Raw genomic sequence first — 57,671 nt, forward strand, 5'->3', positions numbered from 1 at the left:
CGTGGCGCCACTGCCTCTTTATCATATTTATGCGTTTACCGTGCATCTGCTCTGCATGCCGTATATGGGAAATCAGAATGTCCTGATTGCCAATCCCAGGGATACCAAAACCTTTATCAAATTTATTAAGCCCTGGCAGTTTACTGGCTTCATTGGTTTGAATACGCTGTTTGTCAGTTTGCTCAATCACCCAGACTTCAGGGGGTGCGATTTCAGTAAACTAAAACTCACCCTTTCCGGTGGTACGGCTTTGCAGAAAGAAACCGGAATTCGCTGGCGGAAATTTACCGGATGTTATGTCTCGGAAGCCTATGGTTTGACGGAGTGCTCTCCAGCAGTTTGCATGAATCCTTTTGGCGATACTGCCCAACTGGGCACTGCCGGACTGCCATTGCCCAGTACTGAACTGAAAGTGATTAATGATGGCGGCGAAGCTCAGGCTGTAGGAGAAAGGGGGGAACTGTGTGTGCGAGGACCCCAGGTCATGCAGGGGTACTGGAAAAGGGCAGAAGCCACTGCCGAGGTGCTGTCTGAGGATGGCTGGCTGAGAACCGGCGACGTGGCCGTTATTAAAGAAGACGGCTTTGTTGAAATTGTTGACAGAATCAAGGATATGATTCTGGTTTCCGGCTTTAATGTTTATCCCAATGAGATTGAAGATATAGTGGCCAGCTTTGACCGGGTAGAGAATTGTGCCGCCATCGGCATTCCTGATGACGTCACCGGAGAGAGAATCAAGTTGTTTGTGGTTCCTGCAGACGACGAATTGAAGAAAGAAGATGTGGTGGCTTATTGCAGGGATCATCTGACTGCATACAAAGTGCCCAAGGATATAGAATTCCGTCAGGAGCTACCCATGACACCGGTCGGAAAAATTCTGAGGAAAGATTTGCGTAAGGAAGAGCTGGAAAAAAACGCCTGATATCCATTCAGGTACTCATAAAAAAACCGGCTTTGCGCTGGTTTTTTTATGAGTACCTGAAAATATTTTGAGTAGATAGTTTATCAGGTACTTGTCTCAGCCTTGGATTCGTTGCTTTTATTCTCCGGAAAATACTGGCTGAGTACCTCTGGGTCACTGCTAAGTGCATCGCAGGCTTCTGGTTGTGAAACAGGAGTGATGCTGGTCGAGTAGAGCTTCATGTTGCGGATACTGGCATCAAACCAGAACCAGTTTTTATTCTCCGAATAACACAAGGCTCTGGCCGTGTAGTTAACAGATGGTACCAGGGGGACTGCAGGGAAGCCATGCAGTTGTTTTTTGACAACTGTAGAGTTCAGGCAGGAGTAGGTAATATCGTTGTAGCGTCGTTCAAACCGGTTAAACGTCTGAGCGATCAGCTGTTCAGCCATTTTGTCTTGTCTCAGACTCAACTGATAGAGAGCCAGTCCACATAAGAACAGAATGATTACGCTTTCCATAATGAGTACCTCAAGGCTTTATTAATAAGTGCAAGCGTCCTTACCTGCTTTTTCTAACCTCTTTTTCAATCAAACCATATATCCCTGGCTTAGGGAAGCTTATGATTGATTATGTAATACCAATCGAACTTTCTAACTCCCTATTGCGCTGAAGATTTGAGCCTTAATCCTGCGTTGCCGATCGTCGCCATAGCTAAGGCTATGACTCCTCACGCCGCCTTGTCTTAAGGCTCAAATCTCCATGCTCATCACGGGAGTTAGAAAGCACGATTGGTATAATTAGTGTTTTCGATGACTTTCAGATTTACTTGAGGCATCAGAAGATACGGCTTCAGAGTAGAGTGTTGATAGATTGACAATTTTTGTGGCGAATCTGGTATAACCTGGTCAGCGTTGGGTTGAAGTGAATTTTATCAATGCTGAAGGCCAGCCTGAATTTCATACCATTGTCATAAATGAGGGTGCATATGAGAAAAACAAATCCGTAAAAATTCCGGCAGACAGTGCAAGTGGCTCTACTGCTGAATTTGGCGCTATGTAATCAACATTAATCCTGCACCATTGGGTCAGATCCTGAGCTGCCTGATGCTTTGTATTTTACCAAGTAGTCAGGTAAAGATGGTTTATCTTCAGATAAAGTGCTGCAGAATGTTTCGTCTGAATATTTTTCAGTCCAGGTAGCTTGCCTTTCCCATTCCAGTAATTGCCCATTGTCTTCATATTTACAGTCAGACATCCTGAAAAGTCTGGTTGTTGCAACAAGGTGGGGTCTGTAATCCGCGTAAAAAGACAACATTCCATATGCGCCGCACATTGGGTAATCTGTTATTAAATCATTATTATCTTCATAAGTGGCAAGAAAGCTGTTAGGCACCATGCCACTAATAGAAAGCGATCCTTCAAAAAAAAATATTGTATCAAAAGTACCGTCTCTACAAATTTTTCTATAGGGATGATAAAATGATTTGAATGGGACAGGTATATAATCCACATCAAAATAAGCCCCCATAGTTGGAATTTGCGCTTCATGGATATGTGATTCTCTCATCGCAGATTTTATATAAGAGCTTCCCCTTGATAAAAGCACAGGTCTTAAGCCATCTATAACTTCATCGAAAGCTAGTTCCTTGTTGAAAACCAATGTTTCAGAAATTCTGGATTTTCCTATATGCCAGTAGGTATATCTTTCCTCATCACCCCAGTTGATATTATCAATATCCAGGATCAATATATTTTTAATTCCATCAGATAGAATATTCCTTTGAAAATCGGAGAATGTACTTTTTTCTTCTTTTCGATCTAACATTGATGAGCTGTACCATAAAACAACCAGTTTATCATTATTGTGTTGAGCCCAGTCATAACATCTTTGTTTTACCGGGCAATCCGTTGTGTTTGGTAAAGTGAGTGAGCTTTCATCTTTTTTAATCCAAATAAGAAAAATATATGATGTAAAGCATCCTGATTTATCAGGAAAAGGATTTGTCTGGATTTTTTCTTGATTGTTTATTTCCCGAAATGGGTAAAATTTTTTGTTAAAATGCCCACTTCTTTCGATAGCATTAAAGATAGCTTCTGCATCCATATTTTTATCAATTTGTGCTTTTCGTATCATAGCTTCAATTAAAAAAACAAAGTCAGGCAGTTTAGAGTGAAGCTTGTTGTGATGAGATTCGGTTCCACGGATATAGGTACACTGAAGTTCTTGAATTTCAGCATCAGTGAAGCCTAAAGATGATGCCATTAACTGCCATTTTTCTCCGACAGAGTACTTGATGAAATCAATGCAAGAATTACTCAAGGGCAATTCAATTGAGCGATTGAACAAGCGGGTAGAGCGTTCGTGGTCTGGACAAAATGAAATATGTTTTTCTGTACAGTTTACTGTGCAAACAGGAATTCCATTCCACAATGGTTCATCTCTGTATGACCTGAGCAATGAGCTGTTCATGACTCCGACTTGAAAATCAGTTCCTTTTCCTATGCCATCCATATATCAAGACCCTTTAATCATTAGATATATGATTTAGACTCTGATCTCAAACCAAAGTTCATAAAGTGTGAGTTTTACTAACCACCTGGAAAGAACATAAAACACAAAATTCTACCTCAGAGCGCCTGCGGCGCAGCTGAAAGCCATTATGAGGTGTGGCTTACTGGGGAATACTTTTTCCGGACGAAAGAGGGCGCTGAGTTTTTTGAGTTCAGGCTTAACGAAATACACTGCTGTTCATGGCAGCTTAATGTCATAACATCCACTGTCTGGATGTTGTGCTCAGAGTGCCCAGTCTGCCAGCATCTGTTTGGCTATAGGGCGGTAGGCGTCTTTACCGTATACCGCATCAATCAGAGCGAAGCTGAAATTCATGGCGCAGCCGGGCCCCTGAGCGGTAATTACCCGGTTTTTCTGATCGACGACCACCGGGCTTTCCGGTTGTGGCAGAGCCCCCTCCAGCTGATCAAAAAAAGTGGGGTAGCAGGTAGCACGCACATTATCGAGAAGTGAGTGATGAGCCAGAACAACAGCTGATGAGGCACAGATAGCGGCATACCAGCGTTGGGCTTTGTGTTGCCGGTGCAAAAGTTCCGTAAGGTGGGGGTTGTCTCTGAGGTTGGCTGCCCCGGGCATGCCCCCGGGCAGGGCTATCAGGTGGAAGTTTTTATTGAGAAATACTTCGATGTGGTCGTCGGCTATCAGCTTGATACCTCTGGATGCCTCAATTTCCAGATTGCCATCGGAAGTGCAGGCAGCGACAGAGACCTGGGCTCCGGCCCTGCGAAGGGTATCGATAATAGTGACGGCTTCAATTTCCTCACAGCCATGAGCAACTGGAACGAGAATCTGCCTTGGCATAATGAAACCTCTATGGTTGAACCTTCGGAATGCAAGTATACAACCTGCTCTGAATCTGGCGGTTTTAGAACAGGCACTGCTTAGCCTGTCGAGCTGATTGAGACAATCGTCAGTTCCACAGATTCATAAGCCTAGTAGGGATGGTTAATAAAGCCAGAGAGTATGTTATAGAGTTTGTAAATCGGCATGATCACCAGGATCAGGTCAGTCAGGCCTGATTAAGCTGTTGGAGGAACGAAAACCCTGCGGAATAGCCTTTGTGATAGTCGGAAACCAGTCTGGCACGGTCTCGCGTGCTTCTGGTTGAACTCAGGGAAGTATCCGGAGCAATTTCTGTAATGGATATACCATTACGTTTTAACTGATCAAAGCTGTCCAGAGTTTCGTTATAGATTGAGTACTGCTGGCGAATCAGCTCGGCCACTTCAGGTTGCTTTCGGAATTGCCAGGCCAGCAATCTATTGCTCGACGAAGCCTTCTTGCGATAATGGCTTTCGCGACTCCTCAACACAACTATGTGTTCATAGCCATCCTCGGCAGCTTTCATAACTGGCAGGGGGTCGGCAAGACTTCCATCTACATGATTTTTTTCATTAATGGTTATGGTACTACGATAAATCATGGGAAGTGCGCTGGAGGCCTTCAGAACTGTGAACAGTTGTTCCAGTTCAAAGTATTCATCGAACTTGTGGTAGATAGGGTAACCTGAACTTGCGCAGCTGGTAACCACCGTGAATGTTTTGTCTCGAAGATGGTTTCGAAACTTGTCAATATTCATGTGCTGTCTCTGGATGCGATCAAACAGCCAGTCGAGGTCAAACAGATTACCGCCTTTCATGTGGCGCTTGAGGCTGATGAAATGGGTTTCCAGACAGGCGCCTGTGTAGATGTCGAGGTTACGACCCCGTTGACCGGCAATAAAGGAAACCAGGTTGAGCGCACCGGCCGAAGCTCCATAGAAGCCATTGAACTGCCGATGGCGTTTGTCCATGAAGGCGTCCAGAATGCCGGCGGAGTATATACCACGCATTCCTCCGCCCTCAACGACAAGTGCCGTTTTTGTGAGTGAGCTGGCCTCTTTTTTCTGCATTGAGATCCCAAACAGTCACGAACGGAAGAGAAATCTTTTATCCCTGCCTGATGCAGGCATTAAAAGTTTTTTCTGCAAAAAAAATAAAGCCGGAAAATCCGGCTTGTATTTGGTAGCGGGAGCCGGATTCGAACCGACGACCTTCGGGTTATGAGCCCGACGAGCTACCAGGCTGCTCCATCCCGCATCGAAATCTGTGCAACAGTTGTCTGGTGGTCAACTGTCGTTGTAAGTTGGTAGCGGGAGCCGGATTCGAACCGACGACCTTCGGGTTATGAGCCCGACGAGCTACCAGGCTGCTCCATCCCGCACCGAAATCTGTGCAACAGTTGTCTGGTGGTCAACTGTCGTTGTAAGTTGGTAGCGGGAGCCGGATTCGAACCGACGACCTTCGGGTTATGAGCCCGACGAGCTACCAGGCTGCTCCATCCCGCACCGAAATCTGTGCAACAGTTGTCTGGTGGTCAACTGCCGTTGTAAGTTGGTAGCGGGGGCCGGATTCGAACCGACGACCTTCGGGTTATGAGCCCGACGAGCTACCAGGCTGCTCCACCCCGCATCAACGAGGAGCGCATAGTATGGACGATGATCCCTAAAGTCAATAAAAGATTAAAATGCTGCGGTTAATAACTATACCAAGGGTGAGACAAAGAGCTCCGGAATGCAGAGCTCTCTGTGGGTTTAAAATCTCAGTCCGGGAACAAGGTCAGCCCGCTAATGCGCGGTCCCTGATGAGCGTTTCTACAACAGAAGGATCCGCCAGTGTCGATGTATCTCCCAGACTTTCATACTCGCCTGAGGCAATTTTGCGCAGGATTCGGCGCATAATTTTGCCGGATCGGGTTTTGGGGAGTCCCGGAGCCCACTGGATGATATCCGGTGAGGCTATAGGGCCGATTTCCTTGCGAACCCACTGTCTTAATTCACTCTGGAGCTCTTCTGAATACTCAGACTCGGCTATCAGTGTTACGTAGACGTATATTCCCTGCCCCTTGATATCGTGAGGGAAGCCAACAACAGCAGCTTCGGCAACATCATGATGAGAAACCAGAGCGGACTCAATTTCAGCAGTGCCCATGCGGTGACCGGAGACATTGAGAACGTCATCAACACGCCCCGTGATCCAGTAATAGCCATCATCATCCCTGCGGGCGCCATCACCCGTGGTGTACATACCCTTAAAGCTGGAGAAGTAGGTTTGAACAAAGCGCTCATGGTCATTAAAGACGGTCCGGGCTTGTCCGGGCCAGCTATCGAGAATAACCAGGTTGCCTTCCTGTTCGCCTTCGAGAATACGACCATCGTTATCAACCAGGGCGGGTCTGATACCAAAGAATGGGCGAGTTGCAGAACCGGGTTTCAGATCGGTGGCGCCGGGGAGAGGTGTCAGCATAGCCCCTCCCGTTTCTGTCTGCCACCAGGTATCTACTATGGGGCAGTTTTCATTGCCGATGGTTTTGTAGTACCAGTTCCATGCCTCGGGGTTGATCGGTTCTCCTACGGTGCCCAGAAGTCTGAGACTGGAGCGATGAGTGTCTGCAATAGCCGCATCACCTTCAGCCATTAGCGCCCGTATTGCCGTGGGGGCGGTGTAAAGAATATTAACCTGATGTTTGTCGATGACCTTGCTGACTCTGTTGCAGGCCGGGTAGTTGGGTACACCTTCATGCATAACCATGGTGGCGCCATTCAGAAGTGGGCCATAGGTGACATAGGTATGGCCTGTAATCCAGCCAATGTCAGCGTTACACCAGAATACTTCACCCTCCCGATAGTCAAAGACATACTGATGGGTCATGGATGCATAAACCAGATAACCGCCAGTGGTGTGAAGAATGCCTTTAGGTTTGCCCGTGGAGCCGGAAGTGTAGAGTATAAACAGTGGGTCTTCCGCGTTCATCGCTTCAGGCGTGCAGTGAGGTGAAGCCATGGTCGTCAGATCCTGCCAGCTCAGATCACGACCATCCTGCCAGTAAACCGTTTCACCGGTGTGTCGCAAAACAATGACCTTTTCAACGCTGGTCACTTCCGGGTTTTCGAGAGCTTGATCAACGTTCTTTTTGAGAGGAACTTTTCGTCCACCCCGAATGCCTTCATCAGCGGTAATAACCAGCCTGGCGTTGGCGTCGATTATTCTTCCCGCCAGGGCTTCGGGTGAAAAGCCACCGAAGATGACTGAGTGAATGGCGCCAATGCGTGAACAGGCCAGCATCGCCACTGTGGCCTCTATGACCATTGGCATGTATATGGCGACAACATCACCTTTGCCAATGCCCTGACTCTTAAGCCCATTGGCTAACCGACAAACTTGTTCGTGAAGCTCCTGGTATGTCACTTTTCTGGGGGCATTGCCTTCTTCATCCGGTTCCCAGATGATGGCAACCTGATCGGCTTTTTTGTTGAGGTGACGATCCAGACAGTTGAAAGAGGCGTTGGTGGTGCCGTCGAAGAACCATTTGATATCGACATTTTCATGATCGAACGACACCTTCCTGATCTGAGTGTATGGAGTGAACCAGTCGATTCTCTTGCCATGCTCTCGCCAAAACTTTTCGGGGCTGACGACTGATTGCTGGTACATCTCAAGATAACGTTTGTTATCTGCCAATGTATTCTCTCGTTGGACCTCAGTTACCGGGTACACACGCACTTCGTTCATAATGAATCCCTGGTTTATTTTAATTGTTCTTGTGATTGTTCTTCTGATTGTTCTTCTGGCAGTGTATTGATACGGTGTTTGTAGTTTTTAGCATTGTGGTGTCTGAATGTCATCTTAAGGCGATACTTCCATAAAGAAATCAGACTTTGTCACCATAATTCTATTCTCATCGCTCACAGCGCCTGTATCCGTCAGGGCTATATTTGACCGTGAGTTGATTAAGCAGGAGGAGGGACAGCAGACGAGCCGTTGTCACCTGCGAAAGGCTGATCAATTTCCAGCTCGTTCATGGCAATCACAGCCTGGGTTCTGCTGCGAACGCCCAGTTTTTTGAAAATAGCTGTGATATGTGCCTTTATCGTGGCTTCTGATACTTCCAGTTCGTAAGCAATTTGTTTGTTCAACAGACCTTCACTAATCATGCCCAGAACTCTGAACTGTTGTGGCGTTAGTGTGGCGAGCTTTTCTTCCAGTTCGGACAGCTGTCCCTGTTCTGGCAGTTCGGGCAGCGATTCTGGTAGCCAGGTATCTCCCTCAAGCACCCGGCTCACGGCATTCTTCAGAACATCCAGTGGTGAGGATTTCGGGATAAAACCCTGAGCGCCATGATGCAGTGAGCGATGGATGATCTGGGCATCCTCAGAAGCGGAAACAATAACAACAGGGACCTGCGGATACTGTCCCCTGAGAAAGATCAGACCAGAAAGGCCATGAGCACCCGGCATGTTGAGATCAAGAAGGATCAAGTCAGGCGATGGCACCTGTTCAAGGACATTCTGCAGGGCTGCGATGGACCCGGCTTCATAAATTTCAGGATTATCCAGCCCCTGACGCAGAGCTGCCTGTAATGCGGCCCTGAACAGAGGGTGGTCGTCTGCAATGATGATCTTGTATTCCATGGACTCAGAGTGCCAATTACCTGGTCAGTGATGGAGGCTGACCGTTGTTATTGTTTTGCAAGCCGACCCTGACATCACGTCCCGGCTGTGTCCTGAACAATGTTTGTATCGGCCGCAGTTGTTTGGATCTTTGGTTTTTGGAACCTGTCGGGATTTTCTCAAGAGTCTTTTCATTGGCATTCAGAAGACTGGATTCTTTATCCTGATCAAATTGCGTACTTCAGGACGACGGGTGAACTTTATAAAAAAATCATTGTCGAAAGTTATATAAGTAATCGTTCTTTGCAGTAGCGATTAAATCGGGGAAGAACAATAACATAGGGGGGGAATCCTGATGCAACTATCTACCTTTACTTGTGGCCTGTTAAATCGTCAAAGCCCGACAACTCAATCCGATCAGGTTGCTGAGGTTAATCGTGCACCTGCAAAAAAGTATTTCAGTGTTCTTGATCCCGATGGCGTACCCGATCCAAAGTCACTCACCAGGCGCACCTGCCGCTCACGTCAGGCTGCTGACCGTTCTCCTGGCAACCGGGAACAGCTCGGCGGCAAGGGTATGTTTTTGCAGCGTATGAAAGAAGCCGGTCTGTCTGTTCCCCCCTTCAAATGTGTTACTGCCCAGGTTATGAATGCTCTGGAACAACACCCTCTGGATAGCCATCGTTTAGCCCGCTATCTTCCTGGAATCGACCCTCAATGGGGCTCAGAGACCAGCCTGACGAACATCCGGGAATACCTCAATACCTTGCCGCCTTCGGAGCAAACCAAAAGGAATAACTGGTTGGCGGGTCTGGCAGAATTTATTGCCAGTGATGACTATTACCAACAGGTTAAAGATTCTGAAGCGGCCCAACATATCAGGGGGCTGCGCCGACAGTTGGACCGATCCTCCAAATCAAAGCCCGTTATTGTCCGCAGTTCCGGCATCAATGAAGATAACTACGGCGATGCCCAGGCGGGCAAGTACCTCTCTAAAGTTCAGAATGAAGACGATGTTTTGCGTACCTGTCTTGAGGTTATGGCCTCGGGTTACCGGCCTGAAGTCTGCCCCGAAGGTGTACCGCAACCCATGGCGCTGATTATCCAGGAGTGTATTGACTGCCTGTATGGCGGGGTCGGCACGAGTTTTCAATCCTCTCAGGATAAAACCATCAGGATTGAGTACACGCGCGGTCAACCCAGAGGCGCAGTGGCAGGGCAGTTTGGTAACACGCCTCACCGCATCGATATTTTTCGCGAGGATCGCAAAAAAGAGGCTGGCCGCTGTCAATACTTTCCCGGGACGATCTCAAGCCACTTTATCCTGGAAAAGAACAATAACGGCTATTCGGAAAAAAGAATTGATGATGCCGATGTCCAATCAAACGAAGGTGGACAGCGACTCACTGATAAAATGGTTTCTAAACTCAGAAAGGCGCTGACAAAGCTCGAAAATCTGTTGCTCTGCCCTGTGGATGCAGAGTTTGCTATCGACCCTGAGGGTCGCTGTTTCGTGGTGCAGGTGCGCCCTGTTACCCAACTTTCTGGCGATATGGTTTTTGCCATGCCCATACCTGAAGAGGCTCTGGCCATTGGCGAGGGTATCAGCGAAGGCTTCTGCACCGGACCACTCTGGCTGGCCAAACGACAAGCGGCAGACTCTATGCCGAAGGGAGCCATTGTCGTAGCTGACCACGCTGAAGATTGGATGCTTGAGCGCAAATTCCTGGAACGGGCAGGAGGGTTTGTCCTGGCCGAAGCAGGGTTCAATGATCATGTAGCGATCTCCCTGAAACAGGAAAAAGTACCCTTAATGCGGGCCGGTGAACAGTTTGCGGCATTGGCCGCTCAGGGTGGCCAACAGGCGACGCTGGCCTGCGCCCGTTTTAACGGTGAGCCCGGAGCCTTTATCGTTGCGGGTGACCTTTCCGGAAAGCTGACCAGTCACAGAAGCCTGTCTACTGCATTTTCTGATGAACTTTTAGCAGAGGCCGTCCCCTCAAGGGATGATTTGACCCCACCTGAAGGCACATTCCTTCAGGTGGCCAGTGCTTTTCAATGGCTTTCAGATCAAAATGCCCGCCTGTTGGCATTGTTTGCCCCCGGCGGCGGACTGGATTGCCTGGCAAACCCGGTAAAATTAAGCATGTCGCCACAACGATCAGAGCTACTCGCAAAAACTCAGGACAGCGTAATTCGACTGGTTGGTGGGGCTGAAGCTCTGCTGGATGGGTATCGGGCCTTCCTGAGTCTGGCGGGTAACGGTGATCTATCTCAGCTCAAGCCAAAGAGGAAAGAATTACCGCAACTGAGCAAACGTTTCGAAATGCTGAAACAGACTATTCAATCAGTGTTAGAGAGAATTATTCTGCCAATGCAAACCGCTGAAAAGGGGCAGGCATACCCGAGAGATTTTTGTCACTGGGTGGCAGACTGTCATCAGCTGCGATCCTGTCTTCAGGCACTGAATCCCGAGAGCGCTGTGCAGGTGCGAAGTGTCCATGAGCTGATTTTTGCCCTGCATCAGCGCTTCATAGATGCCCTGGCACCGGTCACTTTGGAGTCGGGTCAGGGCAGGCTACCTGAGGAGCAGGTTAGGGATAGCTCAAACTACAAACAGCGCATCACCTTTGTTGATTGCACAACTCCGGGCAAGTCGGGTGAAAAGGCACCACTATTGAGTCCGTCCGTCAAGGAATCCATCTGGCAGTTAGGGCGTAAAACGACTGTCATCAGCATGGATGATGCATTGATCGTTAATCTGAAATTAGGGGCAGGGGGGCATGTGGGCCTTGTTGAATTACTTGAAAACGCAGAGGGTGGAAAAGGACGAACCTTGCGGCTGAAATTTTCTGACGATTTCGATGCAGCTTGTAGTAATGGCAAGTTTCAGCGTGTGTGGTTTCTGGCACAACTTCTGAAAGCGATCAAACTGGATGAAAATGCTGCTGGCATGAAACTCGCGTGCAACCCTGTGGCGCGTGAATTAATTGTCGAATATCCGGGAATGAAAACACGTGAAGCTATGCAGGCTGCCTTTAAAAAACTGATGATTGTCTTAGAAGCTATATATGCTTTCGATATAGCCTTTGAAAGAGCAGTCATTCTGGAGGAATCTCGTTGGGATTTTAACCTGCTTGCGCAACGTCTTAATCCCGATGTTACAATAGAAACTGATGCATTCAACTTTCAACACTGCATTTTCGCAATACCTTATCTGAAGGTTAGCCGCATTACTATTAGTCCCGCTTGCCGCCAGTTATTAAACAACCACCTTCAACAGATTGTTCATTTTGCTGAGCAGTTACATGAGTGTCGGGAATTAGTCGTTCGCGGGGAAAAACCGCAGGACAGTCTGAGGGAGATATTCAGAAGTGATGAGTTGAGTGAGAGCACCCGCAGGCAGCTGATACATCATTTTTTTTTGTTAGAAGCCCATTACTCTATTCCACCGTTTGAGGATTTTTATGACCGTTATAGAGACCAATACTATATTCTCAAACCAACACGCGATTTCAAGCCGACGTTTGCTGTGCCACCGAGTCAGTCTCTTTCGGATATTAAAGAAGAGGTCAGCAAAGCCCTGGTGAAGAATGGGCTGAAAGACGTCAGCCAAAGGATTCGAGGTGATAAAGAACTTGTATTGGAAGCCATTATAACAAGTCCGGAAAAACAGAGGCATTTTAGTGAAGAACTGAAGGAAGATAAAGATGTCGCCATCGCCTTAGTGTCTAATTGTGATTGTGAACTGGGATACCTCCGACCGAAATTCAAGGATGATTATGATGTTGTCAAGGCTGCTGTCAAAAAGTTTTCAAGATCTCTGCAGTTTGCCAGTGAAAGAATCCGAAGCGATAAAGACTTTATTAAAGAGCTGGTTGCTATAGATGTTGAATGTTTAAAGGATGTCAGGGAAAGCCTGTTGAGTGATCGCGAGTATATGCTCGACTTAATTGCAGTGGATCCTGGTGCTATCGAATATGCAGCTCTCAAGTTTATGTATGATCAGACTTTTATCGATGCAGCAAAGCTAAGAAATCCCAAAGTTATTAGATACATCGGGGGCCGTTTGGAGAATATCAGATTGACTCTGACAACATTGGTCGATGAAATGCGTTGTGGTATTTCTTAAGGCCAATGGGTGAACTTTATAAAAAAACCGTTGTCGAAAGTTAAGTAATCAATTTATTTAATGGCGGTGGTTGATGTTAGATACAACTTTTTTAAAAAAAACGGATCCACAAAGCCCGGCAACTCATTCCAATCAGAATAACGGGGCTAATAGTTCACCCAAAAGACATTTCGGTAATGTTAGTCCCGGAGTTGTTGTCGATCCAGCGCCACTGGCCGAACGCAGTTGCCGTTCACCGGCTGCTGACTGTTCTCCCGGCGACCGGGAGCAACTTGGGGGCAAGGGAATGTTTTTGTGGCGCATGAAGAAAGCCGGTCTGTCTGTTCCAGCATTTGAGTGTGTTACTGCTCAAGTCATGAATGCCCTTGAACAACAGCCTCTGGATAGCCATCGTTTAGACCGCTATCTCCCTGAGATTGGCTGTGTATTGAAGGCAGAGCCCAGCCTGACGAGCATCAGGCAATGCCTCAATGCCTTGCCGCCGTCAGAGCAAACTAAAAGGAATCACTGGCTGGCGGGTCTGGAACAATTTATTGCCAGTGATGACTATTACCAGCAGGTTAAAGATTCTGAAGCGGCCCAACATATCAGGGGGCTGTGCCGACAGTTGCACCGATCCTCCAAATCAAAGCCCGTTATTGTCCGCAGTTCCGGCATCAATGAAGATAACTACGGCGATGCCCAGGCGGGCAAATACCGCTCAGAAGTTCAGGGAGAAGAGGATATTGTGCGTACCTGCCTCAAGATTATGGCTTCAGCTTACCGGCCTGAAGTCTGTTCCGAAGGCGTACCCTCCCCCATGCCACTGGTCATCCAACAATGCATTGACTGCAAATACGGTGGGGTCGCCATGAGCTTTCAATCCTTTGAGGATGGCACCATCAGGGTTGAGTACACAAAGGGTCAGCCCAAAGGCGTAGTAGCAGGGCAGTCCGGCAACACGCCCCACCGCATCGATATTTATCGCGGGGATAGCAAAGAAGAAACTAAAAGCTTTCAATTCTTTCCCGGGAAGATCTCGAGTCACTTTATCCTGCATAAGGACAATAACGGCTACTCGGAAACCAGAATTGATGATGGCGATAGCCAATCAAACGACGTTGAACAACAACTTACTGATGGCATGATTTCAGACCTGAAGGAGATGGTGACAAAGCTGGAAAAACTGTTGCTCTGCCCCGTGGATGTGGAGTTTGCCATAGATCATCAGGGCCGCCTGCTCTTGTTGCAGGTGCGCCCTGTCACCCGACTCTCCGGCGGCCTCGACTTTGCCATGCCCATACCCGAAGAGACCTTGGCCATCGGCGAAGGTGTCAGCGAAGGCTACTGCACCGGATCACTCTGGCTGGCTCAAGAATCAGCGGCAGACTCCATGCCAGAGGGAGCCATTGTCGTGGCCCGACACGCTCAAGACTGGATGCTTGAGCCCGGGTTCCTGAAGCGTGCAGGAGGCTTTGTCACCGCTACAGGAGGATTCAATGATCATGTAGCGATCCTGATGAAACAGCAACAAAAAACCCTGATGCTGGCGGCTGGCCAGTTTGAGGCTGTGGCCGCTCTGGTTGGCAAACGGGCGACGCTGGCCTGTGCCCGCTTTAACGGTAAACCCGGAGCTTTTATTGTTGTCGGTGACATGACCGGGAAACTGCTGAGTCACCAAAGTCTATCCTCTGCTGTTTCTGATGTGCCGCCAGCAAAAGCCATCCCTTCATGGGATGATTTGTCCCTCCCGAAAGGCGCACTCCGTCAGGTCGCGAGTGGTTTTCAATGGCTCACGGATCAAAATGCCCGCCTGTTGGCATTTTTTGCCTCCGGCGGCGGACTGGATTGTCTGGCAAACCCGGTAAAACTGAGCATGTCGCCGCAAAGATCAAAGCGACTGGCAGAGACCTGTGACAGCGTAAATCTACTGGTTCATGGGGCTGAAGCGCTGCTGGATGGGTACGGTTTATTCTTGCAACTGGCTGGAGAGAGATGTTCATACAGTGTCGTGTCATTGCAGCATGAAGTAACGCAACTGATCAACCGGTTCGAGAAGCTGAAAAAGACCATTCAATCCGGGTTGAAGCGTATCACTCTTCCCATGCAAGCCTCCGACAAAGGACAGCTATCCCCGGGAATATTTCATCAGTGGGTGGCAGACTGTTATCAGCTACAATCCTGTCTTCAGGCACTCAGTCCCCGGAAGGCTGAGTGGGTCCGTAGTGTCCATGAGCTGATTTTTGCTTTGCATCAGCGCTTCGTAAAGGCGTTGGGACAGGTTACTCTGGACTCGGGTCAGGGCAGGCTATCTAAAATAAATGACATCACCTATGCTGATTGCACGACCCGGGGTGAAGAGGCTCCGCTATTGAGCCCGACCGTTGCATCCATCGATAAGTTAGAGTCTAAAGCGACTGTCGTCAGTATGGATGATGCCTTTATTGTTACCCTGGATCTTGGTGATCATAAGACTGTTATCGAGCTATTCGAGCATGCAGAGGGGGGAAAAGGTCGAACCTTTCGGCTAAAATTCTCTGACAAATTTTATAGCCCTGATGGCAGTGATGCACCTGGGAAGTTAAAACGTATGTGGTTTTTGGCGCGGTTACTGAAAGCAATCGAACTGGATAAAAATGCTGATGCTATGAAGCTAAGCTGCAATGCCGTAGTGGGAGAAATTACTGTCGAATGCGCTCGAATGCCACTGGTTAAAACCAGGCAGGATATTATTGTAGAACTGATGACGGCATTAAAGGTCATTAGCAATCTGGATTTATATTTAAATGGAAAAGTCATTTTTGAAAGAGATCAGTGGAACTTTAACTTGCTTGAACAACGCCTTAATGGCGATGTTACGACAGAAACTGATAGATTCGTCTTTCAACAATGCCTCTTCGTACTGGTTCATGGTACACGAAATTACATCACTGAAGATTGCTACCGATTATTAACCAACCCCTACCAACAGTTTATTGATCAGGCTCGCCGGTTGGCAGAGTATGATTGTAAACCGCTGCGCCAGCTTCGGGAAGTTTTAATGAATGACAAGATTACTGATGACACGCGCAGGAAACTCTTTCATCATCTTTTAACGTATAAGCCCAGCATCGCTAGTCAATTGACTGAGGATGTGTATCCCCATTTGAGAGATAAATACTTTGTTGTCGAACCATCACAAGGTTACGAACTGAGGTTTGCTGTTTCACCGGATCAGCCGCTTTGGCGGCAAAATAGAGAAAAAGTCGAAAAAGCCTTGCTGAAGCATGAGATTGAACATGCCAGTCAAAGGGTGCGAAAAGAATACTGGTTTTTATTTGATCGGTGAATTTGCGAATTCTACCGGTGCAAAGCCTGTTACCAGTCTGTTGTTGTTTTTACTACTGCGTGCCTGAAGCTGTCGGGGGAACTTTATAAAAACGTGATTGTCAAATTAAAGTAGCGGCTCGCCATTGAGTCATGGATGAATATTAACGTGAGAGGGATGTCTTTATGTTCACTTTACCACCTGCAAACATTGTCAGATCAGACTCTGAAAGTCTGGCTACTGTCCCCGATCAGAATACCGGTGCTGATAGTTCACACAAAAGGTATTTTGGCGATCTTAAAGCCACTGGTGTTCCCGAAGCAACGCCACTAGCCAAGCGCAATATCCAGGGCCTGGCACCACCTGTTGCCAGTGATGACTATTACGTACAGGTTAAACATTCCGAAGCGACCCTGGCCATCGGCGAGGAGGGCAGCGAAGGCTTGTGCACCAGACCAATCTGGTTGGCCAAAAAATGGGACGCAGAATCTATGCCAGATGGTGCCATTGTCTCGGCCCCATACATTGAAGACTGGATGCTTGAGCCTGAGTTCCTGGAACGGGCAGGCGGCTTTGTCCTGGCCAAAGCAGAACTCATCACTGACACTGTAGCGACCCTCATGAAAGAGAAAGGAAAAATTTTGATGCTGGACGTTAACGCTGGTCTGCCCCTGTTTTAACGATGAGTCTGGTGCCTTCGATCCGGGTGCCAGTCAAAGGGTGCGAAACGAATACATAACATGAAAGGGATATCTTGATGTTACCTGCAACTAGATTTGACATTTCAAACTCTCAAAGCGTGGCAACCGTTCCCAATCAGAATACTGAGGTCAACAGATCACCGGAAAGATATTTCAGTGGTCTTGATCCCAGTTGCGTTCGCGACCCAACGTCGATTACCGGGCGCACCTGCCGTTCTCCTGCTTCAGATCAGGCTGCTGGCTATTCTCCCTCCAAACGGGAACAACTCGGGGGCAAGGGGATGTTTTTGTTGCGCATGAAAGAAGCCGGTCTGTCTGTTCCGCACTTCGAATGTGTTACGACTCAAGTCATGCATGCGCTTGAACAACACCCTCTCGATCGCCATCTTTTAGAGCGCTATTTTCCCGGGTTTGTTTATGAACCGGCGACGGAGACCAGCCTGAAGAACATCCGGGACTACCTCAATACCATGTTGCCTTCAGAGCAAACCAAAAGGGATGACTGGCTGGCGGGTCTGGTGCAATTTATTGTCAGTGATGACTATTACCAGCAGGTTAAAGATTCTGAAGCGGCCCAACACATCAAGGGGCTGCGCCGACAGTTGGACCGATCCTCCAAATCGCAGCCCGTTATTGTCCGCAGTTCCGGCATTAATGAAGATAACTACGGCGATGCCCAGGCGGGTAAATACCTCTCGGAAGTTCAGGGAGATGAGGATGTTTTGCGTACCTGCCTCAGGGTTATGGCTTCAGCTTACCGACCTGAAGTCTGTTCCGAAGGCATATCATCCCCCATGGCGCTGGTCATCCAAGCGTGCATTGACTGCCAATACGGCGGGGTCGCCATGAGCTTTCAATCCTTTGAGGATGGTACCGTCAGGGTTGAGTACACAATGGGTCAGCCCAGAGGTGTAGTGGCAGGGCAGTCTGGTAACAGGCCCCACCGCATCGATATTTATCGCGGGGATAGTGAAGAAGAAACTAACAGCTTTCAATTCTTTCCCGGGACGATCTCGAGTCGTTACATCCTGCGCAAAAATAATAACGGCTATTCGGAAACAAGAATGGATGATGCCGATGCCCAATCGAACGACGTTGAGCAACAACTCACTGATGACATGGTTGCAGACCTCAGGCAGATGGTGACAGAGCTGGAAAAACTTTTGCTCTGCCCTGTGGATGTGGAGTTTGCCATAGACAATCAGGGTCGCCTGTTTCTGTTGCAGGTGCGTCCTGTCACCCGACTCTCTGGCGGCCTGGATTTCGCCATGCCCATACCTGAAGAGACTCTGGCCATTGGCGAGGGTGTCAGCGAAGGCTATTGCACCGGACCACTCTGGCTGGCTGAAGAACAAGCCGCAGGCTCTATGCCAGAGGGAGCCATTGTCGTGGCCCGACACGCTAAAGACTGGATGCTTGAGCCCGGGTTCCTGAAGCGGGCAGGAGGCTTTGTTACTGCCACAGGCGGCTTCAATGATCATGTAGCGATCCTGATGAAACAGCAACGCAAAACCCTGATGCTGGCCGGTGACCAGTTTGAGTCCGTGGCCGCTCAGGTTGGCCAACAGGCGACGCTGGCCTGTGCCCGCTTTGAAGGTAAGCCCGGTGCCTTTATTGTTGCCGGTGACATGACCGGGAAACTGTTGAGTCACGGCATTCTATCCTCTGCTGTTTCTGATGAACCTTCAGCAAAAGCCATCCTTTCATGGGATGATTTGTCCCTCTCAGAAGGCGCACTCCGTCAGGTCGCCAGCGGATTTCAATGGCTCACGGATCAAAATGCCCGCCTGTTGGCATTTTTTGCCTCCGGCGGCGGGCTGGATTGTCTGGCAAACCCGGTAAAACTGAGCATGTCGCCACAACGATCAGAGCGACTGGCTGAGACCTGTGTCAGCGTAAATCGATTGGTTCATGGGGCTCAAGCGCTGCTGGATGGTTACGGGGCATTCCTGCAACTGGCTGTTAAGCAAAGTTCAGACAGAGTCGAGTCATTGCGGCATGAATTACCGCAACTGATCGACCGGTTCGGGATGTTGAAACAGGCCATTCAATTCGGGTTAGAGCGTATCACTCTTCCCATGCAAGCTGCCGAAGCAGAGAAGGTATCCCCCGTAAACTTTCGTCAGTGGGTGGCAGACTGTCATCAGCTACAATCCTGTCTTCAAGCACTCAACCCGAAAAGCGCTGAGCAGGTGCGAAGTGTCCATGAGCTGATTTTTGCCTTGCATCAACGTTTTGTGGAGGCATTGGCACCGGTCACTCTGGCTTCGGGTCAGGGTGAGGTATCCACGATTGATGAGATCATCTATGTTGATTGCACGACACCGGGTGCAGAGGCACCGTTATTGAGGCCATCCGGAAGAGCGTACATAGAAGGTTTAGAGCTTTCAGGAACTGTCGTCAGTATGGATGATGCCTTGATTGTTAACCTGAAGCTTGGAAGTCATATGAGCCTTGTCGAGCTGCTTGAACACACAGAGGGGGGTAAGGGACGAACCTTGCGGCTGAAATTTTCTGACCAGTTTCGAAGCCCTGATGGCAGTGGTGAGCAAGGTAAGTTAAAGCGTATGTGGTTTTTAGTGCAGCTACTGAAAGTGATCAACCTGGGTGAAGAGGCTGATAGCATGAAGCTGGGTTGTAACACCGTGGCGGGTGAAATTATCGTCGAGTACCCCGGTATGAAATCACGTAAAGCCATGCAGGATGCCTTTGAAAAACTGATGATTGTGTTAAATGGTATGGCTGAGCTTGATTTTTTCTTCAGGGACAGGCAAACATTTGCAGAAGATCATTGGGACTTTAGCTTGCTAGCGCAAAGCCTTAATCCCGATGTTATGACAGAAGCCGACAGATTCACTTTTCAATATTGTCTTTTTACAATGTATTATCTGAGGGATTTTTGCCGTATTAATCCCGAATGCTGCCAGTTGTTAAGCAACCACCTTCAACAGTTTGTTTATTATGCTGAGCAGTTGGGGAAGTGTTGCGCGTTGGTCTATTCCGAGAAAAATCCGGAGGACAGTCTGAGGGAAATTTTAATGAGTGTTGAGATTAGTGAGGATCTCCGCAGGGAGCTCTTGCATCATTTTTTATTATCAGAACGCCATTACTCTATAGGACTGATTGAGTATTTTTATCCGGATTTGAGAGGTCAATACTTTATTATCAAACCATCACGCGATTACGCGCTGACCTTTGATGTTCCACCGTCTCAGTCGCTGCTGGATATCAAAGGAACGTTGAAGGAAGCCTTGGTGAAGGGTGGGCTGGAATATGTCAGCCAAGGGATTCGAAGTGATAAAGAGCTTGTATTAGAAGCCCTGGCAGGGCATCCATCTGATGTGAAATATGCGGGTAAGGAGCTGAGGGGTGATAAACAGGTTGCCATAGCAGCAGTCACCCGGAGAGGCTGTCTCCTGTTTGACGTCAACTCGAAACTTCAGGATGATGATGACGTTATCAAAGCCGCTATCAAACAGAATCCAGGTGCTCTGGAGTTTGCCAGTGAAAGAATCCGAAGGGATAAAAGCATTATTAATAGTGTGATTAAACATGGCGTTTTTTACTTGCAAGATGCCAGTGAAACTTTGTTAAATGATCGCGAGTATATGCTTGACTTAATTGCAGAGTATCCTGAAGCATTCCAATATGTGGCTTCCGGGCTTAAAAGTGATCAGAATTTTATCGATTCAGTAATGTTTAGAAACCCCAAAGTTGATAAATACATCAGATATTTTTTAGATAGTGTCTGATCTGTTCTGACAGCAATGGCCAGTGCAAGCTGCGTTGCTAACTTATTGGTTGTAAGATCATAAAAAACTCCGGGGTCAGCTAATAAACAACAGAAAACATTAACATAAGAGAGATGTCATAATGTTAAATGCTGATTTTGGTACATCAAAGCCTCCAATTCTGAGAAGGATTCCCAATCAGAATAACCGAGCTGATAGTTCACCCGAAAAGTATTTCATTGACCCTCAGTCCTTTGGCATTCGATCCATTCAAACTCCTTTATCCCGGCGTCTCTGTGGTTTGTCTGATTCAGATCAGGCTGACACACTCCGCGAACAACTTGGAGGCAAGGGGATGTTTTTGTGGCGCATGAGCAAAACCGGTTTATCTGTTCCGCCATTCCAATGTGTTCCAACCGGGGTCATGGCTGCTCTTGCACGTTATTCTCTGGATACCCGTCGTTTATCCCGCTATCTTCCCGGGATTGACCACGGACAGCAGGCACAGACCAGCCTGACGAAGATCAGGGAATACCTCAATGCCTTGCCACCTTCGGAGCAAACCAAAAGAGATAAATGGTTGGCGGGTCTGGCAGAATTTATTGCCAGTGATGACTGTTACGAACAGGTTAAAAATTCTGAAGCAGCTCAAAAAATCAGGGATCTGCGTCGTCAGCTGGATGGACCCTGCACATCACAGCCGGTTATTGTCCGCAGTTCCGGCATTAATGAAGATAACTTCGGCGATGCCCAGGCGGGCAAATACCTCTCGGACGTTCAGGGAGATGAGGATGTTTTGCGTACCTGCCTCAGGGTTATGGCTTCAGCTTACCGACCTGAAGTCTGTTCCGAAGGCATACCCTCCCCCATGGCACTGGTCATCCAACAGTGCATTGACTGCCAATACGGCGGGGTTACCATGAGCTTTCAATCCTTTAACGATGGTACCGTCAGGGTTGAGTACACAAAGGGGCAGCCCAGAGGCGTAGTGGCAGGGCAGTCTGGTAACAGGCCCCACCGCATCGATATTTATCGCGGGGATAGCAAAGAAGAAACTGACCGCTTTCAATTCTTTCCCGGGACGGTCTCGAGTCACTTTATCCTGCAAAAGGACAATAACGGCTATTCAGAAACAAGAATTGATGATGCCGATGCCCAATCAAACGACGTTGAGCAACAACTCACTGATGACATGGTTTCAGACCTCAGGCAGATGGTGACAGAGCTGGAAAAACTTTTGCTCTGCCCCGTGGATGTGGAGTTTGCCATAGACCATCAAGGTCGCCTGTTTCTGTTGCAGGTGCGTCCTGTCACCCGACTCTCTGGCGGCCTGGATTTCGCCATACCCATACCCGAAGAGACCCTGGCCATCGGCGAGGGTGTCAGCGAAGGCTATTGCACCGGACCGCTCTGGCTGGCTGAAGAAGCAGCGGCAGACTCTATGCCAGACGGAGCCATAGTGGTGGCCCGACACGCTGAAGACTGGATGCTTGAGCCCGGGTTCCTGAAGCGGGCAGGAGGCTTTGTCACTGCCACAGGAGGGTTCAATGATCATGTAGCGATTGCCATGAAACAGAAACGAAAAGCCCTGATGCTGGCCGCTAGTCAGTTCGCGGCAGTGGCCGCTAAGCCTGGCCAACAGGTGACGCTGGCCTGTGCCCACTTTAACGGAAAGTCCGGAGCCTTTATTGTTGCCGGTGACATTACCGGGGAGCTTGTGAGTCATGGAAGCCTGTCTGATCTGCCGCCAGTAAAAGCCGTCCCGTCACGGGATGATTTGTCCCCCTCAGACGACACATTCCATACGGTCGCCAGCGGTTTTCAATGGCTCACGGATCAAAATGCCCGGCTGTTGGCATTTTTTGCCTCCAGCGGCGGGCTGGACTGTCTGGCAAATCCGGTAAAACTGAGTATGTCGCCACAACGATCAAAGCGACTGGCAGAGACCTGCGACAGTGTAAATCGGCTGGTTGATGGGGCTCAAGCTCTGCTGGATGGGTATGGGACATTCTTGCAACTGGCTGGTAAGAGGTGTTCACACAGGGTCAGGTCATTGCGACAAGAAGTACCGCAATTGAACGACCGGTTCGCAATGTTGAAAAAAACCATTCTATCCGGGTTAAAGCGTATTATTCTTCCCATGCAAGCCACTGAAAAAGGGAAGCTATCCCCGGTAATGTTTCGTCAGTGGGTAGCAGACTGTTGTCGGCTACAATCCTGTCTTCAAACACTTAACCCTGAGGAGGCTGAGCAGGTCCGGAGTGTCCATGAGCTGATTTTTGCCCTGCATCAGCGTTTCGTGAAAGCGCTGGCACCAGTCACTCTGGCCTCGGGTCAGGACAGTCTGTCCATAAAAAGGAAAATCACCTACGTTGATTGCACGACCCAGGGTGAAGAGGCGCCGCTGTTGAGGCAGTCCAGCAGAGCATTCATGGAAGAGTCAGGGCTTTCAGGGACTCTTATCAGTATGGATGAAGCCTTGATTGTTAACCTGGATCTTGGCAGCCATGTTGGCCTTATCGAACTGCTTGAACGCGCAGAGGGAGGGAAAGGACGCACCTTGCGGCTGACATTTTCTGACCAGTTTGTTAGCACTGATTACGCAGGTAAATCCGGCAAGTTAATGCGTATGTGGTTTCTCGCGCAATTACTGAGAGAGATCAAACTGGCTGATAATCCTGATAACATGAAGCTAAGTTATAACGCCGTAGCGGGTGAAATTATCGTCGAATGTTCCCGAATGACAACACGTCCAGCTATGCAGGATGCCTTTGAAAAACTGATCACTGTCTTACCTGCTATGTCTGATCTGGATCTGCATTTGAAGTGCAGTCCCATTTTTGAAGGAAGTCAGTGGGACTTTAACCTGCTTGCACAACGCCTTGAACGTGATGTTGCCACAGGAGCGGATAGATTTGCCTTTCAACATTGCCTTTTTGTCATGTTTTATCGGATTGCGGGTGGTCAATACTCGACTGCCGCTTTCTGCTGGCTGTTAAGCAAACACCAGCAAGAGGTTGCTCATCATGCCCGCCGGTTGGGCGCGTGTCAGTGGTCGTTGTTGCTTAAGAACAAACCGAAAGAGAGTCTGCGGGAAATCTTAATGAGTGATGAGATGAGTGAGGATATCCGCAAGGAACTCTTACATCATTTTTTATTATTCGATCCCAAAAGCGCTACCCGATTGGTTGAACAACTGTATGACCTGGGAGATCAATACTTTGTTATCAAGCCATCTTATGGTTACAGATTGGAATTTTATGCGCCACCTCAGCCACTGTCTGGAGATCATAAAGAAAAGGTCAGGAATGCCGTGCTGAAGCATGGTTTGGAATATGCCAGCCAACGGGTTCGCAATGATAGAGACTTTGTATTACCCGCCATTTCAAAACATCCCAAACAACTGCAATATTTGAGTGTGGAGCTGAGGAATGACAGCGATATTGTTATGGCCGCTGTCGAAAAAAATCCCTTAGCTCTGAATTATGCCAGTGAAAGACTCCGAAACGATAAAAACATTATTCGAATGGCCATTGCTGAGAGTACTTATCCCTTATCATTTGCCAGCGAAAAGGTTTTGAGTGATCGCGAGTGCATGCTCGACTTAATTGCAAAAAATCCTCAGGCTTTCCATTATGCTGCTGTAAAGCTTAAAGATGATAAAAAATTTATCAATGCCGCAAAACAAAGAAACCCCGAACTTCGTAAATACCTCAGATAATCTGCAAATAAGGCCTGACCGATTCAGAAAATGTGGACCAGTGCCAACCCTGTTGTTGTTTCTACTGCGTGCCTGAAGCTGACGGGGGAACTTTATAAAAACATGATTGTCAAACGTAAAGATAATCACCAGTCGTTGATTCATGGATGAATATTAACGTGAGAGGGATATCTTTATGTTACCTTTACCACCTGCAACCATTGGCAGATCAGATTTTCAAAGTCTGTCAATTGTCCCCAATCATAAGACTGAGGCTGATCGTTCAGCCAAAAAGTATCTTGGTGATCCTGAACCCGCTGGCGTTCCCGACACAAGGTCACTAGCCAGGCGAAAATGCAGCTCACCTGTTGCAGATCAGGCTGCTCATTGTTCTGTTGCCAACCGGGAACTGCTTGGTGGCAAGGGAATGTTTTTGCAGCGCATGAAAGCAGCCGGTTTGTCTGTGCCACCGTTTCAGTGTGTGACAACTCAGGTCACCAATGCGCTGGAACAATACCCTCTGGATAGCCAGCGTCTGGAACCCTGTTTCCCCGGGATCGGCAATGAACCGGAGGCGGAGATCAGTCTGGCAAACATCAGGGAACGCCTCAATGCGTTGCTGCCTTCAGAGCAAGCCAGAAGAGACAGCTGGCTGGCAGGTCTGGCGAACTTTATTGCCAGTGATGACTTTTATGAGCAGGTTAAAGATTCTGAAGCGGCCCGACACATCAGGGATCACGGACTATCAACATCAGGGCCGCTTATTGTCCGCAGTTCCGGCATCAATGAAGATAACTACGGCGATGCCCAGGCGGGCAAATACCTTTCGGAAGTTCAGGGAGATGAGGATATTTTGCGAACCTGTCTAAAGGTTATGGCCTCAGCTTACCGGCCTGAAGTCTGTTCCGAAGGCATACCGCAACCCATGGCGCTGATTATCCAGGAGTGTATTGACTGCCTGCACGGCGGAGTCGCCATGAGTTTTCAATCCTTTGATGATGATACCGTCAGGGTTGAGTTCACACGGGGGCAGCCCAGAGGGATAGTGGCCGGGCAGTCCGGTAACAGGCCCCATCGTATTGATATTTTTCGCAAGGAAGGCGCCGACAGCTATCAATACTTTCCCGGGACCATCTCGAATCATTACATCCTGCGCAAAGACAATAATGGCTATTCGGAAATAAGAATGGATGATGCCGATGCCCAATCAAACGACGTTGAACATCAACTCACTGATGACATGATTTCAGACCTCAGGGCGATGGTGACAAAGCTGGAAAAACTGTTGCTCTGCCCCGTGGATGTGGAGTTTGCCATAGACCATCAAGGTCGTCTGTTCCTGTTGCAGGTGCGTCCTGTCACCCGACTCTCCGGCGGCCTGGATTTCGCCATGTCCATACCCGAAGAGACCCTGGCCATTGGCGAGGGTGTCAGCGAAGGCTATTGCACCGGACCACTCTGGCTGGCTGAAGAACAAGCGGCAGGCTCTATGCCAGAGGGAGCCATTGTCGTGGCCCGACACGCTAAAGACTGGATGCTTGAGCACCGGTTCCTGGAGCGGGCAGGAGGCTTTGTTACTGCCACAGGCGGCTTCAATGATCATGTCGCGATCCTGATGAAACAGCAACGAAAAACCCTGATGCTGGCCGGTGACCAGTTTGAGTCCGTGGCCGCTCAGGTTGGCCAACAGGCGACGCTGGCCTGTGCCCGCTTTGAAGGTAAGCCCGGTGCCTTTATTGTTGCCGGTGACATGACCGGGAAACTGTTGAGTCACGGCATTCTATCCTCCGCTGTTTCTGATGAGCCTTCAGCAAAAGCCATCCCTGCATGGGATGAATTGTCCCTCTCAGAAGGCGCACTCCGTCAGGTCGCCAGCGGTTTTCAATGGCTCACGGATCAAAATGCCCGCCTGTTGGCATTTTTTGCCACCGGCGGCGGTCTGGATTGTCTGGCAAACCCGGTAAAACTGAGCATGTCGCCACAACGATCAAAGCTATTGGCAGAGACCCTGGACAGCGTAAATCGACTGGTTCATGGGGCTCAAGCGCTGCTGGATGGGTACGAGGCATTCCTGCAACTGGCTGTTAAGAAGAGTTCAGACAGAGTCGAGTCATTGCGGCAAGAATTACCGCTGCTGAGCGACCGGTTCGGGATGCTGAAACAGACCATTCAATCCGGGTTAGAGCGTATCACTCCTCCCATGCAAGCCGCTGAAAAAGAGAAGGTATCCCCGGTAAGCTTTCGTCAGTGGCTGGCAGACTGTCATCAGCTGCAATCCTGTCTTCAAGCACTCAACCCTAAAAGTGCTGAGCAGGTGCGAAGTGTCCATGAGCTGATTTTTGCCTTGCATCAGCGTTTTGTGGAGGCATTGGCACCGGTCACACTGGCTTCGGATCAGGGTGAGGTATCTACGGCAAATTACATTACTTATGTTGATTGCACGACACCGGGCGCAAAAACGCCGTTATTGAGACCGTCCGACAAAGTATCCATTGAAGAATCAGGGCTCTCGGGGACTGTCATCAGTATGGATACTGCCTTGATTGTTAACCTGAAGCTTGGCAGTCATATGAGCCTTGTCGAGCTGCTTGAAAACGCAGAGGGAGGTAAAGGACGAACCTTGCGGCTGAAATTTTCTGACCAGTTTCGGAGCCCTGATGGCAGTGATGAATACGGTAAGTTAAAACGTATGTGGTTTTTAGTGCAGCTACTGAAAACGATCAAGCTGGGTAAGGAGGCTGATAGCATGAAGCTGGGTTGTAACGCCGTGGCGGGTGAAATTATCGTCGAATACTCCGGCATAACATCATGCAAAGCCATGCAGGATGCCTTTGAAAAACTGATGATTGTGTTAAGTGATATGTCTGAGCTTGATATTTTCTTTACTGACAGAAAGACATTTGCAGAAAATCATTGGGATTTTAACTTGCTTGCACAACGCCTTAATTCCGATGCTATGACAGAAGCCGATAGATTCACCTTTCAATATTGTCTTTTCACAATGTATTATCTGCGTTTATGCCGTCTTGTTCCCGAATGCTGCCAGTTACTAAGCAACCACCTTCAACAGTTTGTTTATTATGCTGAGCAGTTAGGGGAGTGTCTGGCGTTAGTAAATTCCAAGAAAAAACCGGAGGATAGTCTAAGGGAAATTTTAATGAGTGTTGAGATTAGTGAGGATATCCGCAGGGAGCTCTTACATCATTTTTTATTGTCAAATCGCCATTACTCTATAGGACTGATTGAGTACTTTTATCCGCATTTGAGAGATCAATACTTTATTATCAAACCATCACGGGATTACACGCTGACATTTGATGTTCCACCGTCTCAGTCGCTTTCGGATATCAAAGGAACGGTGAAGAAAGCCCTGGTGAAAGATGGACTGGAATATGTCAGCCAACGGATTCGAAGTGATAAAGAGCTTGTATTAGAAGCTGTTACAGGGCATCCATCTAACCTGAAATATGCAAGTCAGGAACTGAGGAATGATAAACAGGTTGTCATAGCCGCAGTTACTCAGAGAGGCTGTTGTCTGATCGACGCCAGCTCGAAACTTCAGGATGATGATGACGTTGTCAAGGCCGCTATCAAACAGAGTCCAGATGCTCTGGAGTATGCCAGTGAAAGAATTCGAAGAGATAAAAGCATTATTAATAGTGTAATTAAACAAGGCGTTTGTCACTTGCGATATGCCAGTAAAACCTTGTTAAATGATCGCGAGTATATGCTTGACTTAATTGCAGAGTATCCTGGAGCTTTCAAACATGCGGCTTACAGGCTTAAAAATGATCAGGTTTTTATCGATTCAGCAAGGCTTGGAAACCCCGAAGTTGATAAATACGTCAGGTATTTTTTAGCCTGAATTATGAACTTTATAAAAATATTATTGTCAAATGTAAAGGTAATGACCAGTCGTTGATTCATGGATGATTATTAACGTGAGAGGGATACCTTTATGTTACCTTTACCACCTGCAACCATTGACAGATCAGATTTTCAAAGTCTGGCAATTGACCCCAATAATAAGACTGAGGCTGATCGTTCAGCCAAAAGGTATCTTGGTGATCCTGAAGCCACTGGCGTTCCTGACACAAGGTCACTAGCCAAGCGCAAATGCTGTTCTCCTGTTCAAGATCAGGCTGATCATTGTACTCCTGCCAACCGGGCACTCGTTGGGGGCAAGGGAATGTTTTTGCTGCGCATGAAAGCAGCCGGTTTGTCTGTGCCACCGTTTCAGTGTGTGACAACTCAGCTCACCAATGCGCTGGAACAACACCCTCTGGATAGCCAGCGTCTGGAACCCTGTTTCCCCGGGATCGGCAATGAACCGGAGGCGGGGATCAGTCTGGCAAACATCAGGGAACGCCTCAATGCGATGCTGCCTTCAGAGCAAGCCAGAAGAGACAGCTGGCTGGCGGGTCTGGCGAACTTTATTGCCAGTGATGACTTTTATGAGCAGGTTAAAGATTCTGAAGCGGCCCGACAGATCAGGGATCATGGACTATCAACATCAGGGCCGCTTATTGTCCGCAGTTCCGGCATTCATGAAGATAACTATGGCGATGCCCAGGCGGGCAAATACCTTTCGGAAGTTCAGGGGGATGAGGATATTTTGCGAACCTGTCTAAAGGTTATGGCCTCAGCTTACCGACCTGAAGCCTGTTCCGAAGGCATACCACAACCCATGGCACTGATTATCCAGGAGTGTATTGACTGCCTGCACGGCGGAGTCGCCATGAGTTTTCAATCCTTTGATGATGATACCGTCAGGGTTGAGTTCACACGGGGGCAGCCCAGAGGTGTAGTGGCCGGGCAGTCCGGTAACAGGCCCCACCGTATTGATATTTTTCGCAAGGAAGGCGCCGACAGCTATCAATACTTTCCGGGGACTATCTCGAGTCATTACATCCTGCGCAAAAACAATAACGGCTATTCGGAAACAAGAATCGATAACGCCGATGCCCAATCAAACGACGTTGAACATCAACTCACTGATGACATGATTTCAGACCTCAGGGCGATGGTGACAAAGCTGGAAAAACTGTTGCTCTGCCCCGTGGATGTGGAGTTTGCCATAGACCATCAAGGTCATCTGTTCCTGTTGCAGGTGCGTCCTGTCACCCGACTCTCCGGCGGCCTGGATTTCGCCATGTCCATACCCGAAGAGACCCTGGCCATTGGCGAGGGTGTCAGCGAAGGCTATTGCACCGGACCACTCTGGCTGGCTGAAGAACAAGCGGCAGGCTCTATGCCAGAGGGAGCCATTGTCGTGGCCCGACACGCTAAAGACTGGATGCTTGAGCACCGGTTCCTGGAGCGGGCAGGAGGCTTTGTTACTGCCACAGGCGGCTTCAATGATCATGTCGCGATCCTGATGAAACAGCAACGAAAAACCCTGATGCTGGCCGGTGACCAGTTTGAGTCCGTGGCCGCTCAGGTTGGCCAACAGGCGACGCTGGCCTGTGCCCGCTTTGAAGGTAAGCCCGGTGCCTTTATTGTTGCCGGTGACATGACCGGGAAACTGTTGAGTCACGGCATTCTATCCTCCGCTGTTTCTGATGAGCCTTCAGCAAAAGCCATCCCTGCATGGGATGAATTGTCCCTCTCAGAAGGCGCACTCCGTCAGGTCGCCAGCGGTTTTCAATGGCTCACGGATCAAAATGCCCGCCTGTTGGCATTTTTTGCCACCGGCGGCGGTCTGGATTGTCTGGCAAACCCGGTAAAACTGAGCATGTCGCCACAACGATCAAAGCTATTGGCAGAGACCTTGGACAGCGTAAATCGACTGGTTCATGGGGCTCAAGCGCTGCTGGATGGGTACGAGGCATTCCTGCAACTGGCTGTTAAGAAGAGTTCAGACAGAGTCGAGTCATTGCGGCAAGAATTACCGCTGCTGAGCGACCGGTTCGGGATGCTGAAACAGACCATTCAATCCGGGTTAGAGCGTATCACTCCTCCCATGCAAGCCGCTGAAAAAGAGAAGGTATCCCCGGTAAGCTTTCGTCAGTGGCTGGCAGACTGTCATCAGCTGCAATCCTGTCTTCAAGCACTCAACCCTAAAAGTGCTGAGCAGGTGCGAAGTGTCCATGAGCTGATTTTTGCCTTGCATCAGCGTTTCGTAAAAGCGCTGGCACCGGTCACTCTGGCTTCGGGTCAGGGTGAGATATCTACGATCAACGACATCACCTATGTTGATTGCACGAGTGCGGGCGCAGGGGCGCCGTTATTGAAGCCGTCCGACAAAATATTCATTGAAGGATCAAGGCGCTCAGGGACTGTCGTCAGTATGGATGATGCTCTGATTGTTAACCTGAAGCTTGGCACTCATATGAGCCTTGTCGAGCTGCTTGAACACGCAGAGGGAGGTAAAAAACGAACCTTGCGACTGACATTTTCTGATCAATTTGATAGATCTGATGATTTTGATATATCTGATGATTTTGATATATCCGGCAAGTTCCGGCGCATGTGGTTTCTGGCGCAATTATTGAGAGAGATCAAACTGGATGAAAATGCTGATAGCATGAAGCTGAGTTGCAACGCTGTTGCGGGTATAATGACCGTCGAATGCCCCCGAATGAAATCAACTCAAACCATGCAGGCTGCCTTTAAAAAACTGATGATTGTGTTACGTGCTTTGAGTAATTTGGATATTCGTTTGAATTACGGACCCATTTTTGAAGGAGGCCAGTGGGACTTTGACCTGCTTGCCCAGCGCCTTAATCGTGATATTGCGACAGAAGCGGATAGATTCGCCTTTCAACGTTGCCTTTTCTTAATGTCTTTTCAGAATAAAAGAGAGTGGTCCCATATTGCTCCTTGCTGTCAGTTATTAAGCAGATACCATCAACAGTTTATTTATTATGCTCATCGCTTATGTGTTTATTTTTTGTCATTGGAAAGTCGGGAAAAACCTGAAGAAACTGCGCGGGAAATCTTGATGAGTGATGAGATGAGTGAACAGACCCGCAGGGAACTCTTGCACCATTCTATATTATTTAATCCCATAAGTACTATTAGATTGATTGAGGAAGTGTATGACATCGGATATCAATGCTTTGTTATCAATCCATCTTGCAATTACAAATTGGAGTTTTATGTACCACCGGACCAGCCACTTGAGGATCGTAGAGAAAAGATCAGGAATGCCGTGCTGAAGCATGGATTGAAATATGCCAGTCAACGGGTTCGAAATGATAAATACTTTGTATTACCCGCCATTACAAAAGATCCCTTACAACTGCGAGATTTGAGTGAGGAGCTGAGAAATGATAGCGATGTCGTCAAGGCCGCTATCGCAATGTCTTCCATATTTCTGTTTCATGCAGGTGAGAAAGCCCGAGGGGATATAAAGGTTATTCGAGTGGCCATTGCTAAGAGTATTTCTAGCTTATCATTGGCCAGTGAAAAGATTTTGAAGGATCGCGAGTGTATGCTCGAATTAATTGAAATAAATCCTCAGGCTTTCAATTATGCTGCTTCCGAGCTTAAAGGTAATAAAGCTTTCATCAATGCAGCAAAACAAAGAAACCCTGAAGTTCATGAATTCCTCAGATAATCTGCGAACCAGGTCTGATCGATTCAGATAATGTTGACCAGTGCCAACCCCGTTGTTGTTATTTTTCTACTGCGTGCCTGAAGCTGACGGGGGAACTTTATAAAAACATGATTGTCAAATGTAAAGGTAATGACCAGTTGTTGATTCATGGATGAATATTAACGTGAGAGGGATATCTTTATGTTACCTTTACCACCTGCGACCATTGGCAGATCAGATTCTCAAAGTCTGGCAACTGTTCCCGATCAGAATACTAAGGCTGATCGTTCAGTCAAAAGGTATTTTGGCGATCCTGAACCCATTGTCATTCCCGACACAAGGTCACTAGCCAGGCGCAAATGTCACTCACCTGTCGCAGATCAGGCTACTCATTGTTCTGTTGCCAACCGGGCACTGCTGGGCGGCAAGGGAATGTTTTTGCAGCGTATGAAAGCAGCCGGTTTGTCTGTGCCACCGTTTCAGTGTGTGACAACTCAGGTCACCAATGCGCTGGAACAACACCCTCTGGATAGCCAGCGTCTGGAACCCTGTTTCCCCGGGATCGGCAATGAACCGGAGGCGGAGATCAGTCTGGCAAACATCAGGGAATGCCTCAATGCGATGCTGCCTTCAGAGCAAGCCAGAAGAGACAGCTGGCTGGCGGGTCTGGCGAACTTTATTGCCAGTGATGACTTTTATGAGCAGGTTAAAGATTCTGAAGCGGCCCGACACATCAGGGATCATGGACTATTAACATCAGGGCCGCTTATTGTCCGCAGTTCCGGCATCAATGAAGATAACTACGGCGACGCCCAGGCGGGCAAATACCTTTCGGAAGTTCAGGGAGATGAGGATATTTTGCGAACCTGTCTAAAGGTTATGGCCTCAGCTTACCGGCCTGAAGTCTGTTCCGAAGGCATACCGCAACCCATGGCGCTGATTATCCAGGAGTGTATTGACTGCCTGCACGGCGGAGTCGCCATGAGTTTTCAATCCTTTGATGATGATACCGTCAGGGTTGAGTTCACACGGGGGCAGCCCAGAGGGATAGTGGCCGGGCAGTCCGGTAACAGGCCCCATCGTATTGATATTTTTCGCAAGGAAGGCGCCGACAGCTATCAATACTTTCCCGGGACCATCTCAAGTCATTACATCCTGCGCAAAATCAATAATGGCTATTCGGAAACAAGAATGGATGATGCCGATGCCCAATCAAACGACGTTGAACAACAACTCACTGATGACATGGTTTCAGACCTCAGGGAAATGGTGATAAAGCTGGAAAAACTGTTGCTCTGCCCCGTGGATGTGGAGTTTGCCATAAATCATCAGGGTCGCCTTTTCCTGTTGCAGGTGCGTCCTGTCACCCGACTCTCCGGCGGCCTGGATTTCGCCATGCCCATACCCGAAGAGACCCTGGCCATTGGCGAGGGTGTCAGCGAAGGCTATTGCACCGGACCACTCTGGCTGGCTGAAGAAGCAGCGGCAGACTCCATGCCAGAGGGCGCTATTGTTGTGGCCCAACACGCTAAAGACTGGATGCTTGAGCCCGGGTTCCTGAAGCGGGCAGGAGGCTTTGTTACTGCCACAGGCGGATTCAATGATCATGTCGCGATCCTGATGAAACAGCAACGAAAAACCCTGATGCTGGCCGGTGACCAGTTTGCGACCCTGGCCGCTCAGGTTGGCCAACAGGCGACGCTGGCCTGTGCCCGCTTTAACGGTAAGCCCGGTGCCTTTATTGTTGCCGGTGACATGACCGGGAAACTGTTGAGTCACGGCATTCTATCCTCTGCTGTTTCTGATGAACCTTCAGTAAAAGCCATCCCTGCATGGGATGAACTGTCCCTCTCAGAAGGCGCACTCCGTCAGGTCGCCAGCGGATTTCAATGGCTCACGGATCAAAATGCCCGCCTGTTGGCATTTTTTGCCACCGGCGGCGGGCTGGATTGTCTGGCAAACCCGGTAAAACTGAGCATGTCACCACAACGATCAAAGCTATTGGCAGAGACCTTGGACAGCGTAAATCGACTGGTTCATGGGGCTCAAGCGCTGCTGGATGGGTACGGGGCATTCCTGCAACTGGCTGTTAAGCAAAGTTCAGACAGAGTCGAGTCATTGCGGCAAGAATTACCGCTGCTGAGCAACCGGTTCGAGATGTTGAAACAGACCATTCAATACGGGTTAGAGCGTATCACTCTTCCCATGCAAGCTGCCGAAGAAGAGAAGTTATCCCCGGTAAGCTTTCGTCAGTGGCTGGCAGACTGTCATCAGCTGCAATCCTGTCTTCAAGCACTCAACACTAAAAGCGCTGAGCAGGTGCGAAGTGTCCATGAGCTGATTTTTACCCTGCATCAGCGTTTTGTGGAGGCATTGGCACCGGTCACTCTGGCTTCGGGCCCGGGTGAGGTATCTACGGAAAATAACATCACCTATGTTGATTGCACGACTCCGGGTGCAGGGGCGCCGTTATTGAGGCAGTCCGACAAAATATTCATTGAAGAATCAGGGCGCTCAGGGACTGTCGTCAGTATGGATGATGCTCTGATTGTTAACCTGAAGCTTGGCAGTCATATGAGCCTTGTCGAGCTGCTTGAAAACGCAGAGGGGGGTAAAGGGCGAACCTTGCGGCTGAAATTTTCTGACCAGTTTCAGAACCTTGATGGCAGTAGTGAGCACGGTAAATTAAAACGTATGTGGTTTTTAGTGCAGCTACTGAAAGCGATCAAACTGGATAAAGAAGCTGATGGCATGAAGCTGAGTTGTAACGCTGTGGCGGGTGAAATTATCGTCGAATATCCCCGGTTACCATTACGTCAAACCATGCAGGATGCCTTTGTAAAACTGATGATTGTGTTAAAAGCTGTAAATAACCTCGATCTATACTTTCAGTCCGCAAATGTTTTCAAAGAATATTATTGGGACTTTAACCTGCTTGCACAACGACTTAATCCCGGTGTTGTGACAGAAGCCGATAGATTCGCCTTTCAACATTGTCTTTTCTCAATGTTTTATAAGTGTAGTTTTCATAGCATTACTCCCGAATGCGGCATGTTATTAAGCAACCACCTGCAACAGTTTATTAATTATGCCGGGCGGTTAGGGGCGTGTCAGATGCTGAGATTTTTCAGTAAAAATCCGGACGACAGACTTCGGGAAATGTTCATGAGTGATGAAATGAGTGAGAGCATCCGCAGAGAGCTCTTACATCATTTTTTATTATATAATCCCGAATGCGCTATTCGATTGATTGAGCAAGTGTATGAAATGGAGTATCAATTCTTTGTTATCAATCCATCTGACAATTACCTGTTAGAGTTTTACGTACCACCAGGCCAGCGGCGTGAGGATTGTAAAGAAAAGATCAGGAATGCCTTGCTGACGCATGGACTGAAATATGCCAGCCAAAGGGTTCGGGATGATAGAGACCTGGTATTACCCGTCATTTCAGATTATCCCGAAGAACTGCGAGAGTTGAGTGAGGCGCTGAGGGATGACAACGATATTGTCATGGCCGCTATCAAAAAGTCTCCCAAAGCCCTGCGTTATGCATCAGAAAGATTCCGAAACGATAAAAACATTATTCGAATGCTCATTGCTGAGAGTACTGATCCCTTATCATATACCAGTGAGGAGATATTGAATGATCGCGAATATATGTTGGATTTAATCGCAAAGAATCCCGGAGCTTTCCTGTTTGCAGCTTCCAGGCTTAAAAAAAATACGGCTTTTATCAATGCAGCAGAACAAAGAAACCCCAAGGTTCGTAAATACCTCTGAAAATCCTGATCATTGCCATCCCTGTTGCCAGTTTGTAGTTGCTTTTGCTACTGCGTACCTGAAGCTGACGGGTGAACTTTATAAAAACGCCATTGTCAAAGGGGGGGAAAGGGATATCTTGATGTTACCTTTTAATGAAGTGCGCAATAGGGAATTAGAAAGTTCAATTGGTATTAGTGGGAAACCAGAGAATGATAAGTACGTCGTCATGGCTGCGGTCACTTGGTATGGCAACGGGCTGGCAGATGCAAGCCCGGAGGATGAACATAAACATCAGAGGAATGTCTCAGTTACATGCCAATTTTGATCGTTCAAATCAGCAAATCCCGACAACCATTCCAAGTCAGAGTACCGGGGCTCTCAGTTCAGTTAACAGGGTCAACCCTTTAACCAAAAGATATTTCAGTTATCCGGGTGCCAGTAGCATTCCCTGCCCGATATCACTGGCCAATCGTGTCTGCCGAATACAGACTTCAGCTCCACTCAATCAGGCTGTTGACCAGCCTCGCCCCAACCGGGCACTACTTGGGGGCAAGGGAATGTTTTTGCAGCGCATGAAGGCAGCAGGTCTGACTGTTCCACCCTTCAAGTGTGTTACTGCTCAAATTATGAATGCGCTTGAACAATATCCTCTGGAGAGCCATCATCTTGCTCGCTGTCTCCCGGGGATTGTTCATCAACAGGAGCCTGTGACCAGCCTGATGAGCATCCGGATATACCTCAATGCCTTGCCATCTTCAGAACAAGTGAAAAGGGATATCGGGCTGGCGGGTCTGGCGAAATTTATTGCCAGTAATGACTTTTACGAACAGGTGAAAGATTCTGAAGCGGCCCGGCACATCGGTGAACTGCGCGCTCAGCTGGACGGACCATGGACACAGCCGGTGATGGTTCGCAGCTCTGGCATCAGGGAAGATAATTACGGCGATGCCCAGGCGGGCAAATACCTCTCGAAAGTTCAGGGAGAAGAGGATGTTGTGCGAACCTGCCTTGAGGTTATGGCCTCAGGTTACCGGCCAGAAGTCTGTCCCGGAGTTATACCACCCCCCATGGCGCTGATCCTCCAACAGTGCATTGACTGCCAATATGGTGGGGTCGTCATGAGCTTTCAATCCTTTCAGGATGATACCCTCAGGGTCGAATACACACCGGGTCAGCCCAGAGGTGTTGTGACAGGCCAGTCCGGTAACAGGCCTCATCGCATAGATATTTCTCGCAAAGAAAGCGCTGACAGCGCTCAATATTTTCCCGGAACGATTTCAAGTCGCTTCATCCTGCGCAAAAACACGAATAATAACGGCTATTCAGAAAAAAGAATTCACGATGCGGATACTCAATCAGACGACTTCAGTCAGCAACTAAGTGATGACACGGTTTCAGCACTCAGGGAGATGGTTACAAAGCTCGAAAACCTCTTGCTCTGTCCTGTGGATGTGGAGTTTGCCATTGATTATAAGGGGCGCCTGTTCCTGTTGCAGGTGCGCCCTGTTACCCGACTCTCTGGTGGCATGAGTTTTGCCATGCCGATACCGGAAGAGACTCTGGCTATCGGCGAGGTTGTCAGCGAAGGCTATTGCACCGGAGCACTCTGGCTGGCCAAAAAACAAAAGGCAGACTTGATGCCAGAGGGAGCCGTTGTCCTGGCCCACCACGCGCAAGAGTGGATGCTTGAGCCTGAGTTCCTGAAGCGGGCAGGAGGGTTTGTCTTTGATGAAGGAGGATTCAATGATCATGTAGCGATCCTCCTGAGACAGAAAGCAAAAACTTTGATGCTGGCTGCTGGCCAGTACCCGGCCATAGTCGCTCAGGACGGCCAACAGGTTACGCTGGCCTGCGCTCGCTTTAAAGGGACGCCCGGTGCCTTTATTGTTGTCGGTGACCATACCGTAAAACTGGCCAGTTACAGAACGCCATCCACTGCTTTTTTCGATGAACCCTTACCGAAAATCATCCCGTCACGGGATGATTTGTCCCCCCCTGAAGACACATTTCGTCAGGTCGCCACTGGCTTTAAGTGGCTTACAGATCAAAATGCCCGACTGCTGTCGCTCTTCGCCCCGGGTAGTGGCCTGGATTGTCTGGCAAACCCGGTAAAACTAAGTATGTCGCCACAACGGGCAAAGATACTGGCAGAGACCAGGGAGTGCGTAAATCGGCTGATTTATGGCGCAAAAGCCCTGTTGGAGGGTTACCTGGCCTTCCTGCTGCTGGCGCGTAAGAGCAGGGCACCCAAGGTCGGGCGATTGCTGGATGAATTACCGCTACTAATCAACCGGTTCGAGACGCTGAAACAGACCATCCGAGCAGAACTGGAGGCTATCATCCTGCCACTGGATGACGATGAAGATGGGAAGATATCGTTTCGTCAGTGGCTGGTCGCCTGCCACCGGCTACAATCCTGTCTTCAGGCACTCAACCCTTCAGAGGCTGAGCAGGTGCGGAGTGTCCATGAGCTGATTTTTGCCCTGCATAAGCGCTTTGTAGAGGCGCTGGCACCGGTCACTCTGGCCTCGGGTCAGGGCAGATTGTTCAAGGAGGAAGAAGTCGCTTATGTTGATTGCACGACTCCGGTTAGCTCGGGTGAAAGTCCTCCGCTATTGAGTCCCTCCTGCAAGGCATCCCTCAAAAAATTAGCCCGTCCGGCAACGGTCATCAGTATGGATGATGCCTTGATTGTGAACCTTAAGTTAGGACATCACCTGGCGCTTATCGAGCTGCTTGAAAACGCAGAGGGGGGTAAAGGACGAACCTTGCGGCTGAAATTTTCTGACGAGTTTGATGCCATTGATGGCACTGATGCACCCGGCAAATTGAAACGTATGTGGTTTCTGGTGCAATTACTGAAAACGATCGAACTGGATAAAAATGCTGCTGGTATGAAGCTCAGTAGCAACGCCGTAGCGGGAGAAATTATTGTCGAATACACCCGAATGACATCACGTCAAACCATGCAGGCTGCCTTTGAAAAACTGATGACAGCTTTGCATGCTATTCAGGATATGGATATTTATTTAGAAGACTGCAGCCTTTTTGAAGGGGATCAGTGGAATTTTGATTTGCTTGCGCAACGTCTTGATAGAGACTCAGCCACAGAAGCTGATAGATTTGCCTTTCAACATTGTCTTTTCTCAACGATTTATGACTATTCCACGATGACTCCCGATTGTTGCCAGTTATTAAGTAAACAACACCAACAATTTATTGATTATGTTCAACGGTTAGAAGAGTGGTGGAGAAAGTCGGAGAACCATTTTCGGGAAGTGTTAATGAGTAATGAGATCAGTGAAGACACCCGCAGGGAGCTTTTACATCATCTGTTATTGATAGATGCCCAAAACGCTATGCCATTGGTTGAGGCTGTTTATCCCGATTTGAGAGACCAATACTATATTGTAAAACCATCAGCCTGCAGTTATAGCCTGGAGTTTGATGTTCCATCAGGTCAGTCGCTTCCGGAAGATAGAGAAAAGGTCAAGAGTTTCTTTCTGAAATATGGGCTGGAATACGCCAGCCAACGGGCTCAAAAAGATAAACATCTGGTATTAGCCATCACTGCAGCACATCCGCATAACCTGAAGTATTTGAGTGAAGAACTGAAAAGTGATAAAGAGGTCGTCCTGGCCGCTGTCACTGGAGATGGCGGTCTGCTGGAATATGCCAGCTCGGGACTTCAGGATGATGATGAGGTTGTCATTGCTGCTATCGCACAGTATCCAGGCGCTTTTAAGTACGCAAGTCCAAGAATACGAAGCGATAAAAACATGATTAAAATCTTGATAGCTGATGATATCACTCACTTAAGACATGCCCATAGAGCGGTATTTCATGATCGCGAGTATATGCTGGACTTAATTCAGGAATATCCTCTGGCTTTCGAATATGCTGCCTACAGACTTCAAGAGGATGAGGACTTTATTGATGCAGCAGTCCAAAAAAATTGCGAAGTTCTTAAATACATAGGCAAGTAAGAAGTTCGGAATGCTCCATTTTTTATCCTGATTAAGCTCTGTGCTTGAAGCGAATGGCGGAACTCTATAAAAATTCTCTTGTCAAATCAAAGGTAAGTAGCTAACCAGTAGGTTTCGTATATTCTGGACGGCGGCTTTTTCCATCCTTCTGCATTCCAACTCTGGTTGCCTGGCTATGGCTACACGCCCGTCGTTGCGCCTTGAAGGATGAAAAAATCGACTCGCCAGAATATGCGAAACCAACTGGCCAGGTACTTAAAGGCTCACTCTGGTCACCCAGTACAAAAGTAAATAAAACGAGGGTTTTCTTTACTTTCTGTTGTAGTGGTGTAGTGGTGTAGTGTTAATAGGTAACACCTTTTAATACCAAAGGAGAAGAGGATGGCCACCACCTCAGTTAAACTTGATGAAGACTTGAAAAGGAGGGTTCAGCACTTGGCTGAAGCCAGACACCGATCAGCCCACTGGATTATGTGTGAGGCAATTCGTCACTATGTGGCTTGTGAGGAAAAGAAAGAAGCCTTCAAGCAGGATGCTCTCAATGCTTGGGAAGCCTATCAGGAAAATGGCATGCACCTGACGCTTGAAGAGGCAGATGCATGGCTGGCCAAACTTGAAGCCGGAGAAGATGCGGAGATTCCTGAGTGTCACGATTGATATGGTCACCTTCTGCCCTTAGAGATGTTCAGCGACTTCATCGGTTTCTGGCAAGCAAAGGTGGAAAGTCTGCCAGCCGTGCTATCAAAACAATCCGTTCTAATGTGAAAATTTTAGCCCATCAACCTGAAGTTGGTCGGCTTGTTGATGGCATGGAGCCTGAGTTTATGGAGTGGCTGATTGACTTAGGTAGCAGTGGTTATGTTGCCTTGTATCGTACTGATGGCGAACCAACAACGGTACTAGCTGTACGGCACCAAAGAGAGGCTGAGTAATGATTTAGAGAGTAAACAAACAATGTCTAAAGAACGTATTGATACAGGATATATCGGAGCTTCTGTCTTGTGAACATATCAGACAAGACTTTGAAAAGTTCATGAACTCTCTGACTCATGTTAGATATTCGATGGAAAGGGATGAGCATGATGAATACAAACAGACGGCAGTTTTTCACATGTGGACTGGGTACTCTTGATTAAAACCGCAACGAGCGCAACACTCGCTGTTATGGCTAAGGTTCAAGCTACCTTGTCAAACACTTAAGAAAGACATTTCTGGCACCGTTGATGTCACGATCAACGGTGAAGCCCTCACCCTTAATAACCTTGGAAGAACCTAATTTTTCGTCAATGGTCCCGCTCCATGATCGAGTCTTGGATGTATAGGCTTCGTTGCAATCAACCACATGCTTTCCATACTTTTTTTTGCGTACCATTTAAGCCGCTTTTAACAACTCGTTCCCACGCTCTTCGTGGGAATGCATACCTCCCCTGAAAAGCGGACTCTGCGGCGCGAGATGGGTATGGGTTCCCACGCTGGAGCATGGGAACCAGAGTTTTGCGACACCCTCAATCGGGCGGGGATATAAGACGGGAACGCAGAGCGTTCCGCCTGCAAGCTGGTACGCAGTCAATTGAAATAACCTGTAATAAGTCTATTATTTCAGGCATTGTAATAATGAGTACTCACTTGTAAAGAGTTATGTTGAAAGCCACTAAAGTACGCATCTACCCAACACCAGAGCAGGCGGATTTTTTAAACCGTCAATTTGGTGCTGTGCGTAAGGTTTGGAATAAAGCTCTGGCCATCAAGAACCATTACTACAAGGTGCGAGATCAGAACCTTGCTCCGAAAAAAGACTTGAAACCCTTGTTGGTAATTGCTAAGAAAAGCCGAAAATACTCATGGTTGAAAGAAGCTGATTCGATTGCCTTGCAGCAGTCAATTATCAATCTGGACAAGGCATTTCAGAACTTCTTTAATCCGAAGCTGCAAGCTCGTTTTCCTCGTTTCAAGTCAAAGCATGGTAAGCAAAGCAGCTACCATTGCACTTCTGTTTCCACAGGTGATGACTGGATCAAAGTACCCAAGTGCGAGCCAATTAAAGCAAGGATACACCGGGAAATTACCGGACAACTCAAGTCGATTACCCTGAGCAAAACACCGACAGGTAAGTTCTACGCTTCTGTACTGGCTGAAGATGGTGCGTCTGAAGCGAAGCCAGTAGCCGATCTGCAAAGTTCTTGCATAGTCGGTGTGGATGTTGGGTTAACTGACATTGCCATTACCAGTACCGACCATAAGACTGGCAATCCCCGCTTTCTGAAGAAAGCACAACGCAACCTGAAGCGAAAACAGAAAAAACTATCGCGATGCAAGAAAGGCTCTAAAGGCAGAGCCAAAGCCAGACTCCTTGTAGCAAAGGCGCATGAGCGTGTCGCCTTTGCCCGTAACGACTTCCAGCACAAACTGTCCAGACAACTCATTACCTAGGCGGCCCCGACGACAACCAAGCGGTGATTGTGGAGACGCTGAAGGTCAAGAACATGCTCAAGAACCATTGCCTTGCCCGATCCATTGCTGATGCAGGTTGGCACTCCCTTGTGACCAAGCTCGACTACAAAGCAAAACAGGCCGGTAAACATCTGGTGAAAATTGACCAGTGGTTTGCCTCATCAAAAACCTGTTCCTGCTGCGGTCGCAAGCGAGAGGAAATACCGCTCAAAACTCGCTCATGGACGTGTGAATGCGGTGCTGTCCATGATCGGGATATTAACGCCGCTATCAACATAAAACATCAAGGCATTTTGAAGTTAAAGGCGGAAGGTTTGTCCGTCTCTGCTGATGGAGGCGAGCGTAAATCCGGCACATTGCCGGTTGCTGTCTGAGAAGTCAGAAGCCTCGCCCGACAGGGCGGGGAGCATTCACAAAGATTAAATCTGCAATGGATAGGCTTTATAGAAAATTTTGGCCATCCAGACTCTTACCCAGCAGCTGGTATTATTTACCCTCGTTTTCGTTCAAGGTGATAGTGCCGCACATGGCGATCCGGTAAGAAATGTAATAATGATATTAAAATGACCTGGGGTAAAAAAAATAATGTATAAAAACCAAGCACTATCAAAGTAGTCCTGGTATCGTCTAATTCATTAGTATGGCTAGCAGTATTAGACAAATCTAATGATTCTGTATTTCTTTCTATGGACTCGGGTGTATATCTTTCCCGAAGACACTTTGGCACAAAATCTTTCGTTAAAAATGCCTGATATTGAGGTGTTTTCAGGATGGGTATGGCTGCAGCATCTCCCTCCCAATGAACATCAGTAAGAAACATGGGAGTATTTGCCCGGTCAAAAGTGTTATTTTTATAGTTGACGCTAGCAAGAACCTTATCATGACCATTTACCCATAAAGGAACCTGAACTTTATCAAAAGCGGAATCATGGGATGCGGATGGCTTGGTGCTTATATTTTCAAAACTCAATTTGGCAGCGTGTATTTCGGGATCTTTATAAACGATAAAAATCCCCGGGGTAACTCCAGATTGCCAGGACTGTGAATGCTTAACAGGGTAGGTAAAGTTCGAATACGACACCTTATGACTATTTTCATGCAAAATCAGTGTACATTCTGATGGGAACCCATGCACTGTACTGTCGCTGAATTGCACTTCAAAAACCCCTTTGGTTTCAATCAATGGTGGTTTTTTGTAGCCATCTCTCCAGATTTCCAAATGGCTGCCTTCCAATTTTTTGGAGCGCTCCACATAGATAGCACTATCAACATATTCGTTAGCTTTGTGTAATTTCAGATTCTTCAGTGTAACCCTGTCGCTCCTGGCATGAATAAAATGATTAAGATTGCCGTAAACATTAGCAAAGCTGCCACCGGCATCCAGTTCAAACCCATCAACATACAATAACCGAGTGCCTGAAACTCGAATGAATTCATCAACACCGGTGGAAAACCTTGTCCCTTTTAATGACAAGGTTGGATACTTGCCATCAGTTGCAACACCAACAATCCCCACATTGATGGCATTGTCTGGTACGGTAATCGGAGCATTCAGAGCGTAATCACTGGTCACAATATGCAGCGTATTTTGTGATTCCTGAATACTCCCCAGACTCTCACCCGGAACGTCATGAAAAACAACATTAGTAAACACACCCGGAAATGCTTTTAAAACCTTTTCACAACGAGTCTGAACTTCAGCTCTATGGTGAGTACAGCAATAGCCGGCATTGATGCAGAAAGCGGACAATATTATTGGAAATCGGTATAACCAGATCTGCAATACAGAAAACATATCTAATTCCGTTAAAAATTCTTAACAATAGCAGAAGCTGAATCCTTGTCTGGGCTGCCAGCGACACATAACGACGGAAGCCATCAATGCCAGTATCCGGGCATCGATCCAGCCCATGCTGTGACCAGAAACCCCGGTCATAACTGACTTGTGATACCTGGGGAGATCACTGTTTGGCACCTTCCGCAATAGGTACAGTTACTTGGTCGTCCGTCTGTTTTTCCATGACCAGATGATGCAGGGTAAAGCCAAACTGATCCTGCAATACGCAGACTCTGAGGCCAAGCTCCACAGGAGTTCCAGCCTTACCTTTGCTGATCCATTCGGTATGACCTTCGAACAAAGAAAAAACCTTCACATCACTTCATCAGCGGATACAACTCCAGTGACCAATGCTTTGGAGGTCATAACCTCTCTGGCCATACTGTTGAATCTATAGCCTGAGTGATACCCCCTCGTTCCCACGCACCAGCGTGGGAATGAATGCCTTGCCCAACAAGCCGACGTAGCTAAGGGTTAATATCCGTACCCTTTCAACTCGCTACCATATTTCAGCATCGGAGTGTGTCCAGTCCGCAGTATGCACTCCCACGCAGAGCATGGGAACGGGGGGGATGGCAGTTTGTAAATAAAAATCTTGACCCTGCTTTTCAACTGCTATGCTCACCTGGCGAACAAAAAACCACATAGGAAAGCAGTATGAGCCTTGAGGCAAGAGTCACGGTACTGGAAGAACAACAAGAGAACTGGTTTAAAACCACCGGAAGCTTGAGCAACAGCCTGTCGTTTTTGCTTAATTTTCATCAGGAATTAAAGCGTCACCTGACGATACATGACCGGAAATTTACGTCGATCGGGCAGCGTTTTGACAAAGTTGACCAAGGTTTCAAGAAGGTTGACCAGCATTTTGTCAGGATTGAAACCTATTTAGAACATCAGGACCGACGTTCTGACAATATGGAAAATGTGTTAATACAGGTCGTCAATCATTTAAAAGATCATGACCGGCGTTTTGACGATCATGACCGTCGTTTTGATAATATCGACAAACGTTTGACCGAACATGACGGGCGTTTTGACGATCATGACCGTCGTTTTGATAATATCGACAAACGTTTGGCCGAATATGACGGGCGTTTTGACGATCATGACCGTCGTTTTGACAAGATGGAAGACCTGTTAATGCAAATCTACGATAATTTAGAAAATCATGACCAACGTTTTGACAAGATGGACCGACGTTTTGGCAAGATGGAAGACATACTAACCCAGATCTCCAATAAGCTGGCCTAGGAGCCTATATGGTCCGCCCCGTTTTGCAAGAGCCTGTTTTGTTAATTAGCAAACAAAGATAACTGCAATCATATATACGGCCTATTCATGAGGTCTAACCCTCTGGCCCTGATGGGTATCCGCGCAACCTGGCCTTATCAGTCCGACGGCCTCAAGGGTCAAGGCTCCTATCAGGTTTCAGGTTGCCGGTTTTTACCTGTTTGCCATCAACTGTACATGCTCATCGCAATCTGCGGGGGGGTCCCCTTTGATTAAGCTTATGCTTTACTTTGCCGCTGCCGCCTTTACTTCATTATGCAGCCTTGTAAACTTCATTTCGGGTCATGATGACCCAGACAATCCGAGCCATTTTATTAGCCAGACCAACGGCGGCAACGTTGTGATTGCTGCGCTCATTAAGTTGGCTAACCCATTTTTTACAGCGGTCATCCTTATTTTTGAGGCAGTGGAGTACCGAACGTGCGCCGTGTATCAATAATGTGCGCAGGTATTTATCACCCCGTTTACTGATGCCCAGCAGGACTGACTTACCGCCTGTGGAATGCTGTCTTGGAACTAATCCCATCCATGCGGCAAGGTGTCGACCAGATTTAAAATACGTCGCATCACCAATGGCTGCCTTCAATGCTGTGGCAGTGATGGCTCCGATACCCGGCATAGTCATCATTCGACGACATTCGTCGTCGTTTTTTGCTAGCTCCTGAATTTTCTGGTCATACTGTTGAATACGCTTGTCAAGACTGGCCAACTCTTCTGATAAACCATGTAGCAGCTCACGAGTCAGCGAATGGAGTCCATTTTCAGCATCTTCCAGAATTCGTGGAAGCTGTGCACGAACTTTACCAATACCCTGGGCAACTACAATACCTTCTTCCAATAGTGACCCCCGGATCTGGTTAACCAGGGCAGTTCTCTGATCAACCGCTTGTTGACGATAGCGGTGCAGAAGTTGCCAGGCCTGCTGCTCTGACGTTTTAACAGGTACAAAACGCATGCTGGGCCGTGAAGCTGCTTCTGCAATCGCTTCAGCATCGTTGTAGTCATTTTTGTTGGTCTTGACATAAGGCTTGACAAATTGAGGTGAAATCAGCTTGACAGTATGCTCATAGTTCTTGAATAACCGAGCCAAATAGTGAGCACCACCACAAGCTTCCATAGCGATAATGCATGGCTCCAGATTTGCCACGTACTCTAGAAGGTTCTTCCTGGACGACTTCTTTCTGATGACTTTGCTACCCTGCTCATCAACACCAAACAGGTGAAAGTTGTTCTTGCCAATATCGATACCAAGTACTGAAATAGTCATGGGTGGTTCGCTCCGGTTAATCCTGTTTAAATGGTTAACTCCATTTTGGCTCATTTGAAGCCGTTTAGGAGGGGCGGACCATCCCATTAGACCGAGAATAGACTGCCCTACACGGCAACTGCTCCTGCGTTGCTCTAGCTCCTGCATCCATGCAGTCGTGCGGCGACAGCAAATTGGTCTGAAAATCCGCTATTTGTTCGTCAAATAGCTCGCTATTCTCCTCACAAAACCGAATTTTCATCCTCAATTTTCTGCCGTCCTCGCTACGGGGTCGCCTAGACGGGCGCTATTCTCGGTCAGGCTCCTGGGCTTTCTGTCGGCTTTTCCAAGGAGTCCTGAAAATGATTAAGTTGCGGCACTATTCGGTCCTGTTCATCGCTCCTGTATTTCTGTTACTGCCCCTGACCACTCAATCTACACCCACTACAGCGTCAACAACCCCCATAGAGATTAACTGAGATTGAATGTAATGGCAGAGATATCAACCTAGCCAAGCTGCATTTGTGGAGTAATGGTCTGGCGCATAAGTTCGGAATGCTCCATCTTTTATCCTGATTAAGTTATGTGCTTAAGGCTAATGGTGGAACTTTATAAAAATATTCTTGTCAAACCAATGATAATGACTCGCTGTTGAATCATGGATGAATATTAACGTGAGAGGGATATCACTATGCTACCTTTGCCACTTGTAAATATTGACAGATCAGGTTCTCAAAGCCTGGCTACTCTCCCCGATCAGGAGATTTTGGCTGATCGTTTAGCCAAAATGTATCTTGGTGACCCTGAACCTATTGGCGAGCCCGACGCAACGCCACTAGCCAAGCGCAAATGCAGCACACCTGTTGCAGATCAGGCTGCTCATTGTTCTCCTGCCAACCGGGAATTACTGGGCGGCAAGGGAATGTTTTTGCAGCGCATGAAAGCAGCTGGTGTGTCTGTGCCACCGTTTCAGTGTGTGACAACCCAAGTCACCAATGCGCTTGAACACCACCCTCTGGATAGCCAGGGTCTGGAACCCTTTTTCCCCGGGATCGGCGATGAACCGCAGGCAAAGATCAGTCTGGCGAACATCAGGGAACGCCTCAATGCGTTGCTGCCTTCAGAGCAAACCAGAAGAGAGTGCTGGCTGGCAGGTCTGGCGAAATTTATTGCCAGTGATGACTTTTATGAGCAGGTTAAAGATTCTGAAGCGGCCCGACACATCAGAGATCACGGACTATCAACATCAGGGCCGCTTATTGTCCGCAGTTCCGGCATTAATGAAGACAACTACGGCGATGCCCAGGCAGGCAAATACCTCTCGGAAGTTCAGGGAGATGAGGATATTTTGCGAACCTGTCTCAAGGTCATGGCTTCAGCTTACCGGCCTGAAGTCTGTTCCGAAGGCATACCGCAACCCATGGCGCTGATTATCCAGGAGTGTATTGACTGCCTGCAAGGCGGAGTCGCCACGAGCTTTCAATCCTTTGATGATGATACCCTCAGGGTTGAGTTCACACACGGTCAGCCAAGGGGGGTAGTGGCAGGACAGTCCGGTAACACGCCCCACCGTATTGATATTTCTCGCAAAGCAGGCGCCGAAAACGTTCAATACTTTCCCGGAAAGATTTCAAGCCACTTCATTCTGCACAAAAACACAGATAATTGCGGCTATTCGGAAATAAGAATTGATGATGGGGATGCGCTATCAGACGACGATGGTCAAAAACTCAGTAATGGCCACATACTCAGTAACGACATAATCTCACAACTTAAGGACGTGGTGGCAAAGCTGGAAGACCTGTTGAACTGCCCCGTGGATGTAGAGTTTGCTATCGATCATCAGGGGTGCCTGTTCATGTTGCAGGTGCGCCCTATAACCCAACTCTCTGGCGACATGGTTTTTACCATGTCCATGCCCGAACACAGCCTGGCCAGTGGCGAGGGCATCAGTGAAGGCTATTGCACCGGACCACTCTGGCTGGCTAAAAAACAACAGGCAGGCTTTATGCCAGAGGGAGCCATTCTCGTGGCCCGACATGCTGAAGACTGGATGCTTACGTCTAAATGTCTGGATCGGGCTGGAGGTGTCGTCTTTGCCTCAGGTGCATTCAATGACCACATGGCCATCCTTATGAGACAGAAAAAAATACCCTTTATGCTGGCCGGCGAAGAGTTTACGACCCTGGCCGAGCGGGATGGCCATCAGGCGACATTGGCCTGCGCCCGCTTCAAAGGTGAGTCCGGAGCCTTCATTGTTGCCGGTGACATGAGCGAAAAACTTGCCAGTCACAGAAGCCTGTCCTCTGCTGTTGCTGATCTGCCGTCAGTAAAAGCCATCCCGTTAAGGGATGATTTGTCCCCCCCTGAAGGCACATTCCGCCAGGTCACCAGCGGTTTTGAATGGCTCAACGATCAAAATGCCCGTTTGTTGGCATTCTTTGCCCCCGGCCGGGGACTGGATTGTTTGGCAAACCCCATAAAACTTAGCATGTCGCCACGACGCTCAGAGCTATTGGCAGAGACCAGTGACAACATCAATCAGCTGATTCATGGGGCCGATGCACTGTCGGAGGGTTACCGGGCCTTCCTGAACCTGGCGGGTGACAAAGAATTACAAAAGGTGCAGCCATTGCTGAATGAGTTGCAGCTGCTAATCAACCGGTTCGCGACGCTGAAAGAGACCATCCAATCAGGGTTAAAAACGATCATCCGTTCCCTGCAATCCGATGAAAAAGAGCAGTTATCCACGGGAGCTTTTCGTCAGTGGGTGGCTAACTGCCACCAGCTGCAATTCTCTCTTCAGGCACTTAACCCCAGGGAGACTGAGCAGGTACGGAGTGTTCATGAGCTTATTTTTGCCTTGCATCAGCGTTTTGTGGAGGCATTGGCACCGGTCGCTCTGGCTTCGGGTCAGGGCCGGATATCTACGGAAAACAGGATCACCTATGTCGATTGCACGACTCCAGGTGCAGAAGCACCGCTCTTAAGACCGTGCGACAAAGCATCCATCCAGCAATCAGGGCGCAGAGGGACTGTTCTCAGTATGAATGATGCTTTGATTGTTAACCTGAAGCTTGGCTATCATGTGGCCGTTATTGAGCTATTCAGGGACGCAGAAGGGGGAAAAGGCCATACCCTGCGACTGAAATTCTCCGACCTGTTTGATAAACCTGATGGCAGTGACAATCCCGGTGCTTTAAAACGTATGTGGTTTCTGGTGCAGTTACTGAAAACGATCGGACTGAATAAAGAGGGCGAAACCATCAAGGTCAGTTTTAACGCCATAGCTGGAGACATGATCGTCGAATGTGCCCGTATGACATCACCTGAAACCATGCAGGAGGGCTTTGGAAAACTGTTGACAGCGTTGCGTGCTACCCGTGACATGGATCTTTACTTGGCGGACAGCGCTATTTTTGAAAGAGATGAAGTAGAACAGTGGAACTTTAACATGCTGGCACAACGCCTCGATAGTGATGCGGTTACTGAAACTGACAGATTCTCCTTTCAACATATCCTGTTCTTGATAGCCAGTGATTTATATAGAGAAGACAGAACAACCCCCGTTTTCTACCATTTATTAAGCCATCACCAACAACAGTTTATTGATCAGTGTCGAGAGTTAGTTTTTTCGTATTCTGTGGAAGTGCTAATGAGTGATAAGATGGCTGAAAACATCCGCAGGGAATTGTTACTTCATCTTTTATTATCACGTCCCCAAGAGGTTATTTGGTTTGTTGAAGATGAGTATCCCAATTTGAGAAATGATTACTTTATTATCGACCCGGCTTACAGCTACGAGCTAAGGTTTTCTGTTCCACCGGGTCAGTTGTTTCCGGGTGGTAGAGAAGAGATTAAAAAAAATCTGCTGAAGCATGGGCTTGAATATGCCAGTCAGCGGGTTCGAGATGATAGAGAGCTTGTATTGGCAACAGTTAAAGTGCATCCGGGTGACCTGACATATGCTAGTGAAGAACTGAGGAATGATAAAGAGATCGTTATGTCTGTCGTTACTCAATCTGGCATTGGATTGGCATATGCCGGCGAGGAAATGCGGGATGATGATGAAGTTGTAATGACCGCTTTCGCTTCGCATCCGAAAGCTTTTCGTTTTGCAAGTTGGAGAATCAGAAGCGATATAAACATTATTAAAAGGGTGATTGCTGATGATATTGATCGCTTGTCATGGGCCAGTGACAGGATATTGAGTGATCGCAAGTCTATGCTGGCCTTAATTAAAGATAATGCTCTTGCTGTTAAATATGCCTACAAAGAGCTTCTTCGTGAGAGGGCCTTTATTGAGGTGGCAATCCGGAAAAACGCCGAAGTTCAAAGATACGTGAAGAAGCCTGCGAGTTAAAACTGATCGATTCAGACAAGGTTGGTCAGTGCAAGCTGTGTTGTCGGCTTGTTGTTGTTTTTTTGCGTGTTTTAGCCTGACGGGTGACGGGTGAACTTTATAAAAACATCATTGTCAAAGAAAGAGGCTTATTAATTAGCTGTTAGTGAATAATGGATGAATGTTAATACACGAAGGATATCTTGATGTTTCCCACTACATTTGATGCTCAAACTCCGAAAGCAAATTCAAATCAGAATACGGTGACTGGAAGTTCATCCAGCAGGGCTGGTAGTTCATCCAAAACGCATTTTAGTGACCATGGCACCCGTAGTTTTCCAGAGCCAAGGTCGCTAACCATGCGCTCCTGCCGTTCACCTGTTTCAGATCAGGCGGCTGACAGTTTTCCCTGCAGCCGGGAACAAGTTGGCGGCAAGGGAATGTTTTTACAGCGTATGAAGAAAGCCGATCTGCCTGTTCCACCCTTCGAATGTGTGACAGCTCAGGTCATGAATGCGCTTGAACAACAGCCTTTGGATACCCGGCTTTTAGACCGCTATTTCCCCGGGATTGTTTATGATCCGGAGGCAGAGATCAGCCTGACGAACATTCGGGAATACCTCAATAGCTTGCCGCCTTCAGAGCAAACCAAAAGGAACAACTGGCTGGCGGGTCTGGCTGAATTTATTGTCAGTGATGACTATTACGAACAGGTTAAAGAGTCTGAAGCGGCCCGGCAAATCAGGGGGCTGCGCCATGAGCTGGACAGACTCTGCATATCACAGCCGGTTATTGTCCGCAGTTCTGGCATCAATGAAGATAACTACGGCGATGCCCAGGCGGGCAAATACCTTTCACTGGTTCAGGGAAATGAGGATATTTTGCGTACCTGCCTTAAGGTCATGGCCTCAGGTTACCGGTCTGAAGTCTGTCCCGAAGGCATACCAGAACCCATGGCACTGATTATCCAGCAGTGTATTCATTGCCGATGCGGCGGGGTCGCCATGAGCTATAAATCTTTTGATGATGATACCATCAGTGTTGAGTTCACACCCGGTCAACCCAGAGGTGCAGTGGCAGGGCAGTCTGGTAACACGCCTCACCGCATTGATATTAGTCGCAAGGGTCGAAAAAGAGCTGACAGTTATCAATATTTTCCCGGGACTATCTCAAGCCAATTTACCCTGCACAGGAACAATAACGGTTATTCGGAAAAAAGAATGGATGCTGTCGATGTCCAGGCAAACGACGGCGGGCAGCTAATCAGTGATGAGATGGTATCAAAACTCAGGAAACTGGTGAAAAAGCTGGAAAAACTGTTGTTCTGCCCCGTGGATGTCGAGTTCGCCATCGATCATTCGGATCGCCTGTTCCTGTTGCAGGTACGTCCTGTTACCCGACTCTCTGGCGATATGGTTTTTGCTATGCCCATACCCAAAGAAACCCTGGCCATTGGCGAGGGCGTCAGCGAAGGCTTCTGCACCGGACCGCTCTGGCTGGCCAGAAAACCAGAGGCAGCCTCTATGCCACAGGGAGCCATTGTCGTGGCCCACCACGCTGAAGACTGGATGCTTGTGCCTGAGTTTCTGAAACGGGTTGGGGGTTTTGTCCTGGCCGAAGCAGGATTCAATGATCATGTAGCAATCCTTATGAAACAGGAAAAAATAACCTTGATGCGGGCTGGTGGCCAATATTCGGCATTGTTCGCTCAGGATGGTCAACAGGCGACGCTGGCCTGCGCCCGTTTTAAAAATAAGCCCGGTGCCTTTATTGTTGCCGGTGACATTGCCGAAACACTGGCCAGTTACAGAAGCCTGACTTCAGCTGTTTCTGATGCATCGTCAACAAAACCCGTCCCGTCACGGGAGGATTTGTCGCCACCTGAAGGCACATTCGACCGGGTCGCCAGCGGTTTTCAATGGCTTACGGATCAAAATGCCCGGCTGTTGGCATTTTTTGCCTCCGGAGGCGGACTGGATTGTCTGGCAAATCCGGTAAAACTGAGCATGTCGCCACAACGATCAGAGATACTGGCAGAGGCTAAGTACAACTTAAAACGCCTGCTCTATGGAGCTGAAGTCCTGCTGGAGGGGTACCGGGCCTTCCTGCTGCTATCGGGTGACAGCGATTCAATCTGGATCAAGCCAGCTCTGGCAGAATTACCGCAATTAAACAAGCGCTTCAAGACACTGAAAAAGACCATCCGATCAATGTTGGAAACGATCAGGCTTCCTCTGAAAGTCGATGTTGAAGAGCCGTTGTCCACCGTAACTTTTCCTGAGTGGCTGGACACCTGCCACCAGCTGAAATCCTGTCTTCAGGCACTCAACCCTGAGAAGGCTGAGAAGATCCGCAGTGTTCATGAGCTGATTTTTGTCCTGCATCGGCGCTTTGTAAGTGCCCTGGCGAAGGTTACTCTGGCTTCGGGTCAGGGCAGGCAATCCAGTAGCGGGAGCATCAAATATGTTGATTGTGCGGTTTCGGGTAATCCGAATGAAAAGATGCCGCTATTGAAGCCGTCCTGCAAAGTATTAATTGAAAAGTTAGGGTGCTCAGGAACGGTCATCATTGCCGATGGCGTTTTGATTGTTAACCTGAAACTTGGAAGTCATCTGTGTCTTATCGAGCTATTTGAAAACGCAGAGGGGGGTAAAGGACGGACCTTGCGGCTGAAATTCTCTGACCAGTTTTATAAAGATGATGGTATTGATTCAGCTGCCAAGTTAAAGCGTATGTGGCTTCTGGTGCAGTTACTGAAAGTGCTCGAACTGGATAAAGATGCTGATAGCATGAAGCTGTGTTGCAATGCGGTAGTGGGAGAAATTATCGTCGAATGCACTCGAATGAAAACAACTAAAACTATGCAGGATGCCGTTGAAAAACTGCTCACTGTGTTATGTGGTATGTGTGATTTGGATTGTAAGATGCTGCACATTGACATTTTTGAAGGCAACCAGTGGAACTTTAGCTTGCTGGCACAAAGGCTTAATGGCGATATTACGGCAGAAGCTGACAGGTTCGCCTTTCAACATTGCCTTTTCGCAATGTATTATAAGGTACGAATCTTCTTCTATATTCCCGATTGTTTCAAGTTATTACCAAGCCACCATCAACAGTTTATTCATTATGCCAAACGGTTTGCAGAATGTCGTGATAAAGAGTCTCGTGATAAAGAGTCTCGTGATAAAACTGAGGACAACTTTCGGGAAATATTAATGAGCAATGAAATCACAGAGCAAACCCGAAAGGAACTTTTACATCATCTGTTATACCTGGATGCCCAAAGGACTGCTCCATTGGTTGAAGATGTTTATCCCGATTTGAGACATCAATGCTATGTTCTAAAACCATTCTCCTACGGTTACAGGCTAAGTTTTGATGTTCCACCGGGTCAGTCGCTTGCGGATAATAGAGAAAAGATCACAAAAGCCTTGCTGAAGCATGGACTGCAATATGCCAGCCAACAGCTTCGGAATGATAAAGAACTGATATTAACAATTATTGCAGCACGTCCCAAATGCCTTGAATTTGCCAGTGAGAAACTAAAGAATAGTAAAAAGGTCGTCATGACTGCAATCAACCAACATGGCTTTTATCTGCAATATGCCGGCCCGAAAATTAAAGATAATGAAGAGGTTGTAAAGGCTGCCATCACCGATTATCCAGAGGCTCTCGTGTATGCAAGTGAAAGAATCCGAAGCGATAAAAACATTATTCAAATGGTAATTGATAAGCATATTGACCACTTATATTATGCCAGTGAAAGGGTATTGAATGATCGCAAGTATTTGCTGGATTTAATTGCACATAATTCCCGTGCCTTCATATCTGTTGCGCATAATCTTAAACGTGATATGGATTTTATCAGGTCAGCAATCCACAGGAACCGGGGTGTTGTTAAACACGTAGACGAGGAAAGTTTAGAAAAATACTACAGTAGTGAATTTGCCGGTTCGTAATACAAACAGCAGCCTGAAAAACCAAAGCCCATAGCTGTTTGTAAAGATTTTCACCTTTTAAATACTTTGATGAGCCTACAAGAGCTTATTTTATAGCCTGATCAATTTGCTTGCTTCAGGCTGATTGGCGAACTTTATAAAAACATCATTGTTAACGTTAGAGAGGGATATCCTGATGTTACCTGCTATTTCTGAGACGTCAGATCCTCAGAGTCTGACAACGAATCCAAATCATAATACCCGGGCTGGCAGTCCATCCATCGGGGCTGATGATGTGCCCAAAAGGTATCTCGGCCATTCTGATCCCGATGGCATTCCCGACCCGGAGCCACTTATCAGGCGCACCTGTTGTCCAGCTGATTCAGATCAGGCTGCTGACTGTTTTCCCCTCAGCAGGGAACAGGTTGGGGGCAAGGGGATGTTTGTGCAGCGCATGAAGAAAGCTGATCTGCTTGTTCCACCCTTCAAATGTGTCACTGCGCAAGTCATGAATGCTCTTGAGCAACATCCTCTGGACAGGCATCGTTTAGACCGCTATCTAAAGAAGACTGAGCGTGAACCGGAGGCAGAGACCAGCCGGACGAACATCCGGGAATACCTCAATACCCTGCTGCCTTCAGAGCCAACCAAAAGGAATGACTGGCTGGCGGGTTTGGCTGAATTCATTGTCAGTGATGACTATTACGAACAGGTTAAAGATTCTGAAGCGGCCCGGCAAATCAGGGATCTGCGTCGTCAGCTGGACCGACTTTCCATGGCACAGCCGATTATTGTTCGCAGTTCCGGCATCAATGAAGATAACTACGGCGATGCCCAGGCAGGCAAATACCTCTCTTTAGTTCAGGGAGAAGAGGATATTTTGCGAACCTGCCTCAAGGTCATGGCCTCAGGTTACCGGCCTGAAGTTTGTCCCGAAGGCATACCGCAACCCATGGCGTTGATTATCCAAAACTGCGTTGATTGCCAATACGGTGGTGTCGCCATGAGCTTTCAATCTTTTCAGGATGATACCGTCAGGGTTGAGTACACACGGGGTCAACCCAGAGGTGTTGTGGCAGGGCAGTCCGGTAACACACCCCATCGCATTGATATTTATCGTGAGGATTGCAAAGAAGCAGCTGCAGGCTCTCAATACTTTCCCGGTACGATCTCAATTCACTTTATCCTGCAAAAGAACAATAACGGCTATTCGGAAACAAGAATTGATCATGTTGCTGCTCAATCAGACGACGGTGGACAGAAACTCACTGATGAAATGGTTTCAGATCTCAGGAAGGCGGTGACAGAGCTGGAAAACCTGTTGCTCTGCCCCGTGGATGTGGAGTTTGCCATAGACAAACAGGGTCGCCTGTTCCTGTTGCAGGTGCGCCCCATCACGCAACTCTCTGGCGGCATGGATTTTGCCATGTCCATACCCAAAAAGACACTGGCCATTGGCGACGGTATCAGCGAAGGCTATTGCACCGGACCACTCTGGCTGGCCAAAAAACAAGAGGCAGGCGCTATGCCAGATAAAGCCATTGTTGTGGCGCAGCACACCGAAGACTGGATGCTTGAGTCCGGCTTCCTGATGCGGGCAGGAGGTTTTGTCATTGCAAAAGGAGGATTCAATGATCATGTGGCGATACTCATGAGACAGGAAAAAAAGCCCTTAATGCTGGCCGGCGGGCAGTTTGACACCCTGGCTGCCAGGGTTGGCCAGCAGACGACGCTGGCCTGTGGCCGCTTCAAAGGCAAGCCCAGAGCCTTTATTGTTGCCGATGACCTTAGCGAAGAACTGGCCAGTCACAGAAGCCTGTCCTCTGCATTTTCTGATGCACCATCAACAAAAGCCTTCCCGTCCCGGGAAGCTTTGTCTCCATCTGAAGGCACATTCCGTCAGGTCGCCAGCGGTTTTCAATGGCTCACGGATCAAAATGCCCGGCTGTTGGCACTTTTTGCCCCCGGCAGTGGTCTGGATTATCTGGTAAACCCGATAAAATTGAGTATGTCGCCGCAACGATCAAAGTTACTGGCTGAGACCAGGAATGACGTAAATCGGCTGATTTATGGCGCTGAAGCTCTGTTGGCTGGCTATCAGGCGTTCTTGCAGCTGGCAGGACAACGCGGTTCACCTGAGGTCAGGCAATTACAGGAAGAATGGCTGGAACTGAGCGACCGTTTCGAGGCGTTGAAACAGGCCATCCAGTCCGGCCTGGAGAAAATCATTAAGCCAATGCAAGTCGCTGAAGACGGGCAGCTATCCCCGGGAATGTTTCGTCCGTGGATAGCAGACTGCCATCAGCTAAAATCCTTTCTTCAAGCGCTCAATCCACAAGAGGCTGATCTGGTGCGGAGTGTCCATGAACTGATTTTTGCCCTGCACCAGCGCTTTGTAAAAGCATTGGCACCGGTCACTCTGGCTTCGGGTCAGGGCAGGATATCCGGGGAAAAAAACATCACCTATGTCGATTGTACGACACCGGGTGAAGAGGCACCGCTATTGAGACCCTCCGACAAAGCCTCTATGGAAGAGCTGGAGCTTTCCGGGACCGTCATCAGTATGGATGAAGCCGTGATTGTTAACCTGGAGCTGGGAAGTCATGTGGGCATTATCGAGCTACTGGAACAGGCAGATGGGGGTAAAGGACGAACCTTGCGGCTGACATTCTCAGACAAATTTGATGCAAAGTATGACTATGACAGACCCGGCAAGTTCAGGCGTATGTGGTTTCTGGCGCAATTATTGAGAGAGATTGAACTGGATAATGATGCCGATAACATGAAGCTGAGTTGCAACGCCGTAGCGGGTGAAATGATCGTCGA

At 48.2% G+C, this 57,671-nt stretch carries 28 protein-coding genes, 4 tRNA genes and 1 pseudogene (2 of these 33 running past the window's edge); 19 read left to right on the plus strand and 14 right to left on the minus strand.

What is annotated here, in order from left to right:
* Nucleotides 1–922, plus strand: partial view of an AMP-binding protein gene (locus ACOMHB_RS11625; protein ID WP_448216728.1) — the 3' portion only. 815 nt of this gene lie to the left of the window's left edge; 922 of the gene's 1,737 nt are visible here — the last part of the coding sequence; its start codon lies beyond the left edge, outside the window; its stop codon occupies nucleotides 920–922.
* 83 nt (nucleotides 923–1,005) lie between these two features.
* Here the strand turns inward: ACOMHB_RS11625 and ACOMHB_RS11630 are convergent, their stop codons facing one another.
* The 10 genes from ACOMHB_RS11630 to ACOMHB_RS11675 form a co-directional block, all read right to left on the minus strand.
* The gene (locus ACOMHB_RS11630; RefSeq protein WP_448216729.1) at nucleotides 1,006–1,422 is read right to left on the minus strand and encodes a hypothetical protein; all 417 of its coding nucleotides are present in this window, start codon (nucleotides 1,420–1,422) and stop codon (nucleotides 1,006–1,008) included.
* A 547-nt stretch (nucleotides 1,423–1,969) separates the two neighbouring features.
* Nucleotides 1,970–3,415, minus strand: coding sequence for a death domain-containing protein (locus tag ACOMHB_RS11635; RefSeq protein WP_448216730.1), 1,446 nt, complete (start codon nucleotides 3,413–3,415; stop codon nucleotides 1,970–1,972).
* Nucleotides 3,416–3,697: 282 nt separating this feature from the next.
* On the minus strand, nucleotides 3,698–4,276 hold the full coding sequence (locus tag ACOMHB_RS11640; RefSeq protein WP_422413319.1) for a DJ-1 family glyoxalase III: 579 nt from the start codon (nucleotides 4,274–4,276) through the stop codon (nucleotides 3,698–3,700).
* Between the two features lie 208 nt (nucleotides 4,277–4,484).
* Nucleotides 4,485–5,366: a patatin-like phospholipase family protein gene (locus tag ACOMHB_RS11645; RefSeq protein WP_448216731.1), complete on the minus strand. Its 882-nt coding sequence runs from the start codon at nucleotides 5,364–5,366 to the stop codon at nucleotides 4,485–4,487.
* A gap of 110 nt (nucleotides 5,367–5,476) precedes the next feature.
* Nucleotides 5,477–5,553 (minus strand) — tRNA-Met (locus ACOMHB_RS11650).
* Nucleotides 5,554–5,600: 47 nt separating this feature from the next.
* A tRNA-Met gene (locus ACOMHB_RS11655) sits at nucleotides 5,601–5,677 on the minus strand.
* 47 nt (nucleotides 5,678–5,724) lie between these two features.
* Nucleotides 5,725–5,801, minus strand: a tRNA-Met gene (locus tag ACOMHB_RS11660).
* A 47-nt stretch (nucleotides 5,802–5,848) separates the two neighbouring features.
* Nucleotides 5,849–5,925, minus strand: a tRNA-Met gene (locus ACOMHB_RS11665).
* Nucleotides 5,926–6,072: 147 nt separating this feature from the next.
* Nucleotides 6,073–8,025, minus strand: coding sequence for an acetate--CoA ligase (acs, locus tag ACOMHB_RS11670; RefSeq protein ID WP_448216732.1), 1,953 nt, complete (start codon nucleotides 8,023–8,025; stop codon nucleotides 6,073–6,075).
* 218 nt (nucleotides 8,026–8,243) lie between these two features.
* Entirely contained in the window at nucleotides 8,244–8,924 is a 681-nt protein-coding gene (locus ACOMHB_RS11675) for a response regulator transcription factor (RefSeq protein ID WP_448216733.1), read from the minus strand.
* A gap of 334 nt (nucleotides 8,925–9,258) precedes the next feature.
* Here ACOMHB_RS11675 and ACOMHB_RS11680 point away from each other — a divergent pair, with 334 nt between their 5' ends.
* The 12 genes from ACOMHB_RS11680 (at nucleotide 9,259) to ACOMHB_RS11735 (ending at nucleotide 40,673) form a co-directional block, all read left to right on the plus strand.
* Nucleotides 9,259–13,035 carry a PEP/pyruvate-binding domain-containing protein gene (locus tag ACOMHB_RS11680; protein WP_448216734.1) on the plus strand — a complete coding sequence of 1,259 codons (3,777 nt, stop codon included), beginning with the start codon at nucleotides 9,259–9,261 and terminating at the stop codon, nucleotides 13,033–13,035.
* A gap of 73 nt (nucleotides 13,036–13,108) precedes the next feature.
* Nucleotides 13,109–16,342, plus strand: a complete 3,234-nt coding sequence (locus ACOMHB_RS11685) for a PEP/pyruvate-binding domain-containing protein (RefSeq protein ID WP_448216735.1) — start codon at nucleotides 13,109–13,111, stop codon at nucleotides 16,340–16,342.
* A 164-nt stretch (nucleotides 16,343–16,506) separates the two neighbouring features.
* Nucleotides 16,507–17,001 (plus strand): hypothetical protein, encoded by a 495-nt coding sequence (locus tag ACOMHB_RS11690; RefSeq protein ID WP_448216736.1) that lies wholly within the window; start codon nucleotides 16,507–16,509, stop codon nucleotides 16,999–17,001.
* Nucleotides 17,002–17,078: 77 nt separating this feature from the next.
* Entirely contained in the window at nucleotides 17,079–20,774 is a 3,696-nt protein-coding gene (locus tag ACOMHB_RS11695) for a PEP/pyruvate-binding domain-containing protein (RefSeq protein WP_448216737.1), read from the plus strand.
* Nucleotides 20,775–20,895: 121 nt separating this feature from the next.
* Nucleotides 20,896–24,474 carry a DUF4116 domain-containing protein gene (locus ACOMHB_RS11700; RefSeq protein WP_448216738.1) on the plus strand — a complete coding sequence of 1,193 codons (3,579 nt, stop codon included), beginning with the start codon at nucleotides 20,896–20,898 and terminating at the stop codon, nucleotides 24,472–24,474.
* A 175-nt stretch (nucleotides 24,475–24,649) separates the two neighbouring features.
* Nucleotides 24,650–28,318, plus strand: coding sequence for a DUF4116 domain-containing protein (locus tag ACOMHB_RS11705; protein WP_448216739.1), 3,669 nt, complete (start codon nucleotides 24,650–24,652; stop codon nucleotides 28,316–28,318).
* A gap of 93 nt (nucleotides 28,319–28,411) precedes the next feature.
* Nucleotides 28,412–32,014 carry a PEP/pyruvate-binding domain-containing protein gene (locus ACOMHB_RS11710; protein ID WP_448216740.1) on the plus strand — a complete coding sequence of 1,201 codons (3,603 nt, stop codon included), beginning with the start codon at nucleotides 28,412–28,414 and terminating at the stop codon, nucleotides 32,012–32,014.
* Nucleotides 32,015–32,194: 180 nt separating this feature from the next.
* Nucleotides 32,195–35,773: a PEP/pyruvate-binding domain-containing protein gene (locus ACOMHB_RS11715; RefSeq protein ID WP_448216741.1), complete on the plus strand. Its 3,579-nt coding sequence runs from the start codon at nucleotides 32,195–32,197 to the stop codon at nucleotides 35,771–35,773.
* Nucleotides 35,730–36,080, plus strand: a complete 351-nt coding sequence (locus ACOMHB_RS11720) for a hypothetical protein (protein WP_448216742.1) — start codon at nucleotides 35,730–35,732, stop codon at nucleotides 36,078–36,080. Before ACOMHB_RS11715 ends, ACOMHB_RS11720 begins: the two co-directional genes overlap by 44 nt.
* Nucleotides 36,055–39,741, plus strand: coding sequence for a DUF4116 domain-containing protein (locus tag ACOMHB_RS11725; protein WP_448216743.1), 3,687 nt, complete (start codon nucleotides 36,055–36,057; stop codon nucleotides 39,739–39,741). Before ACOMHB_RS11720 ends, ACOMHB_RS11725 begins: the two co-directional genes overlap by 26 nt.
* A gap of 381 nt (nucleotides 39,742–40,122) precedes the next feature.
* Entirely contained in the window at nucleotides 40,123–40,398 is a 276-nt protein-coding gene (locus tag ACOMHB_RS11730; RefSeq protein ID WP_448216744.1) for a CopG family ribbon-helix-helix protein, read from the plus strand.
* The gene (locus tag ACOMHB_RS11735) at nucleotides 40,386–40,673 is read left to right on the plus strand and encodes a type II toxin-antitoxin system RelE/ParE family toxin (protein ID WP_448216745.1); all 288 of its coding nucleotides are present in this window, start codon (nucleotides 40,386–40,388) and stop codon (nucleotides 40,671–40,673) included. Before ACOMHB_RS11730 ends, ACOMHB_RS11735 begins: the two co-directional genes overlap by 13 nt.
* A gap of 248 nt (nucleotides 40,674–40,921) precedes the next feature.
* Here ACOMHB_RS11735 and ACOMHB_RS11740 read toward each other — a convergent pair whose 3' ends face one another.
* Entirely contained in the window at nucleotides 40,922–41,113 is a 192-nt protein-coding gene (locus ACOMHB_RS11740; RefSeq protein ID WP_448216746.1) for a zinc ribbon domain-containing protein, read from the minus strand.
* A 266-nt stretch (nucleotides 41,114–41,379) separates the two neighbouring features.
* Here ACOMHB_RS11740 and ACOMHB_RS11745 point away from each other — a divergent pair, with 266 nt between their 5' ends.
* Both ACOMHB_RS11745 and ACOMHB_RS11750 read left to right on the plus strand, forming a co-directional pair.
* Nucleotides 41,380–42,171 carry an RNA-guided endonuclease InsQ/TnpB family protein gene (locus tag ACOMHB_RS11745; RefSeq protein ID WP_448216747.1) on the plus strand — a complete coding sequence of 264 codons (792 nt, stop codon included), beginning with the start codon at nucleotides 41,380–41,382 and terminating at the stop codon, nucleotides 42,169–42,171.
* Between the two features lie 29 nt (nucleotides 42,172–42,200).
* A complete protein-coding gene (locus ACOMHB_RS11750; RefSeq protein ID WP_448216748.1) occupies nucleotides 42,201–42,566 on the plus strand; it encodes an RNA-guided endonuclease TnpB family protein in 366 nt (121 codons plus the stop codon).
* A 116-nt stretch (nucleotides 42,567–42,682) separates the two neighbouring features.
* On the opposite strand, the gene ACOMHB_RS11755 is transcribed toward ACOMHB_RS11750, so the two are convergent.
* Both ACOMHB_RS11755 and ACOMHB_RS11760 read right to left on the minus strand, forming a co-directional pair.
* Nucleotides 42,683–43,987, minus strand: a complete 1,305-nt coding sequence (locus ACOMHB_RS11755) for a hypothetical protein (protein WP_448218680.1) — start codon at nucleotides 43,985–43,987, stop codon at nucleotides 42,683–42,685.
* Nucleotides 43,896–44,342: pseudogene (locus tag ACOMHB_RS11760) on the minus strand (hypothetical protein); the annotation flags it as partial. The pseudogene ACOMHB_RS11760 and the gene ACOMHB_RS11755, both read right to left, overlap by 92 nt.
* Nucleotides 44,343–44,686: 344 nt before the next feature.
* Here ACOMHB_RS11760 and ACOMHB_RS11765 point away from each other — a divergent pair.
* Nucleotides 44,687–45,280: a hypothetical protein gene (locus ACOMHB_RS11765; protein ID WP_448216749.1), complete on the plus strand. Its 594-nt coding sequence runs from the start codon at nucleotides 44,687–44,689 to the stop codon at nucleotides 45,278–45,280.
* Nucleotides 45,281–45,572: 292 nt separating this feature from the next.
* On the opposite strand, the gene ACOMHB_RS11770 is transcribed toward ACOMHB_RS11765, so the two are convergent.
* Nucleotides 45,573–46,586 (minus strand): IS110 family RNA-guided transposase, encoded by a 1,014-nt coding sequence (locus ACOMHB_RS11770; RefSeq protein ID WP_448215063.1) that lies wholly within the window; start codon nucleotides 46,584–46,586, stop codon nucleotides 45,573–45,575.
* Nucleotides 46,587–47,256: 670 nt separating this feature from the next.
* Here ACOMHB_RS11770 and ACOMHB_RS11775 point away from each other — a divergent pair.
* The 3 genes from ACOMHB_RS11775 to ACOMHB_RS11785 all read left to right on the plus strand — a co-directional run.
* The gene (locus tag ACOMHB_RS11775) at nucleotides 47,257–50,928 is read left to right on the plus strand and encodes a DUF4116 domain-containing protein (protein WP_448216750.1); all 3,672 of its coding nucleotides are present in this window, start codon (nucleotides 47,257–47,259) and stop codon (nucleotides 50,926–50,928) included.
* A gap of 185 nt (nucleotides 50,929–51,113) precedes the next feature.
* Nucleotides 51,114–54,866 (plus strand): PEP/pyruvate-binding domain-containing protein, encoded by a 3,753-nt coding sequence (locus ACOMHB_RS11780; protein WP_448216751.1) that lies wholly within the window; start codon nucleotides 51,114–51,116, stop codon nucleotides 54,864–54,866.
* A 175-nt stretch (nucleotides 54,867–55,041) separates the two neighbouring features.
* Nucleotides 55,042–57,671 carry the 5' portion of a PEP/pyruvate-binding domain-containing protein gene (locus ACOMHB_RS11785; RefSeq protein WP_448216752.1) on the plus strand. 976 nt of this gene lie beyond the right edge of the window, so only the first 2,630 of its 3,606 coding nucleotides appear in the window; it begins with the start codon at nucleotides 55,042–55,044; the stop codon falls past the right edge of the window.

Source organism: Endozoicomonas sp. 2B-B, from assembly GCF_053470045.1.

Bases quoted from the DNA above. Each gene is read 5' to 3' on its own strand.
- ACOMHB_RS11770 (WP_448215063.1), bottom strand. From the start codon at position 46,586: ATGACTATTTCAGTACTTGGTATCGATATTGGCAAGAACAACTTTCAC.
- ACOMHB_RS11730 (WP_448216744.1), top strand. From the start codon at position 40,123: ATGGCCACCACCTCAGTTAAACTTGATGAAGACTTGAAAAGGAGGGTT.
- ACOMHB_RS11635 (WP_448216730.1), bottom strand. From the start codon at position 3,415: ATGGATGGCATAGGAAAAGGAACTGATTTTCAAGTCGGAGTCATGAAC.
- acs (WP_448216732.1), bottom strand. From the start codon at position 8,025: ATGAACGAAGTGCGTGTGTACCCGGTAACTGAGGTCCAACGAGAGAAT.
- ACOMHB_RS11700 (WP_448216738.1), top strand. From the start codon at position 20,896: ATGTTAAATGCTGATTTTGGTACATCAAAGCCTCCAATTCTGAGAAGG.
- ACOMHB_RS11695 (WP_448216737.1), top strand. From the start codon at position 17,079: ATGTTACCTGCAACTAGATTTGACATTTCAAACTCTCAAAGCGTGGCA.
- ACOMHB_RS11645 (WP_448216731.1), bottom strand. From the start codon at position 5,366: ATGCAGAAAAAAGAGGCCAGCTCACTCACAAAAACGGCACTTGTCGTT.
- ACOMHB_RS11630 (WP_448216729.1), bottom strand. From the start codon at position 1,422: ATGGAAAGCGTAATCATTCTGTTCTTATGTGGACTGGCTCTCTATCAG.
- ACOMHB_RS11775 (WP_448216750.1), top strand. From the start codon at position 47,257: ATGCTACCTTTGCCACTTGTAAATATTGACAGATCAGGTTCTCAAAGC.
- ACOMHB_RS11715 (WP_448216741.1), top strand. From the start codon at position 32,195: ATGTTACCTTTACCACCTGCGACCATTGGCAGATCAGATTCTCAAAGT.
- ACOMHB_RS11765 (WP_448216749.1), top strand. From the start codon at position 44,687: ATGAGCCTTGAGGCAAGAGTCACGGTACTGGAAGAACAACAAGAGAAC.
- ACOMHB_RS11640 (WP_422413319.1), bottom strand. From the start codon at position 4,276: ATGCCAAGGCAGATTCTCGTTCCAGTTGCTCATGGCTGTGAGGAAATT.
- ACOMHB_RS11680 (WP_448216734.1), top strand. From the start codon at position 9,259: ATGCAACTATCTACCTTTACTTGTGGCCTGTTAAATCGTCAAAGCCCG.
- ACOMHB_RS11780 (WP_448216751.1), top strand. From the start codon at position 51,114: ATGTTTCCCACTACATTTGATGCTCAAACTCCGAAAGCAAATTCAAAT.
- ACOMHB_RS11710 (WP_448216740.1), top strand. From the start codon at position 28,412: ATGTTACCTTTACCACCTGCAACCATTGACAGATCAGATTTTCAAAGT.
- ACOMHB_RS11705 (WP_448216739.1), top strand. From the start codon at position 24,650: ATGTTACCTTTACCACCTGCAACCATTGGCAGATCAGATTTTCAAAGT.
- ACOMHB_RS11720 (WP_448216742.1), top strand. From the start codon at position 35,730: ATGCAGCAGAACAAAGAAACCCCAAGGTTCGTAAATACCTCTGAAAAT.
- ACOMHB_RS11740 (WP_448216746.1), bottom strand. From the start codon at position 41,113: ATGGTACGCAAAAAAAAGTATGGAAAGCATGTGGTTGATTGCAACGAA.
- ACOMHB_RS11755 (WP_448218680.1), bottom strand. From the start codon at position 43,987: ATGTTTTCTGTATTGCAGATCTGGTTATACCGATTTCCAATAATATTG.
- ACOMHB_RS11685 (WP_448216735.1), top strand. From the start codon at position 13,109: ATGTTAGATACAACTTTTTTAAAAAAAACGGATCCACAAAGCCCGGCA.
- ACOMHB_RS11725 (WP_448216743.1), top strand. From the start codon at position 36,055: ATGTCTCAGTTACATGCCAATTTTGATCGTTCAAATCAGCAAATCCCG.
- ACOMHB_RS11745 (WP_448216747.1), top strand. From the start codon at position 41,380: ATGTTGAAAGCCACTAAAGTACGCATCTACCCAACACCAGAGCAGGCG.
- ACOMHB_RS11675 (WP_448216733.1), bottom strand. From the start codon at position 8,924: ATGGAATACAAGATCATCATTGCAGACGACCACCCTCTGTTCAGGGCC.
- ACOMHB_RS11690 (WP_448216736.1), top strand. From the start codon at position 16,507: ATGTTCACTTTACCACCTGCAAACATTGTCAGATCAGACTCTGAAAGT.